Origin of the sequence: Companilactobacillus suantsaicola, assembly GCF_004745525.1 — a bacterium.
Classification (GTDB): domain Bacteria; phylum Bacillota; class Bacilli; order Lactobacillales; family Lactobacillaceae; genus Companilactobacillus; species Companilactobacillus suantsaicola.
The window spans coordinates 1-49,356 of record NZ_RKLY01000020.1 but is presented as its reverse complement, the minus strand read 5'-3'; the positions used below and the strand labels follow the sequence as shown (position 1 = coordinate 49,356).

The window sequence follows — 49,356 nt, the reverse complement described above, 5'->3', positions numbered from 1 at the left end:
AGACGAAAAACCTCTTTCATTGTTAGTGTCGGAACTCCAATGATAACTGATTTTTACGTCTTGGTGTTTTTTTATTTAGTTTTTCTTAAGGTGGCTAACTTGATTATAAAATTCGCCTTTAATTCATGTCTGTTATTTGTTTAAGCTTTCTGTTGTAACTAATTTCAATGGTGATTCAATATTTTTCTTAACTTTCTTACCATTGAAGTAATCATAAGCTGCTTGAAGTGACAAACGTCCCATTTCTTCTGGTTGTTGAGCAACGGTTGCGGCCATCTTACCTGATTTAACGGCCTTGATTCCGTCTTTTTCACCATCAAAACCAACAATTGTAACTTCTTTATTAGCAGCTTTAACTGCTTGAACTGCACCTAGTGCCATTTCGTCATTTTGTGAGAAAATACCAACGATATCTGGGTTACCTTGAAGAATATTTTCAGTAGTACTCAAACCTTTGGCACGATCAAAACCAGCAGTTTGTTTAGCAACGATATCCAATTTACCTTTGGAGTAATTATCGAATCCTTTACCACGTTCACGTGTAGCTGAAGCTCCTGGGATACCTTGTAATTCAGCAATCTTAGCATTTTCACCAAGTTTGTCGATCAAGAACTTAGCGGCCATTTGACCACCTTTAGTTGAGTTAGAAGCAACTAATGATAACACCTTACCACCATCACTAGAACGGTCAACTGTGATAACTGGGATACCAGCATCATTTGCATCCTTAACTGCCGGCGTGATAGCTGAAGAGTCAACTGGGTTAATGATCAGGATGTCGACTTTTTTAGTAATTAAATCTTCAATGTCGTTATTTTGTTTTGCTGTATCGTTTTGGGCATCAGAGATTTGAACTTTTGTATCGTTCTTCTTAGCCAAATCGTTGATACCTTTCTTAACGGAAACAAAGAATGGATTAGATTGGGTTGAGAGACTAGCACCAACTTTAATATCCTTTGGTTTCTTTGTTTCAACTTTTGAATCACTGGAATTTCCAGAATCAAGCCCTGTCTTACCACATCCGGCTAGAGTGAACAATGCTAAAGCAGAGACACTCACAGTTAGAATAATGCGCTTTAAAGATTTTTTCATAATAGTAAATCCCCCATTATTAATATGATTAATCATTTGATGAACGTCTATCGATAAGTACGGCAATCAAGATTACGATACCTTTAACAATTTGTTGATAGAAACTCGAAATTCCTAACAAATTCATTCCGTTGTTCAAAGTACCAATAATCAAAGCACCAATTAAGGTTCCAAAAATTCTACCTTTACCACCAGCCAGAGAAGTTCCACCTAGAACAACTGCGGCAATGGCATCCATTTCATAAGAAGTACCGGCATCTGGTTGAGCTGAACTTAAACGTGAAGTTAAAATAATACCAGCTAAAGCTGCCATTAACCCAGAAATGGTGTAGATCCACATAGTAACAATTTTTGTCTTAACACCGGCGATATAAGCTGCTTGCTCATTACCACCTAAAGCATAAGTTTTGCGGCCAAAGGTCGTCTTATGTAGTAATAAATATAAAATCAAATAAACAATTGCCATAATAAAAATTGGTACGGGTATACCGAGCAAGTATCCACGACCCATGAATTGGAACAAAAAACTGTTATTCATTTTGGTCCCAGTGATCGGATTACCATTTGTAAAGACATACGTTGCCCCACGGAAAATTGTCATCGTGGCTAAAGTGGCAATAAATGGAGCTGCTTTACCATAAGCGATTAAGACCCCGTTTAAAAAGCCCAGGATTCCACCCATTAATAGTCCAACTAAGAGTGCCAATCCAGCCGACATACCACTGACTAACATTGAAGCGGTAACTGCACCTGTCAAAGCCAGAATTGAACCAACTGACAAATCAATACCACCAGTCAAAATTACAAATGTCATACCAAAGGCAATAACTGCATTGATTGAAACTTGACGCAATAGATTCAAAAGATTACTTGGTTGAATAAAGCCAGGGCTTAGTGCTGTGACCAAAATTACTAAAATGATCAAAGCTACTAAGGGACCCATTTTACTGATAAACTTTTTAAAATCGAAACTCTTCTTCTCGTTAGTTTGACTAACTTTAGTTTCTTGTTCCATCTTTGACTCCCCCTGTCGCTAAAGTCATAACTGACTCTTGAGTGGCACTCTTTGTATCGACGATTCCGGTAATTTTTCCTTCATAAACTACGGCAATCTTGTCACTCATCCCTAGTACCTCTGGTAAATCACTCGAAATCATAATGATAGCTACGTGACGATCGGTCAATTCATTCATTAAATCATAAATTTCACGTTTAGCTCCGACATCGACCCCACGCGTTGGTTCATCCAAAATCAAAACTCGTGATCCTGAACCGACCCACTTAGCTAAAACGACTTTCTGTTGATTACCACCACTCAAGCTACTAGCAGTTACATCAGCGCTTTGAGCTTTAACACTGAGTCGTTTGAGTAACATATTAGTAAATTCATTGATAGCTTTGTCATCGACTAAGCCGTGTTTAACAAAACCATTGATGGAAGGCAAAACTATATTGTCGGTTAATGAATCGTTTAAAATTAAGCCTTCATCTTTTCGGTTCTCGGTCAAAAATCCAATCTGATGCTTAATGGCTTCTTGTGGTGAGTGAATGTGAACTTCTTGGCCATCAATCAAAATTTTTCCCTCATTGTGGGGATCAATCCCAAAAATTGACCGCATAATTTCGGTTCTTCCTGCTCCCATCAAACCAGAAAAAGCTAAAATCTCACCTTCTTGAACTTTAAAACTGACATCTTGAAAAACACCATCTTCTGATAAATGCTGAACCTCTAATGAAACTTTTCCAAACTTAGGATTTCGATCTGGATAAAAGTCCCCAATTTCACGGCCAACCATATCTTTGACTAGTTGTTTCATCGAAACATCTTTAGTCTGATATTCATTGATTGAGATTCCGTCTCGCATGACCGTAACTTTATCAGCAATTTCAAAAATTTCTTCCATCCGGTGAGAAATGTAAATGAAACCAACTCCCTGTTTCTTTAATCCACGAACAATTTCAAACAGTTGAGCAATTTCATTTTCGGTCAAAGCGGCCGTCGGTTCGTCCATGATGATGATCTTGGCATTAGTCATCAGTGACTTAGCAATTTCAATCATCTGCTGGCGTCCAACGCTTAAACTACCGATCGGTTTGTCGACATCGATCTTAGCACCCAGTTTACTGAGATAAAATTTAGCTTGTTCACGCATCTTATTCTCATTCATCAAACCAAATTTATTTTTGATCTCCTTATTCAAGAACATATTGTCGACCACTGACATTTCCAAGAAATTATTCATTTCCTGATGGATAAAAGAAATTCCGTGTCTTTCAGCATCAAGTGGCCCACTGAAGTGAGTCGTTTGACCATCGACTAATATTTCTCCTCCATCGTCCCCATATAGTCCCGTTAAGATATTCATTAAGGTTGATTTTCCAGCACCGTTTTCTCCCATCAGTGCATGGACTTCACCTGATTGAACTGTGAAATTAACACCTTCCAAAACCTTATTTGTTCCAAAGGCTTTAGTGATGTTCTTCATTTCAATCTTCATCAAGAATCACCTCCGTTTAAAATGTGACTCCACTTTCCAAAATGATATTTGAATAAGGACTAGCTTCTCCTGTACGAATGAAGGCCTTATCAGAACTTAAATGTTTTTTCATCTCCTCATGTGGCATGAATTCGATTGGAACATCAATGATCTTCTTAATATTAGCTAATTGTTCAGGATTTTGAGTTTTGATTTCCTCGGCTAAATATACTTTTTGAATTTGTAATTCTGAAAGTACATTTTTCAAAACATCAATAAAACTTGGTAAACCTTTCTGAACGGCCAAATCGATTTTCTTTGTTCCAGCTGGTACTGGCATACCGGCATCTCCAATTGATAATGTGTCAAAATGACCCATATCAGCGATCACTGCTGAAATTTGTGTATTTAGAACTAACCCTTTTTTCACAATACACGTCCCCCTTCATTTATTTGTCTAGTCGAGTCGCCAATTTTCAATTTAGTATCTAAAACAATTCTTTTACTAGGTCGATTGGGATATTGAATTCGCTCGATCATTAATTCAACGATTTTTTGCCCAATCAATTCAATTGGTTGCGCCATCGTTGTTAAACTAGGAATTAGATACTTATTCAAATTAAAATCATCAAACCCGACGATTGAGTAATCACCTGGAACTGATTTTCCAAGTGAATGCAGACCCTTAAAGACTCCCATTGCAACATCGTCATTAATTGCAATGATGGCAGTTGCATCGGTTTTTATTATTTCTTTTGCTGCTTTAACACCACCTTCAGGACCAAAATCAGTTCGAAAAATCAAATCTTCTGAGACTTCAAGTCCATATTCGATAAATGCTTCTGTATAACCGGTAAAACGTTTTACTAAGTTCATCGTTAACTTCCTTGGTATTACAAAAGCAACTCGTTTGTGGCCAAGTGACAGTAAATAATGTGCAATCTCCTTTCCAGATTTTTCTTCAGCAATCAGTACCCGATCATCATCTGTATTCAAATCGGCTTGATCAGTTAAGACCATCGGAATATCGTTATGAATTGATAATTTATCAACGATTTCTTTTGAAGCACCCGGGGCAGCTAAGACTAGGCCCTTCTGAGTCCCGGAAGCAAACTGTTCGATGAAATAATCGATATTTTCCTTAAACCCATTCACACTAAAAATCTGTGGAAAATATCCTTTAGGAATCGCCGCCTGTTCAATGCTTAATGCTAAGCTTGAAAAGAAGGGATTCTTAATATTAGGAATTACCACTCCAATAGAATTATTCCGCTGACCAACTAATCCTCGTGCATAATAGTCTGGGTAATAATCAAGCTCTAATTGTGCCTGATGGACTTTACGCTTGGTCTCACTGCTGAAACGTTCACCTTTGCCATTTAAGATCAACGAGACTGCAGTAACCGAAATACCCGCTTTCAATGCAACGTCTTTAATCGTTGTCTTATTTGCTTTCAAGTGAATCATCTCCGTATTTGGTAAACCGTTTTACTACTGTTTACAAGCACATGATATTATCTTATGTAAGCGTTGTCAACATAATTTTTATACCAGAATGTAAAAAAAGAGCTCTATCCCATGACAGGATAAAGCTTTGCATAATTTTAAATAAAAGCGGTAATGACTCCGGCAATCACAACTAGCACTAAACCTGACAAAACCATAACCATTTCTTTATGAGTTTTATGTTCGTGCAAGATGTAAATTCCACCTAAAGTAGCAATTAGAACATTCATCTGTGACAAAGTAAATCCAGTTGCCAAACCATTGACGTCTTTTCTTGACGAGATCAAATATGTCAACGCAGCAAAGGCAAAGAATATACCACTGATGATGTTCAAGTAAGTACTCTTTGAACGATAAGGCTTAGCTTCACGGTTACTCTTAGTGATGAAGGCAAAGACGGTTGAAGCTACGGCCATTCCGAAAGCTTGTGGTAGAAAGGCTTGGAATCCATCGACTGTCACAGCTTGTGGGAAGGCTGAATATCCAACATAACCGATTGTCGCAATTAAGACTAAGGTAATACCTTTAACGACGTTTGATTCACTTTCAGAAACTTTCTTTTCACTGTAAGTTGTTAAATAAACTCCAATAATAATCAAAACAATTGAGAAGAAACCAATTAATTTAGCTGTCACGCTTGGCCATTCACCTAGGACGATGACTCCCCATAGGGATGTACCGATCAATTGGAATCCTGTTGAAACAGGCATTGTTTTAGAAACACCCATCTCAGCAAATGCATAAAAAACTAAACTTTGAGCAATTGACCAACAAGCACCAGACAAGAAGGTAAATAAGAAAGCCTTCCCAGTTAATATTGGCGTTTGTAAAACTAAAGTAACTACAATAGCTGACAAAAATGTTCCGTAGGTAGCTCCAACGATTTGATTGACTGGCTTCCCTCCGAATTTACCAGTCAAAATTGGGAAAACGCCCCATCCAATCATTGGCATAAGGCCAATTAATATATTCACTGCATTCATTAAATAAAAACTCCCTCTAATTTCAAAATAAAAAAGCATTTTTCAGCAATGTTGTTATTATAGCAAAACCGAGAATGCGTTTTCAAGAAAAATGCTCGTTTTCATTAAATTTATTGTTAGTTTTTTACTTATTTAGATATAGCCAAACAGTAATTGCAGCTTGAAACGATAACATTTTATGCCTTTTATTATTTATGATTTTTTAAATGTAAGCGATTAATAAATTTGTTGAAAAAAATAAGGAATCCGAAAGGATTCCTTATTAATTAAATCATATTAGAATTTTGCATCCAATGGAGGAACAACTTGCTTCTTACGTGAAACAACACCAGGTAGACTAGCCTTATTGTCAGAAACCTTAGTATTCAAAGCTTCTTCGAAAGTCTTAATAGCACTGTCATCACCAATGATAACACCTGTAGTATCACTAGTTAGGATGTTTGTAATCAATAGCACGAATAGGTTGTAACCATTCTTTTGATTTTCAGCCTTAATATCACTAACAAATTCAGCTTCACGCTTCAAAGTGTCTTCGATATCAACTGTGTTAACTTGTGCGATACGAACACTGTTACCGTTCATGTCAAAGCTCTTAGCATCCATGTCAATAAGTTCTTGAGTTGACTTACTGTCAAGGTTAGTACCAGCCTTCAACATTTCAAGACCATATGCTTCGTAATCGATTCCAGCAATCTTAGCAAGATCTTTTAGAGCCTTGCGGTCAACATCAGTGGTTGTAGGTGATTTCAATAGCAATGTATCTGAGATAATTGATGAAGCCATCAAACCAGCAATTTTAGCGGGAATTTCAACTTCGTTTTCTTGATACATTTCCCAAATAATTGTACTTACACAGCCAACTGGTTCAGCACGATAGTAAAGAGGCAATTTTGTTTCAAAGTTAGCAATACGGTGGTGATCAACCACGTGGGTAACTTGAACATCGTCAATATCAGAAACACTTTGTTGTTTTTCATTATGGTCAACAAGCATAACTTTCTTAACTTCACCGTTGATAGCTGAAATAACACGTGGGTATTTAGCATCAAAATGATCGTAAACAAATTTTGTTTCTAGGTTTGGTTCTCCTAAAGCAACAGCCTCAGTATTAAACCCTAGTTTATTTTGTAAATATGAATAAGCAACAGCTGCTGAAACAGCATCTGTATCAGGATTTCTATGTCCAAAAACTAATTCTTTCTCTGGCATTTGTTTATGCGCCCCTTTTTAAAATTTATCTTGAAGATTTAAGACGGTCAATATAACTCATCTCTTCTAAGAAATTATCCCATTCACTAAGGAAATCTTCAATACGCGGAATTTTTTCTTTATCCTCTCGATATAAAAATGATAAATCACTTGTGATAGCTGGTTCAAGTGGTGTTTGATAAAGTTTAAACATTGATTTGTGAGCAATGCAGAAACTTTGCGGCAAAACTGTATAAACGTCGTCTGATTGTTGTGTAAACTTCAATAATTGATATGGTGAAGAAAATCTAGCGATAACTTTAGGAAAATAAACTAGCTCATCGCGGAATTTTTCACTGATCAATTCTGAAAAATAGTAACTCTTCAAATAAGTGGCCCAAGGCTTTGCGGTTGCATCCTTGAAAGTAATACTCTTTTGATTACTATACTTTTTATTATTGTGAATCAACATGATCTCATCACTCATAATTTTCTTAGAGCGATACTGCTTCCAGCTCTTAATACTCTTATCTGGCAAATACATAATCGCTAAATCAATACGATTATTTTGAATACTGTCCCACAATTCTTTTCGAGTCAAAAGATTCAAATCAATGATCACGTCGGGATTGATTCGATTATATTCAACAATAAAGTCCTCAATAACCATTGATTCAGCTGTCGACAAAAGACCGATACTGATCGTACCTGAACGTTCTGATGACTCTTGTTGAATTTGGTCAGTAACATTATTGATCAAGTTAAACATTTGATGAGTTGTCTTTAATAGCAACGTTCCAGCATCCGTTAAATAAATCTTTTTACCAATACTATAAAATAACGGTGCTCCAACAACACGCTCGATTTTTTTGATCTGTTGCGTCAAAGCTGGTTGAGTAATACCTAACTGTTGAGCCGTTTTGGTATAACTCATGTTTTTGGTCAGTTCATCAAAGTAATTTAGGGCTTTGGAACTAAAAACTCTTCTTGATTTTTCATCTAACAATAAAAGAGTCCTCCTAATATTTATGAAAGTAATTTGTAATGCATTCAATAAGATAATAATACTATATAAACAGAAAATCTGTTAATTATATTAATTATTATCTGCAATCTTTTTCACAAATCTAATTGGATTACCGTCAGATTCTGGATCCATGATAAATGATCCATTTGAGTAGCGGTCTGCATTCTGATGCATTGAGATATCAATTGGTAATTCTTTATTCGTATCAGTTACGACTGACAATTGCAAATCATTAGAAATATTCGTTACTAGAGAAATTCGATGCGGTTGACGTTTCAATTCACGTAAGGTCAAGACACCACGACGAGCTCGACTAGTTACCGCAATTTCTGATAATTTCATCTGTTTGTATGAACCACGTTGGGTTAAGACAGCAATCTTGTCATCATCGTTATTCGTAATAAAGTAGCCAGCCAATTCATCATCAGCTTTCAAACTAACAAATTTAACACCCATAGCTTTGCCACTAACAACTGGAACTTCTTCAATTGGGAAAGCTGAAGCATAAGAGTGTTTCGTAAAGACATAGACTAATTGCAAGGAGTCATTTGGTACGTAATAAACATCCATTACTCTTGAATCGTCAGCCTTTAATTTACAATACTTCGAAGCGCGGGACTTGTAAGTTCTACCTGGCAATAAATCTTTAAAGGCAACTTGCTTGATGTAATTTTCATCCGTCCCAATTAAAAAATTACCAGTTTCTTTCAAATCCTTAAAGACAAAGGCCTTCAAAATTGATTCATCACTGTCCAAACCAATCTCTTGAGAAAGATGCGAGCCGGTATCCTTCCAACGACTATCTTCGACCTCAAAAATTTGGCGGTAAATCAAATTACCCTTATCGGTGAAAATGAACAAGTGATCCAAAGTATTAACATTTTCATCAATGATTGGATAATCTTCATTCTTCAAACCGTTGTCACCCGCATCAGAGGCTTGATAGGAACGCATGCTACTACGTTTGACATAGCCATCATGACTGACCAACAGACGAACGTCCTCACTGGCAACCATAACCGTCGTATCAACTTCGATCTCTTCGACCTTAGCCTCAATTTTTGTCCTGCGCTTGTCAGCATAGCTATCACGCACCTGAGTTAACTCTTGTTTGATCACGTTCATTAAAGTCGTGTGATTGCTAATAATCTCATTAAGCTGATCAATTTGCTCATGGAGCTCTTTATCTTCTCTTTGTAACTCAGTGACATCAGTATTAGTCAAACGGTAAAGTTGCAAGGAAACGATGGCTTCAGCCTGTTCATCAGTAAATTGATAACTCTTGATCAAATTACTTTTGGCATCGGATTTATTCTTACTTGAACGAATCGTTTTAATTACCTTGTCAAGAATCGACAACGCCTTGATCAAACCTTCTACGATGTGGAGACGTTTTTTAGCTTTAGCCATGTCGAATTTACTACGACGTAAGACGACGTCTTCTTGATGTTTAATATATTCCTTCAAGATTTTGATCAAACCGACCTGTTGAGGACGCATGTCAGCAATGGCAACCATATTAAAATTATAAGAAACTTGCAAATCGGTATTCTTGAACATGTAATTCAAAATACCATTGGCGTCAACATCCCGTTTCAATTCGATTACGATCGACAAGCCTTGACGGTCACTTTCATCACGAACTTCAGCAATTCCTTCGACTTTTTTCAAGACCCGAATTTCGTCCATCTTCTTGACTAATTGGGCTTTGTTAACTTCATAAGGAATTTCCGTAATAACGATCTGTTGTTTATGACCACGGAGCTCTTGAATCGAAGTCTTAGAACGAACGTAAACTCGTCCTCGACCAGTTGTGTAAGCATCCTTAATTCCTTGTTTACCTTGTAAAATACCGCCAGTAGGAAAATCTGGTCCCTTAACGATTTTCATCAAATCGTCCAAAGTCACATCAGGTTCATCGATCATCTTGATGACTGCATCAATGACTTCACCTAAATTGTGAGGTGGAATCTCCGTTGCATAACCAGCAGAGATACCAGTAGCACCATTTACTAAAAGATTAGGAAAACGGGCTGGTAAAACTTTTGGTTCTTTTTCGGTATCATCAAAATTCCATTCTTCATCAACCGTGTCTTTATTGATGTCACGCAACATTTCTGTTGAGATCTTGCTTAAACGTGCTTCGGTATAACGCATTGCGGCAGGTGGATCACCATCCATTGAACCGTTATTACCGTGCATTTCAATCAAGGGATTTCTCAATTTCCAATCCTGTGAAAGACGAACCATCGCCTCATAAATTGATGAATCACCGTGGGGATGGAAATTACCCATGACGTTACCAACACCCTTAGCTGACTTACGAAAGCCTTTGTCGTAAGTATTACCATCCAAGAACATTGAATAAAGGATTCTTCGCTGAACTGGTTTTAAGCCATCACGAATATCTGGTAACGCTCTTTCTTGAATAATTGATTTTGAATATCTCGCAAATCGATCTCCCATGATTTTTTCGAGCGAGATATCTTGAATTTTAGGAGAATTTTCAGTCACTATCTATCACCTATTCCTTATTCAATAAATCGTCGACAAGTTTGCTATCGATTGGGTCAGCATCGTCATCAACTTTCTCCAGAATGTTATCCCCTTCTTCAGTTCCGTTGAAGCGGACATTCGATTCGATCCAATCACGTCTTGGCTTAACTTTGTCGCCCATTAAAGTAGTTACTCGACGTTCTGCCAGTGCAGCATCGTCAATATTAACTCGAATCAAAATACGATTCTTAGGATCCATTGTCGTCTTCCAAAGTTGGTCGGCGTTCATTTCACCTAAACCTTTGAATCGTTGTAAATCGTAACCTTTACCCATGCTCTTGATTTCTTCTTTAAGTTCATCTGGAGTCCAGCAGTATTTGGTTCTTAACTTAGCACCCTTACCTTTTTGCAAACGATAAAGTGGTGACAAAGCGATGTAGACGTGACCCGATTCAACGAGTGGTCTCATATAGCGATAGAAGAAAGTCAACAACAGTATCTGAATATGTGAACCATCATCATCGGCATCGGTCATGATGATAACTTTGTCATAATTACGATCTTCAAGTTTGAAATCAGCACCAACACCAGCACCAATCGTATAAATCATCGTATTGATCTCTTCGTTTTTATAAATATCCTCAAGTTTGGCTTTTTGGGTATTCAAAACTTTACCACGTAAAGGCAAGATAGCTTGAAATTTACGGTCTCGACCTTGTTTTGCGGAACCACCAGCTGAATCACCCTCGACTAAGAACAATTCATTCTTATCGGGATTCTTTGATTGAGCGGGAGTTAATTTACCTGACAACAAACCATCAGTCTTTTTGTTCTTTTTGCCATTACGTGAACTTTCACGAGCCTTTCGAGCCGCATTTCGAGCCTCACGAGCTTTCAAAGCCTTTTTAACAAGCATTTGGGCTTGCTCACCGTTCTCCATCAAATAGAAACTCATTTGCTCATAAACCAATTGATCGACTGCTGAACGAGCTTGTGGAGTTCCTAATTTACCTTTAGTTTGGCCTTCAAATTGTAAGATTTCTTCGGGTATTCTAACCGAAATGATAGCTGATAATCCTTCACGGACATCACTACCTTCAAGATTCTTACTATTTTCTTTTAACAAACCAACCTTACGGGCGTAATCATTAAAAGCTTTCGTTAAACCAGACTTCATCCCAGCTTCATGAGTCCCGCCATCAGCAGTGCGAACGTTATTAACAAAGGAGATAATGTTTTCCGAATAACCGTCATTGTATTGACCAGAAAATTCGATTTCCATATCTGAATTAGTACCTTCAACGTAAAAAATTCCACCTAAGGCATCTTTTCCTTCGTTGAGATATTTTACAAACGATTGGATTCCGTCTTCATAATGAAAAACATCAGTCCGCTCTTCTTCACCACGTTTGTCAGTTATAGTAAACTTGACACCTTTAAGCAAGAAAGCTGATTCACGTAATCTTTCTGCCAAAGTATCATAATTGAATTTAGTCGTTTGAAAAATTGTTTCATCAGGTTTAAAACTAATTGTCGTTCCCGAACCTTCTTTAGTTGAACCAGTTTTCTTCAAGGTTCCAACTGGATGACCACCATTTTCAAAACGTTCTTCATAAACTTTGTGATCACGAACAACTCGAACGGTCATCCAATCTGACAAAGCATTTACAACTGAGGAACCAACACCATGCAGTCCACCAGAAGTCTTATAACTGTTTTCGGAGAATTTACCACCGGCATGTAGCACCGTCAAAATAACTTCAATCGTTGGTTTACCACTAGCATGCATCCCAGTTGGCATTCCCCGTCCATGGTCAACGACTGTAATACTATTATCTTTGTTGATAGAAACATTAATTTCCTTACCAAATCCGGACAAGGCTTCATCAACTGCGTTATCAACAATTTCATAAACCAAGTGATGTAAGCCACGTGAATCTGTGGAACCAATGTACATCCCTGGTCTTTTTCGTACAGCTTCTAATCCTTCAAGGATTTGAATTGACGAATCATCATAAGATGATTTAGGCATTTATATCATTCCTTTTCATTTACTACGTAGTGCGATATTTCAATATTATAACACTATTAGCTTAGCACGAATATATGTTCGTACATAAGACTTCTTTTAATTTTTGCTGAAATAGTGGATAATATCTAAGTCGGTATCTATAATTCTTATAAAAGCACCATGAATTACAATATACCAAAAATAAAGCTAAAAGAGTGATTTTTTAATGAAACTTCTCATTTGTGCAATCTTGGCCTATTTAGTTGGGTCATTTCCAACTGCCTACCTGGTCGGAAAATTCTTTTTCCATAAAAATATTTTTGATTACGGTAGTGGAAATGTAGGTACTACTAATGCTTATCGTGTCTTTGGTAAATACGCCGGTACATTAGTATTAATTATCGATATTCTCAAAGGAACACTCGGTGCCTTGATGCCGGTCTTCTTTGGACTCGACAAACATTGGGTTCTCTTTATCGGTATCTTTGCCGTAATTGGACACTGCTTCTCGATCTTCTTGAAATTTAGAGGTGGAAAAGCGGTCGCTACTAGTGCCGGTATTTTACTAGCCTACAATCCTTTGCTATTTGTCATTTGCTTCATCTTCTTAGCAACCATCGTTTACATAACTAGTATGGTAAGTGTTGCCAGTCTGACAACGATTCTCTTCTTTACCATTGCCACGTTATTTTTACACGATTGGATCTTAACGACAGTCGCTGCAGCTGTTACCGTCATTATTTACGTTCGTCACATTCCTAATATCAAGCGACTACTCAAGGGTAAGGAAAACCTTGTTCCAATTGGTTTGCGTTATAAGAAGCAACAAAAGCAACAAAAGCAACAAAAATAGTATCTGACAAATTGTCCAGTCAATATTTTGACTGGATTTTTTATTGTTTAATTTTCTTAAAAATAGCCCAATTCTTTTTGGTTACTGATAAAATATGATTAAAGTAATATCGTTGGTTTAGGGGGATTTTAAGATGACTAGTAAAAAGTATCCAAGTCGGGCACAATATCGCCAGGAACATAATATTAAACCACCAAAAAAAGCTTTTTACAAGAAGTGGTGGTTCTGGCTGATCATTATTATTTTAATCGTCGGGGGTGTCCTTATTGGGACCTTTGGTGATTTCTATACACCTAAAAAGACTGAAACAACTACAACACAAACTTCAAAAAAGAAAACCGCAAAAAAAGCTGTGAAAAAATCTACTAAAGAGATCACCGGGGTCAGTTTAAAACAATACAACGGTATTTATCTCAGTGAAAAAGACGGTTTGTCTTCAGAAATTTTAACAGAATACTTTGGTAAACCAAATGAAAGTTCTGTCAGCAAAGTTGATGATCTCCAAACTAATGTTGATACTTGGGAGAAAGTTGCTAATGGAACTAAGAATTCTAAAGTCATCGTTCACTTTTATAATGACCACGCCGTTTCTAAAGCAATCTCTGATTTAAAAGTAACTAGAAACGAAAAAATTACCCTTAAAAAATATCAAGAACTACAAAACGGTCAGACGTCAAATGACGTTCTCAATACTTTGGGTAATCCTAATACTTACAGTGAATCTATGATCAATGGTACAGCAACCAAAATTTTCAAATATACGACCGGTTTAAACGGTGATCAAGGTGCTGAAATTACTGTTACTTTCAACAATGATGCCGTTGATGGCAAGAATCAAACTGGACTAAAATAAACACTAATTAATAATACATAAAAAGAGTTTGTTATCGATTAATAATTGATAGCAAACTCTTTTTTATCTTAAACTGTAATATCAGAAATTAAATCACTTTTGGCAAAAGGGTACCTTGTTTCCAAAAGCTGAAACGGTTGTCCATCATCTAAATAATTCAATTGTCTTATTACCAAAACAGGATCAGTTGCATTTTGAACAATTCCGTTTTTTAAATCCTTTTCACTAGCCTTTTTAGCATTAATAATGCGATGAGTCCCTTCAATATGAAAATTTTGCTCTCTTAAACTTTGATAAACTGATTTTTTTAAAATTTCATCAGTCAATTTAATAATTGTTGTGGGCATTAAAAAATGTTCATATGAAAAAATTTCCCCTTCCAAAAACCTCACTCGTCTAACTTCATAAATTGAGACTTCAGGTTCCACCAATAAATGATTTCTTTCAGCTTCACTTGGCATTCTTACCGAAAATTGTAAAATTTTACTTTCTAAACTATTCGATAATCTATCACTAAATGGATCATCAAAATCAGTCACACTTTGATGATGATCTTTTAGTAACGAATAGTCCTTCCTAACAAACGTTCCAGCCCCACGTTTTGAGTAAATCATCCCCTCAATAACTAAATCCTTTAAAGCTTTATGAACCGTAGAACGAGTGGTATTAAATTCCTTTGCAATTTGAGTTTGATCAGGGAGCAGGTCTCCAGGTAAATAGGTTCCATCATTGATTTTTTCTTTGATGGCTTTAGCAATTTCAATGTATTTATAATTCATAAACGATCTCTCCTAGTCTATATTAATGATTTTATCATGTTTTAATATATTTTTCTTTTGTTTTTAAAAGACTAGTCATTTAATTTTAAATGATGTTTACATTGAACTTTATTTATATTATACTGTAAGCACATTCATCAGAAAGGAGAAGAATATTTAGTATAAAGTGAGTTTCAAGCTAAGAACAAAACAGAATTTATCAGATCATATTGGGGGAAAAGATTATGAAAGGCGGATTCAACGAATTTTTAAATAAAAAGATCCTACCTTACGCTAATAAGTTAGCGGCTAATCGTGCTCTAACTGCCATTAGAGACGGTGTTGGACTAGCTGTTACCCTGATTATCATCGGTTCAATTCCTTTGATCATTAGTGCCTTACCGATAGATAATTGGGCAGAAACACTCCAGGGGATATCCCTTCCCTATTTTGGCAATCTCAGTAATTTATTAAACGGGATGACAGATATGACCTTTGGAATTATGGTAATTCCAACTGTTTTTGGTATCGCATACTCCTACACTAAAAGCTGTATTCAGGATGAATTAAAATCAATTGGATCAGGTTTTGTTGCTTTAGGGGCATTCTTAACTATCACACCAGTAATAGTTACAAAAGATGGTCTCGCCGGAATCGATTTGACCTACTTGGGAAGTAAAGGTTTAATCGTTGCAATCGTGTTAGGTTTAATTTCAGCAAAGATTTTCTCATGGTTCATTTCGCATAATGTAGAAATAAAAATGCCTGAAAGTGTTCCACCGGCAATTTCAAAGACATTTAGTGCCTTGATACCTGGTGTCGTGATCGTTTTCATGTGGATTATTATTGCCTTAATTATCGGAATGTTAGGTTTTGATAACATCCATGAAGTAATTCTTGAAGTTTTAGAAAAACCACTTTCATTTTTGGGTGGAACATTAGCTGGTACATTAATTGCTGTTGGTTTAAACAGTTTGGTTTGGGCAATTGGTGTTCATGGAACTGTTATCAATTCTGCAATGGGACCAATTTGGTTGATGAATTCAGATGCCAATCGTTTAGCACTCCAACAAGGTGAGGAACTACCACATATCGTGACAAATTCGTTTATTGCTAACTTCACTTATATGGGCGGATCAGGTGCTACTGCATGCTTGGTGTTAGCATTATTCATTTTGATTTTTATGAAAAAAGGCAGTGCCGAAAGTAAAACTCTAACTTCCGTAGCCACCGCCCCTGCCGTTTTCAATATTAACGAACCGATTATGTTTGGTTATCCAGTTGTCTTCAATGTTGCAATTTTGATTCCTTTTATTATTGTACCTATGATTTTTGCTACAACTACCTACTTCAGCATGAAATTAGGAATCGTCGCCAAACCAACTGGGACTGTTCTGAATTGGACCATGCCACCAATTATTTCTGGTTATTTAGCTACGAATAGTATCAGTGGTTCAATTTTACAAATCGTTAATTTGATCATCGGAACACTAATTTATTTACCTTTTGTCTCTTCTATTAACAACAAGCAACTACTTGCCGAAAAATAAATGTAAACTAAAGGATGGTAATAAAAATGGTTAAAAGACTTATCAGTGCTACCGCAAGTGAGATCTCAAAAATGTCCAAAGACGATCTTTTCACAGCAATTAAGGCTAGTGAAGGTCGTGTCGTTATGAGTGAAAACGTCGTTATCCACGAAACAGTCGAAGGTGGGATTACTACTAGTGAGATGGTTCGTGCTTTCGGAGCCGATATGATTCTCTTAAACGGGTTTGATACTTTTAATCCAATCGTTCTAGGAACTCCTAATCAATTAACCCTTGCATCTGCTCAACCTGATGAATCGGTTATTAAAACTTTAAAAAAATTAGTTGGTCGACCAATCGGTGTCAATTTGGAACCAGTTGATCCTGATATTGAAATGCTCGAAGAAAGACGTGAAATTGCTAAAGGACGTCAGGCTTCAGTGGAATCATTAAGGAAAGCTAAAGAATTAGGTTTTGATTTCATTTGCTTGACTGCTAACCCAGGTGTTGGAACTTCTAATAAAGCTATCACTACAGCGATTAAACTGGCGAAAGAACATTTTCAAGGCTTGATTATTGCTGGTAAAATGCATAAAGCCGGTGGTAACGAGCCTATTTTTACAAAAGATGTTATTGAAAACTATATCGCTGCAGGGGCTGATATCTTACTCTTACCGGCAGTAGGTACAGTTTGGGGAATTCGCCGTGAAGAATTAAAAGAAGCGGTTGATTTAGCTCATCAACATAACGTTTTAGCCCTCAGTGCAATTGGAACATCCCAAGAGTCTAGCCAACCGGATATTATCCGCAATATGGCTATTCTCAACAAAGAAATCGGTTTTGATCTTCAACATATTGGTGATTGTCAGCGTAATCGTTTTGAAAATATTGCAGAATTAAAACAAGCCCTTGGCGGCTATCGTCACTACCTTGCAAGTATTGCTCGTAGTGTTGAAAGATAATTATTCTTCTCTATCCAAAAAAGCTCAGCCAGAAATTTCTGACTGAGCTTTTTTTTAATTTATTTAACTGAAATACTATAGTAAGCCTCGAATTGCTCTCCAGGAGCTAAATGATTGATGCCATACTTAGTTTTTAATTGATTATCGGTGTCGCTCTTATCAGCGATTCCCCACCAAGGTTCGATACACATAAAGTTACCTTCAGTTGGATATGAGGACCACATACCGAAGAATTTAGCGTTTCCAGTATCCAAGATCACTTGACGGTCACTTTTTGGACTAGCAATCGTCACTTGAGTTGGTTCATTCAAACGATAAACTATTGCATCGTTAACAAAAGCGTCATGGGTTAAGTCAAAATCTTGATTATCAACCTTTTTTTCATTGTTTAAATCAATATTTCCAGTTTCGCCATTGATTGGAATCAAGGTTCTAGTTTCCTTAGGGTCAACTGAAACTTTGAAATCTTCATAATTGACACCTTTTTCAAAAGGTACCGCAAATCCTGGATGAGCACCAATTGAGAAGTACATTTCTTGGGATTGCTCTAAGCTATCAACTAAATAAGAAATTTGTAGTGTTCCCTTAACTAACTGATAAACTACCCGTAATTTGAAATGATAAGGATACTTTTCCAAGCTCTTTTCACTAGTAGTCAGACTCAAAACTAATTGTGAATCAGATTGTGAATCTAAACTAAACTCTTGATCACGAGCGAATCCATGTTGTGTCATATGATATTCTTGATCATCAACATAGTAATGGTTGTCCTTTAAGCGACCAACAATTGGAAACAAGACTGGAGCGTGTCGGCCCCAAACATTTGGATTAGCTTGCCAAATAAATTCAACCCCATCTTTATTTGTGACACTAATAACTTCAGCACCCAACGATTCAATTTTTACGGTTAAAAAGTCATTTTTTAATTGATAGACTGTCATAATTGCCCCCTATAGTATATAACGTGAAAGGTCTTGATCTTCGGCGATTTTACCGACTTGTTCACGAACATACTCACGAGTAATAGTTATATCACCCATTTGCATATCAGGACCTTCATAAAGAATATCAGCTAAAATCTTCTCCAAAACGGTCGAAAGTCTTCTAGCACCTATATTTTGATTACTATTATTTAACTCAAAAGCAATCTTTGCAATCTCTTCAACAGATTCTTTAGTAAAAGTTAAATGTATTCCGTCGGCACGTGTCAAAGCAACGTATTGTTTTGTCAAAGCATTGTCTGGCTTCGTCAAAATTTGAATAAAGTCGTCTTCAGTTAAATCTTTTAATTCAACTCGAATTGGGAAACGGCCTTGTAATTCAGCAATCAAATCACTAGGTTTACTTTCAGCAAAAGCACCTGAAGCAATGAAGAGGATGTGATCAGTATCAACTGGTCCATACTTCGTATTGATTCTTGAACCTTCAACAATAGGCAAAATATCACGTTGAACCCCTTCACGAGACACTTCACCGGAATTCTTTTTACTACCAGCAGCGATTTTATCAAACTCATCAATAAAGATAATTCCTTTATTTTGAGTTCTTTCAATTGCTTTTTGATAAATCTCATCATGGTCAACACGTTTTTGTGATTCTTGTTGAATCAAGAGTTCACGTGCTTCTTTAACTGGTAAAGTTCTCGTAATAGTCTTCTTAGGCATCAATGAGTCCATCATACCGCTCATATCGATACCCATTTGTCCCATTTGGTCATCCATTGGCCCAACTTTTTTAGACTCTTCAACTTTGATAGTAACTTCTTCGTTTTCTAATAAGCCTTTATCAAGTTGTTCTTTGACACTCAATCTTCGATTACGAATATCATCAGTAACTTCAGAATTAGCATCAGGATCTTCATCGATAGTATCTTGGTTACCAAAAATACTACCCAAACTTTGTGAGTTGTTAGGATTTTGCATACTGTTAAGCATGCTCATGAAGTCATTGTTATTTTGACGTTTTTCTTTCTTAATACCAGGAGCCAATAATTTAACCAACTTCTTGTCTACGTCACGGCGAACTTCTGGTCTAATTTCGTCAAATTTTTCTTTTTCGACCATTGAAACGGCCATACTTACTAAGTCACGAACCATTGACTCAACATCACGTCCAACGTATCCGACTTCAGTAAACTTAGTAGCTTCAACTTTAACAAAAGGTGCGTTAACAATTTTTGCCAAACGACGAGCAATTTCTGTTTTACCAACACCAGTAGATCCAATCATCATCAAATTCTTAGGTGTGATTTCTTGTTGCAACTTTTCTGGGACTTGCATTCGACGATAACGGTTGTATAAAGCAATCGCTACGGCTTTTTTAGCATCAGTTTGGCCAATAATGTAATTGTCTAGTTGAGCAACAATTTGTTTAGGGGTTAATGTCTCTGTATCCATTTATTGTTCTCCACTCTTTTAAAATTTATCTGAAATAATATTTTCATTTGTAAAAATATCAATGCTTGAAGCAATCTTAATTGCCTCAACCGCCATTTGTTCAGCATCCATATCTTGGGCATGTCTTTGCATAGCGATGGCAGCTGCTTGCGCAAAATTACCACCTGAACCTATAGCAACCACGTCTTCATCTGGTTCGATAACTTCACCACTACCGGAAATCAACAACAAATTATCCTTATCCATTGCAATTAGCATTGCTTCCAATTTTTGCAACGTTGGGTCTTTTCGCCAATCTTGGGCTAATTCCACCGCAGCACGCTTTAAATTACCAGAATAGGCTTTTAATTTCTTCTCTAGCCAATCTTGCAAAGTAATAGCATCAGCGACCCCACCGGCAAAACCGATTACGACTTGGTTATCAAAAATGCGTCTAACCTTGTGAGCTGAACCTTTCATGATATATTTTTCACCTAATGTAACTTGTCCATCACCAGCGATTGCAGTGTGGCCATCGTGTTTTACAGCAACTATTGTAGTCATTTATTTACCTCGGAAAATATTTTTTATAATCATTTTGTAAATGTTCCATCGTGACATGTGTGTAGATCTGTGTTGTCGAAAGGCTTGAATGTCCGAGTAATTCTTGGACCGTCCGCAAATCAGCACCGTGTTCTAACATGTGCGTGGCAAAGGTATGTCTGATCATATGGGGATGAATGTCTGAAGTTAAACTCGTCTTTTTGATGATCTGATCCAAAATATATTCAATTCCCCGACTGGTAACATTTTTACCACGACTATTTACAAATACATATTGATGTTCTTGATGAAACTTCTTCATCAAAACAGGTCTACCTTGATCAAAGTACTTCTTCAATGCCGTTTTGGCATAACTTCCAAAAGGAACGTAACGATCTTTATCCCCTTTTCCGTGTATCAAAACGATATTATTGTCAAAATCCAATTGATCTAATAATAGATTAGCACACTCACTCACACGCATGCCAGTGGCATAGAGCAATTCTAATAATGCGGAGTTTCTCAAGGATAATGGATCATCCCCTTTAATGGCTTCAAAAAGTTGATTCATTTCTTTTTCATAAAAGAAACGTGGTAATTTTCGGCCTTTATGCCGCAATTGAATCAAATCAAAAGGATTTTGTTGAATAAATTTATTACGAACTAGAAAATTATAAAACGATCGCAAAGCAGAAATTCTACGAGCCACTGTTTCTTGAGCATAATTTTTTTCATCCAAATAAGTTAAATAGGTTTCGACATCGACACGATTGATCTTAGTAAAACCATGAAAACCACCATTTTTAGACAAAAAAGAAACAAAATTATCTATATCTTCCAAATAAGATTTTTTTGTTTCTTTCGAGTAATGATGATTAACCATTAAATTATCAACAAATTTATTGATTAAATCTTCTTCTATCATTTATTTTTGAATATCCTCTTCATAATCTCCGTTTGGACAGATTACTTGACGACCACCCTTAACTTTCTTTTCAACTAAGTAGTGACCATCTTTTGGACAATCACGTCCAATTGGTTTATCCCATGACACGAAATCACAATCAGGATAACGTGAACAACCGTAGAAAATCCGATTCTTCTTGGATTTTCTTTCAATTACTTGACCCTTTTTACATTTAGGACAAACAACGCCGATCTCTTTAACGATTGGCTTAGTATTACGACAATCTGGGAAGCGTGAACAGGCATAAAACTTACCATATCTACCTAATTTGATAACCATTGGGGCTCCACAAATATCACAATCCATACCAGCTGGTTCATCCTTGATCTGGACTTTTTCAATCTTATCTTCAGCGGATTCCAGTTCTTTGGCAAATGGCTTGTAATAGCGATCAACGACTTTGACCCAGTTTTCTTTACCTTCTTCAATATTATCAAGTTCATCTTCTAAGTTAGCGGTGAAGTCGATATTAACGATATCTGGGAAATAATTTTGAATCAAATTGTCAACGATTTCACCCAATTCAGTTGGCTCAAAACTCTTACCATTCAATTTAACGTAATAACGACGTTGAATCGTATCGATGGTTGGAGCGTAAGTTGATGGACGACCAACCCCGTTTTCTTCAAGTGCTTTGACCAATGAGGCTTCAGTAAATCTTGCTGGTGGTTGAGTAAAATGTTGTGCCGGATCATTTGATTGCAATCTGGCTTTGTCATTTTCAACTAATTCTGGCAACAAATTATCTTTTTTACTGCTTTCAGAAGTACTTTGGTAAACCTTGCGGTAACCTTCAAACTTCATCTTTGAACCGTTGGCTCTGAACATAACGCCATTTTGTGATAAATCAACTGTCATTGTATCAAAAACAGCTGGTGTCATTTGACTGGCTACGAATCTTGACCAAATTAAATCGTACAAGCGATATTGATCACGACTCAAGACATCCTTTAAAGACTTAGGTGTGCGCATGACTGATGAAGGACGAATGGCTTCATGGGCATCTTGGGCACCTTCTTGATTCTTGTCCTTACGTTCCTTGATAGCGGCAAATGGTTCTCCGTATGCTTCGTGAATGAATTTAGAAGCTTCAGCTTCAGCGACTTTGGAAATACGCTTAGAATCAGTACGCATATAAGTAATTAAACCAACTGTACCTTCTTTACGTCCCAAGTTGATTCCTTCATAAAGTTGTTGAGCAATCATCATGGTCTTTCTAGTCTTATAATTCAAACGCTTGTTAGCTTCTTGTTGTAGAGAACTAGTTGTAAATGGTGCGGCTGGGAAACGTTTACGTTCTTTTTTAGTAACTTTATCGATATTAAAATCAGCTTTTTTATCGACCCGACCGAGGACATCTTGAACTTGAGAGTTATCTTTTAACTCTAATTTCTTACCGTCTAAACCGTAGAAATTAGCTTTAAATTTATCTTTGTTGTGTTTAAATGTTGATTCAATTGTCCAATATTCTTGTGGGACAAAACTCTTGATCTCATTTTCTTTTTCGATAACTAGTTTCAAAGCAATTGATTGCACACGTCCAGCACTCAATCCCTTCTTAACTTTAGCCCAAAGAATTGGTGAAATTGAATAACCTACTAAACGATCCAAAACACGTCTAGCCTGTTGAGCATCAACTAGATTCATATCGATTGATCGAGGTGTTTTGAAAGCTTGCTTAACCTTATCTTTAGTAATTTCGTTGAAAACTACTCGATTCTTACCATCATCTTCCAAACCTAACAAATGAGAAACATGCCAGGCAATGGCTTCTCCTTCACGATCCGGATCGGCTGCAAGATAAACTCGTTTAGCTTTTTTAGCTTCTTTCTTTAAATCTTTAATGACAGGACCTTTACCACGAATAGAGATGTACTTAGGTTCATAGTCGTGTTCAATATCGACTCCCATTTGACTCTTAGGTAAGTCACGAACATGACCAAGACTAGCAACAACGTGATAATTACGTCCCAAATACTTTTCAATTGTTTTTGCTTTTGAAGGTGATTCAACGATCACCAAGTTTTTCTGTGTTGATGGCACGCAAAGTGCTCCTTTCCAAAATGGTTCAGTTAAAACTGTTCAATATATTAATCACAGATTTTTATTTTGTCAATCCAAAAGATAAATTTAACAATTGGATTTTCTAAATCTAGAGATCATTAAAATCTATTAAAGGTGTCGCCCCTTCTTCAATCAACTTGTTACAACCAGCTGACAGAGTGACATCGATTCGACCAGGGATAGCTAAAACTTCCCGATTATTTTCTAAGGCTAAATCAGCAGTAATCAAGGAGCCACTTTTTTTCTTAGCTTCAGTAATAATCACTTTTTGACTGAGTCCAGCGATAATCCGATTGCGTTGTGGAAAATGCCACGGTTCAATCTTACTTTTGGGTGGATACTCACTTATCACTAAACCTTTTTGCATTATTTCTGCCTGCAAAAAACGATTCTCTTTTGGATAAAAAGTATCCAACCCACTACCGATGACCGCAATCGTTGAACCATTATTCTTTAAAGTAGTTTCATGGGCCCATGCATCGACACCTTTAGCTAAACCGCTCACAATAGTATAACGATTAACTAAGCGTGGAACAAGACCGCCCAAACAGCGATGGCTGTAATCACTAGCCAATCTTGAACCGACAATGGCAATACATTCAGTTTTAAGTAAAGCAATATTTCCCTTAAAAAACAAGAGTGCTGGCGGATTATAAATAGTTCTTAAAATATCCGGATAGTTGTCATCTAAGTAATTTATCGCCTGACAATTATTTTTGGGCTGATTACTTAATAATAGTAGAAACTGGTGAAATTTATCAATTCCCCATTCGGTTTTCAATAAATTAAAAGATTCTTCTCTTAGATTATCACTTTTCAGAGAAATTCTGATAATTTTCAACATAATTTGGTTAGAAACCATCCCTGTCAGTCGACATTTGATTAAAAAATTAGTTAACTCTGTCATAAAAAAATCACTCCCTCAAAGTAAATTACGGAAGTGATTTGTATTTTAGTACAATTTATTAATATTTTTTACTGGCGCAAAACTCAAGCGATGAATCTTCGTCCGACCAAACTCAGCTAATGCTTGCAAATGTTTCTTAGTGCCATATCCATCATTATTCCCAAAATCAAATTCAGGATACTTACGACTATACATCATCATAAGTCTGTCACGAGACACCTTAGCGACGATACTAGCGGCTCCAATGCTCAGAGACTTAGAATCACCCTTGATCAACTTAGTCTGGCTGATATCGACTGGAATCGTCATTGCATCGACCAATATATGGTCTGGTCGTAAATACAAATTATTGATTGAATCTCGCATCGTCAATTCTGTGGCATGATAGATGTTTTCTCGATCGATCAATGAGGGACTACCAACAGCTACACTGATGTCTAGTGCTTGAGCACAAATTTGTTTATAAAGTTCGTCTCTTTTAGAAATCGACAGTTTTTTTGAATCATCGACTTCATAAAGTGTGTTATTTGCTGGCAAAATGACCGCAGCTGTAACAACTGGACCAGCTAAAGGCCCTCGACCAACTTCGTCAACCCCAGCGACCATTTGACCCTGTTGCCAATAAGGTTTTTCAAGAAATTCCTTGTTGTGAAATCTTTTCACCAATTCTTCTTGTTGAGCAACTTTTTTAAAATATTGCTTTAATAATTTTTCAACGCCAATTCGCGAGTCTTGTTGCAATTCTGCTAACAAATCAGCCGTCGGATTTTCATTTAAAAATTGCTTTATTTCAGAAATTGTGTACTTATTCTTCATAAAATTCCCCAGGAATATCGAAAGTTAAACGACCCAGTTTCAATTTTCTAACGTCATCAATAATTTTGCGTGACGCACGATCGTAATCTTCCTTATAGCCAAATTTCTTCGTCAGATCCATCAATAATTCTGGTGTCGTATGGTTGAAAATATCAGAATTATCAAGCTTATAAGTTTCCAACAACTGATCCATATAGTGATTTTCTAGGAAATTGAGCGCATAAATCGCTACATCATCAGGAGCGTAAATTTTTTCTTTAATAGCTCCAGATAAGGCCAATTTCATCCCAACTTTAGGGTCGTCAATTTTTGGCCAAAGAATTCCAGGTGTATCTAATAAGTCAATTCCAATATTAGTCTTCAACCAATTTTGATTTTTCGTGACACCAGGTTTGTTACCAGTGATAGCCACATTTTTTCCAACAAAACGATTCAAGATGGTTGACTTACCAACATTAGGAATTCCGATACACATGGCTTTGATTCGGTAATTTTTGACACCATTCTTTTCATAACGGTCAATTTTATCAGCCAATTCAGAACGAATCAAACTCTTGATCTGACCTAATCCTTTGTTGTGCTTAGCATCTAATTCAACCGACTTTGTGCCCTCTTGTTCGAAATTCAACTTCCAATCAGCCGTAATCTTAGGATCAGCTAAATCAGCTTTATTCAAGATAATAATATGTTTTTTTTGGTCGATAATTTGTTCTAAAACGGGATTTCTTGATGAAAAAGGTAATCTTGCATCAACGATTTCAAGTACGATATCGACTAATTTTAATCGATCTTGAACTTGATTTTTTGCCTTGTTCATATGCCCCGGATACCACTGTAATGCCATTTTCCTCACCTATTTCCTGTCAATTTCTTGATACTTCTGATAAATCTCGTCAAAAATACTCATACTAGGCAAATAGCCCGCATTTAACTCTAAATAATCAGAAATCTTCGTATAACTCTCTTCATGTTTTGGAAAAGACTGATCATGAAAAGCGTTGTTCGCAAATTCTGCTTCTGGTTCAACACTATCAGCATTGCGTAGTGTCATTAAATACTCGTAAAAACTTCTTCTCATACAAACCCCAATCTATTGATTATTGGTAATTTTGGTATTCATTACTTCAAAGGACAACTTATTGTTCTTCAAATCAATATTCTTTGCTCTGATACCATAACCTTCTTTGGTCGTGAACTTAGTAAATTTCAAGAGAACAGTCTTGTCTTTACCATTGATGCTGACCCAGTTAGGTGTCTTAAAACTATTCTTAATATAATTCATTACAAAAGATATTGGCAACGATAAGTCTCCGATTTTCATTTCTTTTGCTTTTAAGAGAACATCCCCATTAGTTTTTGCATAAGGCTGCATCAAAATCGTTACGTGAATTTTGGCTCCTAAAAAGGAAATATCACTGGTCAATTCAGCATCCTTTTTCAAAACTAACTGATACTCTGTCTTACCATTATTCAAAGTATGTTTGAGATAATATTGGGCAAATTTATTTGCCTCTGCCTTAGTCATATTGACTGTGAAAACTTTATCGTCGTCATTGATTTTTGAACTTACCGTATAATTTTCTGCTGGCGAACTGCTTGCCTTAATACCGATGTAACCAAACACCAATACTAGAACTGCTACTAAAGCGATAAATGCGTATTTCCAATAATTCTTTTTCATTACTTAAAAAGCCACTCCTTTTTAGTACCACTAACTTTCTCAAAAACCTTCTGCGTCATCATGTCATAGCCGACCGCATTGGGATGAAAATGATCCTTCTTGTAAAGATAAGGATTTACACCCTTCTTTTCTACGACTTTATCAATTTTTTTATTTTGGTACAAATTATTGATATCGACGAAATAGACCTTGTCAAACTTAGAAGCCACTTGAGCTGAACCCTTATTCCAATTAATAAAGGCTATTTTAGCATTTTTGACATTTGATAAATAGATACTAAAAGGATTATATATACCAATTAAATAAATTGGTGCATTTTGATTATAATTTCTGATGTCAGATAACAATTTATTTAATCTAACATCAAACTTTTTCTGTTCATCAGCAATTTGACCAGCAGTTAAATCAATTCCTTTTCTTTGTAGCAAGTGCATGAAGTCATTACCACCAACAGTCACTGTGATGATATCGGCTTTTGGTAAATCTTGATGCATCTTCTTATCAGATTTGATTCGAGCCATAATTTGGCTACTAGTATCACCAGAGACACCGTAATTATGTGAATGAGTTTCAACATCGAAATTATTCTGAACTTTTGACTGCAATCGTGTGACGTAGCCACCACCAATTTTTTTGGAATCACCAATTCCTTCAGTTAGTGAATCACCGATGGCGACAATACTGATTTTTTTCTTCTTAGGATCAACTTTTTTCTTCGGTTTGACCTTATCACTTTTAACCTGTGTTACTACTGGTTGAGCAGTTTTTTTATTAAAAAAGTAATAACCCGTTCCACCAGCTATTAATAATACTAAAATCACTACAATCCAAATACTCTTTTTCTTCATTTAAAATCCATCTTTCAAAAAAAAGCTGATGCATTCATCAGCTTTCTGTATAAAATTCAATTGCAAAGGCACCAGAACCGGCATGTGTTGCGATAACCGGGCTTGTGACCCTAATTAGAAGGGGAACATCCGGAATGATCTCTTCTAATTTTTCTTTTAATTCATTAACATAGTCCATCTTGTCTACATATGAGATACCAACGGCTTTGATATTCTTTAAACCTTTGATTTCTTCAAGAACATTGTTCATATACTTTTCAATCGTCTTGCGACCGCGTCCACGTTTAGCAATATCTAAACTATTGTTTTTAACAGTCAAAACCAAATTGATATTCAACAAAGTTGACAATGTGCCAGCAAAACGACTCAAACGACCACCACGAAGGATATTTTCAATACTGGTTACACCCATGTATAAATATGTGTGATCACGCAATACATCCAACGCCTGTTTGATTTCTTCAACTGATTTACCATCTTGGGCCATTTGGGCAGCCTTTAATACTTGGAATCCTTGAGCTCGATCGGTAAATTCAGTGTCAATGACTTCAACGTTTCTCTCGGCCATTTCCGCTACTTGTCTAGCGGCATTGATCGTACCACTGATTGCAGGTGTCATGATCAACATCAAAATATCTGTATAATCTTCTGGTACTTTATCAATTATATCCATAAAAGTTCCAATTGAGGGTTGGGAAGTCTTAGGCAAATCCTTTGACGAATCCATTTCTTCAACAAACTTTTCACGGGTGATATTAACGCCGTCAACATAAGTCTTCTCATCAATACTGATAGTTAGAGGAACAACACTAATATTATATTTTTCAATTTCTTCTGGGGTTAACTGTACCGATGAATCGGTAAGAATTTTTACTTTACTCATTTTATCCCTCTTTCATAGGGTCTTAGTTCTAATTGCCTTAATTATAACAAACTTACCGTTATTAATTTTAAAAACATTAACAATATCCGGGTATTTTTATTACCAATAATGAACAATCTTTATTAATTATACAATATGTAAGGCATATGAAAAGACCTAGAACACGTTTATAATACTAATAAAGAGTTAAAAATAATTGAGGTCTCAAACATGTCAAAAAAACATAATCCAACCAGAGCATATCTAATAACTGATCAAGTTTTCAGTGCCGTGACCCACGGTATCGGTATCGTTTTAGCAATAATTGGCGCGATTTTCTTGCTGATAAAAGGATTCCATCAAGGTAACCCCCTTAATATCACGGCTTACTTTATTTATGCTTTTACACTATTTTTCTTATATTTAAGTTCAACTTTATTTCATAGTCTGTATTTCACCAAAGCTAAAGGTGTCTTCCAAATTTTCGACCACAGTTCAATTTTCTTAATGATTGCCGGGACTTACACGCCTTATTGTTTGATTGCTTTACATTCAACTTTTGGCATCACAATTCTAGCTTTCATCTGGACTCTAGCGATTTTAGGAATCCTTTACAAAATATTTAACGTCGGCCGCTTCAAGTACTTGGAAACACTGCTCTACGTTCTTATGGGCTGGGCAATCATCATTGCGATGAAACCACTTTACTACTCCATTGGACCAGTTGGCATCTCGCTACTTGTCGCTGGTGGAGTTGCCTTTACCGTCGGAGCATGTCTTTACTTGATGAAAAATATCAAATACATTCACGTGATTTGGCATATATTTGTCATGTTAGGAACAGCACTAATGTACTTCTCAGTTTACTTTTTTGTTAATTAAAGCTTATCCCAGGTTTCGAAGGTGTATGGATAAAGATTATCTTTATCCGTATGACCTTCTTTTTTTTCGACTAATTTAAACTTTTTATAGTCTAAATCAATCATTTTGGTGTCACCCTTGAACTCGTGGTTGATCCTTGTTAAATAGAGCCGATCAACGTCGTCTTTGAATAAATTGAAGATACCACTGCCACCGATGACCATCACTTCAGCATCTTCTTGAACGTACTTCTTTAAATCAGCTTTGTCAGTAATCAAAACGACTGACTCGGGTACTTGATAGTCTTTGTTTCTAGAAATAACAATATTCAAACGCTTTGGTAGCGGCCCATTGGGAAAACTCTCAAAAGTCTTTCTACCCATGACGATGGGATGATTCATCGTTGTTTCTTTAAAACGCTTCATATCCGCCGGTAAAGTCCAAGGTAAGTGACCATCGACTCCAATTGTGTGATTCTTATCTTCAGCCCAAACAAAACTTATCATCGAATTTCCTCCTAAACGGCAACTGGTGCTTTAATAGCCGGCTGTGGTTTATAGTTTTTAACGATTATATCTTTAGCATCTATTTCGAAAATACTCTTATCGCTTGAAATTTCTAATTGTGGTTCTGAACTTGGAATACGACTTAATTGTTCGTGAACTTGGTCCAAATGATTCAAATAAATATGAGCATCCCCAAGAGTATGAATGAATTCACCCACCTCAAGTCCCGTCTCACGAGCAATCAAATGTGTCAAAAGTGCATAACTGGCAATATTGAAAGGAACTCCTAAGAAGAGATCGCCAGAACGTTGATAGAGCTGACAAGAAAGCTTGCCATCATTAACGTAAAATTGGAACAAAGTGTGACAAGGTGGCAAAGCCATTGTTGGCACATCCTCAGGATTCCAAGCACTAACGATCATGCGCCGTGAATCGGGAGTCGTCTTAATTTGTTCAATGACATTTTGAATCTGGTCGATAAACCCACCATCACGTTTTTGCCAATGACGCCACTGTGCACCGTAAACATCACCAAGATTTCCGAACTTAGCGGCAAATTTAGCATCATTTAAAATTAAATCATCAAAACGCTTTTTTTGAACACGATATTCCTTGGCAAAATCAGCATCGACCAAACTCCGACGGCCAAAGTCAGTCATATCTGGACCTTGGTAGTCAGCACTTTCAATGTAATTTTTAAAGGCCCATTCATCCCAAATATGGTTATTGTGTTCTAACAAGTACTTAATATTCGTGTCACCATGTAAGAACCAGAGCAATTCACTTTTTATCAAGCCAAAGGGAATTTTCTTCGTTGTCAAAAGTGGAAATGACTCTTGTAGGTCAAATCGCATTTGATAACCAAAAACACTGATCGTACCAGTCTTAGTCCGGTCATTTTTCTTGTGCCCATGTTCCAAAACATATTTCAATAAATCTAAATACTGTTGTTCGTTTTGCATTTTTCTCTCCTAAGCAAATTGACTTAAATATTCCCAGCGTTCCATCAACTTATCAGCTTCTTGATTCAGCTCATCCAATTGCCTTTGAGCGTCCATCAAGGTCTGATAGTCATTTTCAGGGTCATTGAGCTGCGTTTTTAAATCAGACATTTGTTGATCTAATTTATCGATTTTTGGTTCTAGCTTCTCATATTCTTTTTGTTCAGCGTAAGTCAATTTCTTTTTAGGTTCAGACTTCTTTTCTTCACGTTTTTTAACTTCTTCGTGCTTTTGTTCCTTGATCTCATGGTGCTTAGCGAGCTTTTTCTCATTAGCCTTTTGCAAGTAATCTGAATAAGAGTCGTAACTTTCTTCAATATCACCTTGGCCTTCAAAAATCAACAATTTACCAGCAACTTTGTCCAAGAAATAACGGTCATGGGAAACAGCCAAAACTGTCCCTTTAAAACTTCCCAAATAGTCTTCCAAAATTGTCAAAGTTTCAATATCCAAGTTGTTAGTTGGCTCATCTAGTAACAAGACGTTTGGTTGATCCATCAAAATTGCCAACAAATACAAACGACGTTTCTCACCACCGGACAATTCACGAATGAATGCCCCTTGCATTTGATGGTCAAATTTGAAAGTATCTAGCATCTGTGAGGCTGACATGTGTTCACCATCAGAGTTTCTAACCCCTTGACCAATACTTTCCAAATAGCGAATAACCCGTTTATCGGGATCCATATCACGCGTATGTTGGGTGTAATAACCAATCTTAACAGTTTGCCCGGTCTTGATTTCACCAGCATCTAAGGGAATTTGTTTGGCAATCGCATTTAAAAACGTTGTTTTACCAGAACCGTTAGCCCCGGTAATACCGATTCGGTCGCCTCTAGAAACTAAGTAACTGAAGTCATTTAAGATAATATGGTTTGAAAACTTCAAGCTGGCATCCTTAATGTCAAAGACATCATTTCCGAGACGTTGTTGGGCAATATCGATCGACATTGCTTTTTGAACATCTGGCTTATCTTGCAAGTCTTCCTTCAAATTCGTAAAACGATCCTTACGAGCTTGTTGTTTGGTTCCACGGGCTTTAACCCCTGCACGCATCCATTTTAATTCTTGTTTGTAAAGTTGAGTCTTATGATGTTGTTCTGAAGCGTAGATCTCTTCATTGGCAGCTTTACCTTGCAAATACTTTTCGTAATTACCGTCATATTCAGTTACGTTGCGATTTTCAATTTCAAAAATTCGGGTTGCTACTTCATTTAAGAAATAACGATCATGGGTCACGAACAAAACTGAACCCTTATATTTACTCAAATAAGCTTGTAACCAATCGATAGCTTCATAGTCCAAATGGTTAGTTGGCTCATCAAGAATCAACAGATCAGCTTCAGAAATCAAAGTTTGAGCTAGAGCAACTCGTCTTTGTTGACCACCTGAAAGTTCTGAGATCTTCTTATCTAGTTCGGTAATTCCTAATTTATTAAGCATCGACTTAACGTCAGATTCCATTTGCCAAGCTTCTTGGGCATTCATTTTTTCCTGGAGTTTGAAAAATTCATTTTGAATCTTACTATCCGTTGAATTGGCATTGAATTTCGTCAAAGAATTCTCATATTGACGAATCAATTGAAACTTCTCGCCACTCCCATTAAAAACAGCATCGATCACTGACGAATCACCGTCTAAATCAGGTTGCTGTTTCAAGTAAGAGATTTTGTAATCCTTGGGCTTATCGACTGTAATGGTATTCAAATCGCTGTTATTGACGATTCCATCTAAAAGTGTCGTCTTACCAGTTCCGTTCAATCCTAAAAGACCGATTCGATCTCCCTCATTAATTGTAAAAGTCACATCAGTAAAAAGAGTTCTCTCACCGAATGACTTTGAAGCGTTTGTTATATTTAAGGTTTTCAATTATTTTTCACCACTATAATAAAAAAATTCCTCTACCCATTAGATAGAGGTATTAAGACTTTTTCAATGTTTATTATCACATGTAACCACTAGATTGTAAAACGTCTTAACGATATTCTTGCGGTTGTTTTAAATCATAATACATCTGTTGTACACCGCCGAATCGGACCAAAATTTTTTGGCGTGATTCATCAAAATATACTACAGCCCCAATTTGATTTTTCATGGCGTCCTTTTGATCAACTATCGTGACCATTGAACCAATTTTTAAAGTTCCCATATTATCCTCCCAACAAAAAACGGGCCCGATCAGAAATCGTCCCGTCAAAATTAATTAAAGTGCATCTTTATATAAGTCATAAACTGTATTTTCTGGATCGATTGAGATAAACAAATTACCACTCTTCTTAGAAATTGTTGAAGTTTGGTAAGCATTGTCTAATCCTTCAGCATCCTTTTGCTTGAATGGGAAGTAAATTTGCATTGGTTCCTTATCTTCGTCATCCTCAAAGACAATATCGCATTTTTCGATATCTTGATACTTAATAATACGGTTGAACATTCCATCAGTTAAGGCAGCTGTTGAAACATCAGTATCCTTAATGTAATCAGCTTCTGGTAGAATTTCAATTCTGAAACGCTTACATGGATGAATCTCTTGCATACGTCCACCCTCAATACGTCCATAACTAGTTGTAACACGTGAAATCCAAACGTCACTCATTTCTCCATGATTAACAGTCCATGTGTCATCGTTTCTAAAATAGAATTTTAATTCTTTAAAAACATGCTTAGTCATATTATCATCCTTTCAAAACCTAAAATACTTACTGGTTTCATAATAACACAGCATTATTGATTACTTAACAAATAATGACTTAATTCTTCAAAATTATTGTAAACGTTTCCTTCCACGACAGCTCGCTCTATTTGGGACATCGATTTTCCGATGATTGGCCCTGGTTTGACGTTCAAGATTTGACAGATATCCTTCCCGGTGATCTTTAAATCGTGACTACTTTTAATAGAAATTTGCTCTACTTTTTGAGTTAAAGCGTCATAGTCAAAAAAGACTTGTAACATTTTGCATAAAGAGAGCGCTCTTGAAAAATTATCCAAACCTAATTTATAAATATTCCAAAGATCATAATCACCAACTTCAAATAAATGAACCATATTTAAAGTATTGACGCTCATTTCCCGAGTTTTATTAGACACTTTCCAATCACGCAAGAAATGATTGAACTCCCCTTGATTCAAAGTTAAAGCGTAACCGATAGCACTCCAAGCTTCTTCTTCATCAACAAAGTACTTGTCCTTACTAGATTCTAATAATTCAGCTAATTCCATTCGCTGATCCTTGAATCCTGGACAGTAATCGCTTAGGTGTAATTTCAAAAATTCCGCAAAGCCAGTTTGCCAACTATGACTTAATAATAACTTGACGAACTCTTCACGAACTCTCTCTATCGCAATTTTTGATAGTAATGGCGCATTATCAGCAATAGCCTGGGCTGTTTGCTCTTCAACGGTAAAGTTTAACTGAGCTTGAAATCTAACTGCTCGCATCATTCGCAAGGCATCCTCATGAAACCTTTCTTCAGCTTTACCGACTGCTTTGATCAAATGGTTATCTAAATCCTTTAAGCCATCAAATTTGTCGATCACATTACCGTTTCTATCAACAGCTAAAGCGTTGATTGTAAAGTCACGACGTTTCAGATCATCTTCAAGCGAGCGCACAAAAGTAACTTTATCTGGACGACGAAAGTCCTGATAGCCTGATTCAGTCCGAAAAGTCGTAATTTCATATGATGAATCGTTCAATAACACTGTAACTGTGCCGTGCTGAATCCCGGTATCGATTGTTCGTTTAAAAATATGTTTGATTTCTTCGGGATAAGCGCTGGTTGCAATATCCACATCATGTATCGGTAATCCTAAAATATGGTCACGCACACTTCCCCCAACGAAATAAGCCTCAAATCCGGCTTGTTCAATTTTTTCTAATACTGGTAACGCTTCTTTAAAATCTTCAGGAAGTTGTTTGATTTGCATATTCGTACCTCAATTTCATTGCTTAATACAATAACTATACACGAATTTTAGGAAATATGAAAAGCCTGACGAGTGTCAGACTTTAGATTTATTCAGATATTTGATTCAAAAGCTCTTGCATATCCTCATTATCGGGATCTTGCTTCAAGTATAGTTGCAAGGCTGCTTTTAAAACGGCCTTATTTTCCGTGCTACGCAAGATTTCGATTAAATCGGATAAGTAGTCCAGATTGTCTTTAAAATCGTCTAGAACCAGCAAAATATTCTCTTGAGCTTGTTTTATATCATCAGTTTCAAATTGAGACTTAGCCAAATTCCAAATCAATTTTGGTGTGTTATTGATATCACGATCACTCAAAAGATCCAAATTACTCTTGAATTGACCTTTAGTGATGTAATAATCACTCAATTTAATAATCAATGGCATTGGATTGTCGACTGTCTTAATACCCTTCTCAATGATCTTGATAGCATTTTCTGGATCCTCAGGCGTACCTGATTCAAATGCAATCTGGTAGAGACGATCATCTAATTCATTTAGATTCAAGCCTAATTGTGCGTATTTGAAAGCATCGGAATTCTTCTTAATATTTAAATAATCCTCCGCCAAAATTGGATAAGCGGTTGGATAATCACGATTAGTATCCAATAATTTTTTCAAGACAGTGATTGATTTGTTGTAATTTTTAACTTGATTGTACAAGAAACCTAATTGGAATTGGGCATCTTCATTCAATTCAATGGCATTTAAATCTTCATAGGCGCTGATAGCTGCCTCGTATTGACCATCACCCGCTAAAGAACTGGCCTTTCTTAACACGATCGAGATACCAGAATAATTCTTGATTCCCATATCTAACAACATGTCGTAATAAGTGATAGCTTTACTGAATTTATTTTCATCGAAATAAACTTCAGCTAACGCAAACTTGAAAACTTCTTCATCTGGAAATTCTCGAATTCCGGTCAATAGTTTTTGTTCACTGACCTCATACAAGGCTTGTGACTGATATATATCAGCTGAAACTAACAAATTTTCCGCATACGCTGGTGAATCTGGCGTGATTTGCGAAATATAATCCAGGGCCAGATCACTTTTTCCATCTGAGACCGCGATTTCAGCTAAGCGAGACAAAATTTGTCCTTCGCTGGGATATAGGTTCAGAAGGTGCTCATAGACGACTTTAGCTTGAACTGATAGTCCACGGCTCATCAAGGTCTCGGCTAAAGAAAATTTAGTTTGGTCATCGTCTTGTTTCAGTGATTCTTGAATGAGCGAATCTACTTTGGAAAAATCACCATCATCGATTGTCTCTATAACTTCATCTGCTTTACTCAAATTATTCCCTCCGTTTTTGCATAAAAAAAGACGGTCCACGACCGCCCCTAATTAAAAATCAATTATTTAACTGAATCCTTCAAAGCTTTACCAGGTTTGAATGCTGGAACCTTGCTTGCAGGAATCTTGATTTCTTCGCCAGTTTGTGGGTTACGACCCTTACGAGCAGCACGTTGACGAACTTCGAAGTTACCAAAGCCAATCAATTGAACTTTGTTACCTTCTGATAAGTTTTCTTGGATTGTTTCGAAAACTGCATCAACAGCAGAAGTTGCATCCTTCTTTGTCAAACCAGTTTTGCTTGCTACACTATCAATAAGTTCAGCTTTATTTGCCATATGTGAAATACCTCCGAAAATGTTAAAAAATTTAGAACACATGAACTGTCTTGAATGCGTTCATTATTCTATGTACAAAATTACCATAGCAATGCGGATGTGGCAAGCATTTACGCCGTTTTTTCCAATAAATTCCTTTAAATATAAATTTATTTATAAAAACGAATAAAACATTGCCACTTTGGGGTCTATTTCCGCTTTCTAGGCAAAATTTTAATTGGTGTTCCTTCAAAGTCAAAAGTCTCTCTCAATTGATTGATCAAAAATCTTTCGTATGAGAAATGCAATAATTCATTATCATTCACAAACACAACAAAAGTTGGTGGTTGAATTGCTACTTGAGTCATGTAGTAAATTCTCAATCGTTTTCCATTAACTAATGGAGTTCGAGCAATTGAAGTTGCTCGTAACAAGAGATCATTTAGAACACTTGATTGAATTCGACGATGACGGTTATCAAATACTCGTTCAACTAGTTCAGGAATCTGGTCTAATCTTTGACCCTTGATAGCTGAAGTAAAGAGAATTGGTGCATATGATAAATATTGGAATTCAACTCTAATTTGGTTTTCAAAGTCCTTCATCGTATTGGTATCTTTTTTCAAAGCATCCCATTTATTAACGACGATAATTACACCTTTACCAGCATTATGAGCATAACCGGCTACACGCTTGTCTTGCTCACGAATACCTTCTTCAGCATTTAAAACAACACAAACGACGTCAGATTTATCGATAGCACTCAAAGCACGCAACACTGAATACTTTTCAGTATTTTCGTAAACCTTACCACGTTTTCTGATACCAGCTGTATCGATCATCGTAAAGTCTTTGTCGAGTTTCTCATCATGATACTTAGTATCGACCGCATCACGAGTCGTTCCTTGCATATCAGACACGATAACTCGTTCATCACCTAAAATAGCGTTAACTAATGATGATTTACCAACGTTTGGACGACCAATAAAACTAAATTTAATTGAGGTATCTTCTTCTGACTTGTCATCATGTGGAAAAGCTTTGACGATTTCGTCAAGCAAATCACCCAAACCAGTACCTTGGGCACCAGAAATTGGATTTGGATCACCAAAACCTAATGAGTAAAAGTCATAAATATTTTCTCTTTGTTCAGGATTATCCGCTTTATTGACGGCCAAAACTACTGGCTTTTTTGTCCGATAAAGAATTTTGGCAACATCTTCATCTTCTTTAGTAACACCATTTTGACCATTAACGATAAAGACGATGACATCAGCTTCATCGATTGCAATTTCAGCCTGATTTTTAATTTGGACTGACAATTTTTCACCGCTCATTTCAATACCACCAGTATCGATCAAGCGGAATTCTCTTCCTAGCCAACTAGCACGCGAATAAATTCGATCTCTAGTTACACCAGGTGTATCTTCAACAATAGATAATCTTTCATTAATTATTCTATTGAATATAGTAGATTTACCAACATTGGGGCGTCCTACTAACGCAACTACTGGAACAGCCATAATCTACCTCCCTTGTTTATTTACTATTTCTGAAACTTTCTTTACTACTTCTTCGATAGTCATATCTGAAGTATCAACTTCAATGGCATCATCAGCCTTTTTCAAAGGTGAAATTTCACGATGTGAATCTTTGTAATCACGTGCTGCAATCTCATCCTGTAATTCTTTTAATGGCGTATTGATTCCCCGTTCAAGATTTTCTTTGTAACGTCTTTGAGCTCGAACTTCAACACTAGCAATCAAGAAAATTTTCACTTCTGCATTTGGCAATACAGTTGTACCGATATCACGTCCATCCATGACGATATTAGTATCGTTAGCCATATCACGTTGCATTTGAACTAATTGAGTTCTAACTTCTTTGATTGCTGACACTTGCGAAACGTTATTCGTTACTTCTTCTGTCCGAATATCTTTAGAAACATCTTCTTCATCTAAAAAAACATGTTGTCCATCGATTTCATTTGTAAAATGAATTTTATGTTCAGACATCAATTTCAAAATACCGAGAGTATCACCATAACCCACATTATTCTTTTTTGCAAGCAATGTTACCGTTCGATACATGGCACCAGTATCACAATAAACAAAATTGAGATTTTTGGCAATTAATTTTGCAATAGTACTTTTTCCAGCTGAGGCTGGTCCGTCAATAGCGATTTGCATCTAGTTTCTCTCCTTAATAAAAGGGCCCAGACAAATTTGTCCCAGACCCTTATTTAAAATCTATTTTACTCTTAATGTAGTACCTGGTGTCAATGTACCAACGTTACCATTCATACTTTGTAACTGAGCAGTTGTTAAATTATGATTGTAAGCAATTCTGAACCAGTTGTCACCTGCTTTAACAGTGTAATATTGTGCACTATTAGTTGTTGAACTAGTTGTCGAATTGTTAGTGTTTGAATCGCTCGTAGTTGAATTATTAGCATTGGTATTCGTATCAGTATTAGTGTTAGTTTGACTTTGAGATTGATCAGATTCAGTAGACCCACCATCGCTAGCCGTATTACTTGAATCAGAAGTACTATTACTATCTGTAGTCGAACCATCACTATTGCTATCTACTGTACCAGAATCATTAGTGTCTTTTGATGAATCATCATTAGACGTAGCTGAAGAAGTAGCCTTACTACTCTTTTTAGTAGTCGTTTTCTTCTTTGGTGTCGTCTTCTTTTTCTTCTTCGTTGACTTGTCTTTATTTTCAACTGATTGACTGGATTGGGCACTATCCAAATCACCACTGCCGCTATTACCCTTAACTGCGTGAATAACGATTGGTGTGAACATAATAATGATCAAGGCAATTACTAGCGTGACTACTAGAGTGTGGTTACCACGTTGCTTTTCTTTGGTAACAGCTCTTGAAACATGTCCATCATCATCGGTGTCAGTATCGAAACTATTTTCCCAAGGTTTGTCGCTCTTCTTATCATCGTCGACATCCTCGTCATCTTGATCATCAAAAGATTGTGATTGTTCACTATCTTGATAATCTTGATCAGTTTCAGACTCATCGTGATTTTCATCATAATCGGGTTCAGAAGCAACAGGCTCGACGTCCTGTTTTGATTCACTTAAATGATCTTGGCTTTCTTCAGATTGAAGATGGTCCATAGAATCTTGACTGTCATTAGTATCAGCCGCTTGTTCTACTGGAGCATCATTAGAAGTTTGATTATCAGAAACATCAGGTGTTGCGCCCTTAATTAAATGATATTTCTTCAGATCTTCAAGACTAACGGATCCCTCAAGTCCTTGTGTGGATTTAGGAACGCGAGTATCGCCAGACATATTGTTTTTATCCTTATCGGCCATTAAAAACCAACCTCCTAATTTCTATCTCTTAAAGCATATCATAAAAGTTTAAAATTTTTCTTTAAAGATTTATAAAATTGTGTTAGTTTCGCTATTTTATCGACAAATGCCCTTTAATTTTAGGATAGCAAATGATCACCGCTAAAGAAATAATCAATGCTTTAACAATATTAAATGGTACCACACCTGTCGCCACATATTCGGCCAAACTCATATTTAGTTTCATCCCAACAACATTCATGTATAAAGGCATGACGACGAGATAATTTAAAATTGACATTACGGCCGTCATAACTAATGTGGAGACGACAACTGCGGAAACTTTATGACCTTTCTTCCAGAAATAATAAAATGGTAACAATAGTGATACGGAACTAAAGAACGCTGAACCATTTCCAATTAAACCAGCGACGCCACTACCAGTAATTAAAACGTGGATAACCGCCTTTAATAAAGCAATCAAGGTTCCTCCGACTGGTCCAAAAGCAAACGATCCAATTATAACCACACAATCACTAAGATCAATTTTTAAAAATGGTAACCAGAATAAAACTGGAAATTCAAAGAACATCAAGATTGTCCCCAAAGCTGCAAAAACTGCAACGCCAATCAAATCATGAAACTTAGTTAGACTCTTCCCCATAAAACCAATCCTTCCATTGATTTCCAAAGAAAAAAGGTCCATTTTGGGCATACCAAAACAGACCTTACTACTCTGTTTTCTTTCATCCAGACTTTACTGTCGGTATTGGGATCTCACCAATTCAACCAGCTTACGCTGGGTCGCGGACTATACCGCCGGTCGGGAATTACACCCTGCCCTGAAAACCAATTATTTATTTTTATATTTATAATATAGCAGATGCCCTGTGCGGGTTCAACTATCGGCTTTTAAATCACTGAAACCAATTTTTAAATCTTGAAATCAAAACCTACCATTTCTAGTTTTCACTCTTCAATTGAGCAACTTCTTGGCGAGTTAAATCACGATACTTACCGGAAACTAAACCGTCAAGTGTCAAGAAACCATACTTTTCACGAGCTAGTTTTTCGACATGATGACCAACGGCATCAAACATATTCTTAACTTGATGATTGTGGCCTTCGTGAATCACAATTTTAACGATTGAAGAATTCTTTTTCTTATCCTTTGATTTAACTGTCACCTTAGCATGAGCTGAAGTGTAATCCTTAAACCTGATACCATTCTCTAACTTCTTAATTTCCTCAAGCGTCAAGATACCTTCAATTTTTGCGACATAAGTCTTATCCACGTGATAACGAGGATGCATCAAATGATTAGCAAACTCGCCGTCATTAGTCAAAAGCAGTAGTCCAGAAGTGTCGTAATCCAAGCGACCAATTGGATAAACTCGCTCGTCCACATCCTCTTCTAGTAAATCAGTCACAACTTTGCGACCTTTATCATCTTTAACTGCTGAAATAACACCACGAGGCTTGTACATCAAAATGTAACGCTTCTTTTCAGTCTCTAATGGCATCCCATCAACTTCCACTTTATCGTGGTGGTCGACTTTGACACCCATTTCTGTCACAACTTTATCATTAACTTTAACATGACCTTTAGCAATCAGTTCTTCTGATTTACGTCTGGAAGCAACTCCAGCATCAGCCATGAATTTTTGTAATCTAACTTTCTCCATTTATTTCTCCTATATCGGAAGCATCCTCAAAATTTTCTATTTTTGGTAATTCCTTAATATCCTTAATACCGAAATAATCAAAGAATTCATCAGTTACGACGTACAAATTAGGATGTCCAGGAACATCCTTTTTTCCATTTTCTTTGATCAATTTTCTCATCAATAACGTATTCAAACTACCAGAACTTTGGACCCCACGAATCTCATCAATTTCAATTCGCGTGATTGGTTGTCGATAAGCGATGATGGATAAAACTTCTAACGCTGCTTGACTCAATTTAGTAGCTAGGCCCGTTTTGAAATACTTTGTCAGCAATTCATTGAATTCATTTTTCGTAACCAACTTATAGGTCGAATTGTAATCGACTAATTGAATACCTGATTCACCGTCAGTCATCAGTTTAACTTTTAGCTGTTCAATATTTTGCCGCAAGGCTGCGCTGTCAATTTCTAATAATTGTGACAAGTCTTTTTCCTTAATTCCCTGGTCTCCTGCCACAAAAAGAAGTGCCATTATCTTTGCTTGATACACATTAATTCCTCAATTCAATAAATAGTTCACTACGAAAATCTTCTTGGCTGACAGAAACAACTTGTTTACTTGCCATTTCCAAAATTGCCATGAAGTCAGTAACTATTTCTTCAATATTATTATTCAACTTTAAAAGGGCCTTAAAAGTTACTTTCTTAGCCACTTTTAATTCTTTTAAAATATTTTCCGTTGCATCTTCAATTGATAAAGTTTCATTTTCAATTGTTTCGGTCTCCGGACGGTGATTCTTTTGTTGCTGCAACAATTCTCGATAAGTTTGTGCCAAGTCATCTAAGACGACCGAACCTGGTTTCAAAAATTGATCTAATTGTTGTTTCGGTAAACTGACTTCTTTATCAAATTCTTCTTTCCGAGTAGCTTCTTTTTCTTCAAAATAAGCTGCTACCCGTTTATAAGTTTGATACGTCAACAACTGTGAAACCAATTCATCACGTGGATCCATGGGCTCATCTTCTTCAATCTCATCAGGTGCCTGGGGTAAAAGCATTCGGCTCTTAATTGACATCAAAGTTGAAGCCATGACCAAATAATCACCAGCAATATCTAATTGTAAAACTTTCATACTTTTCAAGTAATCGATATATTGTTGCGTGATTTGAGCAATCGGAATGTCGTAGATATCTACTTTTGACTCTTTGATCAAATGCAACAATAAATCAATCGGTCCTTGAAAATCTGTTAAAACTAAATTTAATTTTTGCATTAATCGTCGTCTTGCTCTTTCTTACTTTTTTCTAAGTCTTGTTTATTTTGACGCCATCTTTTAATCTGATCACTAATTTGAAAGTTACCTAAAACAATTAAATTAGGAAAACGTTCCTGGATGTCATCAAAAATCTTAAAGACGTTACTTTGCGACCGGTAGGAAGGATTCAAAGAGACATATTCCACAAAAACGGTCTTCTCAGAAAATGACAAAGCTACGATACCTGAGTAATCTTCCATATTACTTTTCCATAAGTAAAGTTGACGATTCTCATCTTCAGAATAGAGCTTCAATTCTTGCTCCAAATTATCTAAATCCTTTAAATCACTAATGTACGACAAAAAGCCCATGGCAATTTTTTTGTTCTCATCACTATATTTACTAAGCATCCATACCTCCAATCTAAGCCCTTGGGAAGGACTTGTTATAAACTTGTTTCATCCGAGTTTGATTAACGTGCGTATAAATCTGCGTCGTTGAAATATCTGAATGTCCTAATAATTCTTGAACAACTCGTAAATCGGCTCCATTTTCTAACAAATTAGTTGCGAATGAATGCCGCAATGTATGGGGCGTGACATCTTTTTTAATTCCAACTTGCGCAATATATTTTTTAATCATTCGCCAAATCGATTGCCGCGTCAATTTTTTCCCACGAAAATTTAAGAAGACTTCCTTTTGTGGCCCGTATTTTTCAACTAATGGCTGACGAGTTTCCACAAAATATTTTTTTAACCACGTAATTGCGGTATCACCGATGGGTAAAAGTCGCTCTTTATCACCTTTTCCAAGTGTTTTGATCAAGGGGATGTCTAGGTGCAAATCATCCATACTTAAATTAACTAATTCACTGACACGCAAACCAGTGGCATACATCACTTCAAAGATAGTCCGATCACGGATTCCTAAAGGAGTTGTCACATCAGGAGATTCAATCAACGAATTGACCTCGTCCATTGATAAAACGACTGGTAAATGGGTCCCTTTTTTGGGGGCGTCGAGTTCGTTCATCGGATTGGCGTGAATCTTGTCGATCAACTCCATCCATTGATAAAAACGACGTAATGAAGAAAACATCCGCATCTGTGAAGTCTTCGACTTGTTAGCTTTATCCTGACTGACAAAAAATTCAGTCACCACAAAATGATCTTCAGGATAAAATGGCAATTTCTTCTTTTCCAAAAAGCTACTGAACTCTAATAAATCTTGTTGATATGACACGATCGTATTTTGAGATAACCCACGATCTAAGCGTAAGTAGCGGGCATAATCAGCAATCGTATCAATCATTTTTTGATTCTTGATCGATAATTTCTCACTCATAAACTGCCTCTACTTGAGATACGTGTAGCCATCTTTTTGCTCGATTTTGCCTTGTTTCATCAAATTACCGAGTGCACGCTTAAAGCTACCTTTACTAATGCCAAAGTATTCCTTGATATCATCCGGATCACTCTTATCAGTATAAGGAATCTTTTTATCACGAGCGTGCTCCAAAACTGCCACGATCATCTTAGCGTCAGGAGTAATTTCCTCATAAGCACGTGGTCTCATTGACAGATTCAAACGACGGTGACTAGTACCAATTACCCGAGCTTTGACATGTTGTCCAATATGAAGTGGCTCAGCTTGTTCTTTGACATGAATAAAGCCAATGTAATAATTCTCAGTCATGACAAAAGCACCACTATCACGAATAGCAATAATTGTACCTTCTTCATTCTTATTCTTGACATCGTCGCCAGGGCTTCGAGCAATTTGAGTATACAAGTCAATATCGGCTAATTTTCCCCAAAGTCTACCCTTATGATCAATTTCCAATTTGACCATCAAATTATCACCTTTTTTAGGCCATTCTGAGTGTTCAAAAGGAAGATCATCCAAAGAAACAACGATATCTTTGTCGTCCAAACCAATATTAACGAAGACTCCTAAGTCCGTTCTAACTTCAGTCACTTCCGCAAAGTCCCAAACACCTTGAACCACAAAAGGCATAACGGCAGTCATTTTATTTTTATGTGCTTGGTTCTCGTAAACGAAGCCACCGATTTCATCACCCAATTCAGGGATTTCGGTTAGTTCATCTAAATCTAAAGCAAAAGTATTACCATCAATTTGAACGAAAGCCTCGTCCTTATTTAGGTCGGTCACCGTTCCAACTAAAACTTGACCATACATTTCTGTTATATCCATATTTCACCATACTCTTTTAGTCATTTTTATTTGCTCTTATATTTTACCAGTTCACGTTACATAATACTTTGAAGAAAGAAAATTTCCCGAAATTTATTTATTAGTTTTATCTTTCACAATAAATAATTAAAATTTAATTCCATTTTTATAAACTTTTTGAAGAAATGCAATTGAATTATTTTTGATGTTGTGAAATAATTTCAAGTATAGTAAGCGTTTACAGAATTAAAAATAGAAGAGGGATTTTTAGTTATGAAAATTAAAGCTGCTGTAGTTGATAAAGTAAATGATCCATTCGTTATTAAAGATGACGTTGAACTTGCTGAGATGACCGATGACGGTTTGCAAGTTAAAGTCGTGGCTTCTGGTATTTGTCACTCTGATGAAGCACTTAGAAAAGGTGATGCTGCCTTTAGTTTCCCAGTAGTACTTGGACATGAGGGGTCCGGTATTGTTGAAAAAGTCGGCAAAAACGTGACAAACTTTAAACCTGGTGACCATGTTATCATGTCCTTCTACTCATGTGGAGAATGTGACAATTGCCTAAAGGGTAAACCAACTCAATGTCGTAAGTATGCTGCATCTAACCTTTCAGGTACTCGTCCTGATGGTTCAGACCATTTTACTGAAGATGGACATCATGTCAGTGATATGTTCAATCAATCATCATTCACAACTCACACTGTGATCGATAAAAGAAATGCTGTTAAAGTTCCTAAAGACTTAGATCTTAGAAAACTTGGACCTTTGGGTTGTGGCTATGTAACTGGTAGTGGTACTGTCTTCAATACTCTTCAACCAAAACCTGGTGACACAATTGCTGTCTTTGGTACTGGTGCCGTTGGACTTGCTGCTATGATGGCTGGTAAGATTTCCGGCTGTACTAAAGTTATCGCTGTTGATATTGTCGACTCTCGCTTGGAATTAGCTAAAAAGATGGGTGCAACTGATGTTGTTAATAGTAAGAATGAAGACGCTGTTGAAGCTATCAAGAAATTAACTAATGGACTTGGCGTTGACTGGGCCGTTGATACAACTGGTGTTGCCAAAGTTATGACTGATTCCATTGCTGCTTTGACACAAGGTGGTACAACTGCTACTATCGCGGTTACTCCACACAACATTGAAATCAGTACTTGGAATGACCTTTGTGTCGACGATAAAAAGATTGTCGGTGTAAACATGGGTGATTCAATTCCTCAAGTTGACATTCCTCGTCTAATTGAATTCTACAAAATGGGTGTCTTCCCATTTGATTTGACTGAAAAGTTCTACGACTTCGATCAAATTAACGAAGCTGATGCCGACTCAGTTAGTGGTGAAACAATCAAACCTGTTCTAGTTATTGATAAAGATTACAAACCTGGTGAATAATAATCACCTCTGGCGGACTGCTTGTTAGCAGTTCGTTTTTTTTTTTTATATGTTTTCGTAAAACATATAAGTAAACTTTAAAAATGACATTTGTCATATCAATAGATGACAACCATTACTATTGCCATGACTGAACAAACACTAAAATGAGTTTATCAAATCAATTCAAACGAGGTATTAATTATGGCAGTTGTTTTACAGGTAAATCATCTCAACAAGTCGTATCGAGACAAATCAATTTTAAAAGATATAAGTTTTCAGCTCGAGGATTCATCAGTGATAGCTTTAATTGGAGTTAACGGCGCCGGCAAAACGACACTGATCAACACTATTCTTGAACTCATTCCCAAAGACTCTGGAAAAGTAAATTTTTCAATTAACAATTGGCGACAAATCACTGGTGTCATGATGCAAGACAACTTAATTTTAAATCGGATCAAAGTCAGAGAAATCATTAACCTCACTCGTAGTTATTTTGCAACTCCTCTTCCCTACAATACCTTACTCAATCTTTCCGGTTTAAATGAATCCGCAAATACTTTTATCAACCAACTTTCTAGCGGTCAAAAGCGTCGTCTGTCTTTTGTCTTAGCTTTAGCGGGTAATCCCGAGATACTATTTCTCGATGAACCAACCGTGGGAATGGACACTATCGCAAGACAGGACTTTTGGAAGTCTATTGCTAAATTAAAACAGTCTGGAAAAACAATTTTTGTAACTAGTCATTATTTGGAAGAGTTAGAAAACATTGCTGATCAAATCTTAATTCTCGAGGACAAAACCCTTACCTTTAATGGTTCACTTAAGCAGTTAAGAGAAACCTCCGGAAAAGTCTTAATCGAATTTGACAGTCAATTATCAATCAAGACTTTTAACGAACTAGCTTCGATAATTTCACTGGAACAGATTAATCACCATTTTCAAATTATTACAAATGATGTTAAGAAAACAATTTCCGAACTATCTCCATTTCTACAAGGTATTGAGAATCTAAAAATCGATCAATCATCGTTAAATTCAATCATTTTAAATTATCAGGAGAAAAAATAAATGACTAATTACTTATATCAACTAAAAATCAATTTTAAAAGAATTATCTTGCGAAACAAAGCTTTTTTCCTATTCGATATGTTGTTACCGATTGTTTTCTATCTTTTATATACCAAAATACTCCCAAGTGGCGTTTCCCAACAACAATTACAAACTTGGAACAAGGATTACTTAATCAGTATGATGATCTACGGATGCCTTCTAGGAAGCATTATCACCACTGCCAATACTCTTTTGAATGATCAAACTTCCAACTTTAAAGTATTTATTAGTCTAAAACCAATTTCCAAATTCCAATACTATTCCTCGCTGATTGCAATTTTTGTTACCTTAAATCTAATTGCCTCGATAACAATCAGTATTACCGGTATATTGATTAATGAAATCACGCTTCCAATTAGCTCAATTATCAAAATAATCCTGACTAATACAATCGGCACAATACCTCTAATATTAATTGGTATCATGATTTCCTTTGCCAAAAGGCCTGAATTAGTCAACTTATTAACTAATTTGATTGTCTTTCCTTTAGCTATTATCAGTGGCCTATGGTGGCCTATCGAAATGATGCCAAAATGGCTTCAAGCTTTTGGCAAATTACTGCCAACTTATCAGCTCTCAACCATCGACAAAACTTTTCTCAACCACACTGACTTGAATTGGTTCGCCTTCATTAATATATTAATTTGGTTTGGGATATTCTCTTTGCTATTATTATTAATAAATAAACTTCAAGGACATTTCGGTGTTACTAAATGAAAGCATTTATCGAAAATAAAATTCTTTTCCCAAAATATTTAGGCTTTATGCCTTATTTTTGGGTTTTTTCGTTAATCTTAATGTCGGGGCAACTTCTCAGTAGCGAAAGCACTTTAAATTTGCTTAATATTTTATTAGTGATCATATTTTTGAAATTTTATCACGATGGCTATTTACTTCATCGATTTATCTTTGTTGATATTGTAATTCAGTTAGTAATTGCCACATATTTTACCCAAAGCTTTCCTAGTACAGGTGGTCCTTTATTTTTTATCTATACAGCTTGGCAAATTGGTTCACTGCCTTTTAGTCGTAAACGGTTTCTACGATTTTATTTTCTATATTTGATCACAATCTTGTTCTGTACCTTAGATAAAATTATCCAGATTCCGTTCACTTTGCACAATTTTTTTGGAATCGTAATCGTTTTAACCTTCACATTTGGTTCACCCCTAGCTTCAAGATCGTTAGGAAATTCATATCGTCGTGGATATCGTATGCAACAAAATAACCGTCGTCTTGAAACAATTATCAAACAAAACGAGCGAGATCGAATTGCTAAAGATCTACATGACAACATTGGCCAATCGTTTTCAATCATTACACTAAAGGCCGAACTTGCGACTAAATTAATCGAAAAACAACCTCAAAACGCTCTACAACAATTAAAAGATATCACTAAAACTTCTCGTGAAGATTTAAATTTAGTCCGAAAAATCGTTGCAAATTTAAATGAAAAAACCATTGCTAGCGCAATGATCGAAGAAGAAAAAAATTTAAGTATCGCTAATATCCGCCAAATTTCAATTAACGAACAAACTAGCAACGATTGGCCAAAGAATATTCAGCCGCAAATTGCAAGAACAAGTTAGCCACTCCGAAAAAATAAAAAAAACTTAAGATCTATCAGGATTGGAGTGCCAGATTATTAGTAGCCGCAAGCCAAGAAGAATGCCTCCTGTGGCTT

50 protein-coding genes and 1 riboswitch are annotated in these 49,356 nt (G+C 36.3%); of the genes, 9 read left to right on the top strand and 41 right to left on the bottom strand.

All coding sequences use genetic code 11. The features are described 5' to 3' along the window. Nucleotides 1–132 precede the first annotated feature (132 nt). From EGT49_RS08390 to parE, 10 genes are all read right to left on the bottom strand, one after another. Nucleotides 133–1,092 carry a D-ribose ABC transporter substrate-binding protein gene (locus tag EGT49_RS08390; protein WP_135373389.1) on the bottom strand — a complete coding sequence of 320 codons (960 nt, stop codon included), beginning with the start codon at nt 1,090–1,092 and terminating at the stop codon, nt 133–135. 28 nt (nt 1,093–1,120) lie between these two features. Next, a complete protein-coding gene (locus EGT49_RS08385; RefSeq protein ID WP_135373387.1) occupies nt 1,121–2,107 on the bottom strand; it encodes an ABC transporter permease subunit in 987 nt (328 codons plus the stop codon). After that, nucleotides 2,091–3,590 carry a sugar ABC transporter ATP-binding protein gene (locus tag EGT49_RS08380; RefSeq protein WP_135373385.1) on the bottom strand — a complete coding sequence of 500 codons (1,500 nt, stop codon included), beginning with the start codon at nt 3,588–3,590 and terminating at the stop codon, nt 2,091–2,093. The genes EGT49_RS08385 and EGT49_RS08380 overlap by 17 nt, the downstream gene beginning before the upstream one ends. 16 nt (nt 3,591–3,606) lie before the next feature. Beyond that, the gene (rbsD, locus tag EGT49_RS08375; protein ID WP_135373383.1) at nt 3,607–3,999 is read right to left on the bottom strand and encodes a D-ribose pyranase; all 393 of its coding nucleotides are present in this window, start codon (nt 3,997–3,999) and stop codon (nt 3,607–3,609) included. Continuing rightward, a complete protein-coding gene (locus EGT49_RS08370) occupies nt 3,996–5,027 on the bottom strand; it encodes a LacI family DNA-binding transcriptional regulator (RefSeq protein ID WP_167849807.1) in 1,032 nt (343 codons plus the stop codon). Before EGT49_RS08370 ends, rbsD begins: the two co-directional genes overlap by 4 nt. Nucleotides 5,028–5,173: 146 nt before the next feature. Then, nucleotides 5,174–6,058: a ribose/proton symporter RbsU gene (gene rbsU, locus EGT49_RS08365; protein WP_135373379.1), complete on the bottom strand. Its 885-nt coding sequence runs from the start codon at nt 6,056–6,058 to the stop codon at nt 5,174–5,176. Nucleotides 6,059–6,334: 276 nt separating this feature from the next. Next, a complete protein-coding gene (locus EGT49_RS08360; RefSeq protein ID WP_135373377.1) occupies nt 6,335–7,267 on the bottom strand; it encodes a manganese-dependent inorganic pyrophosphatase in 933 nt (310 codons plus the stop codon). 25 nt (nt 7,268–7,292) lie between these two features. Next, nucleotides 7,293–8,252, bottom strand: a complete 960-nt coding sequence (locus EGT49_RS08355) for a LysR family transcriptional regulator (RefSeq protein ID WP_135373375.1) — start codon at nt 8,250–8,252, stop codon at nt 7,293–7,295. Nucleotides 8,253–8,342: 90 nt separating this feature from the next. Beyond that, the gene (gene parC, locus EGT49_RS08350) at nt 8,343–10,787 is read right to left on the bottom strand and encodes a DNA topoisomerase IV subunit A (protein WP_135373373.1); all 2,445 of its coding nucleotides are present in this window, start codon (nt 10,785–10,787) and stop codon (nt 8,343–8,345) included. 10 nt (nt 10,788–10,797) lie between these two features. After that, a complete protein-coding gene (parE, locus tag EGT49_RS08345) occupies nt 10,798–12,801 on the bottom strand; it encodes a DNA topoisomerase IV subunit B (protein ID WP_135373371.1) in 2,004 nt (667 codons plus the stop codon). A 205-nt stretch (nt 12,802–13,006) separates the two neighbouring features. Between parE and plsY the strand changes: the two genes are divergently transcribed. Next, entirely contained in the window at nt 13,007–13,633 is a 627-nt protein-coding gene (gene plsY / locus EGT49_RS08340; protein ID WP_135373369.1) for a glycerol-3-phosphate 1-O-acyltransferase PlsY, read from the top strand. Nucleotides 13,634–13,766: 133 nt separating this feature from the next. Then, complete coding sequence (locus tag EGT49_RS08335; RefSeq protein ID WP_135373367.1) at nt 13,767–14,486, top strand: DUF3862 domain-containing protein; 720 nt, start codon at nt 13,767–13,769, stop codon at nt 14,484–14,486. A gap of 68 nt (nt 14,487–14,554) precedes the next feature. Here the strand turns inward: EGT49_RS08335 and EGT49_RS08330 are convergent, their stop codons facing one another. Then, on the bottom strand, nt 14,555–15,265 hold the full coding sequence (locus EGT49_RS08330) for a GntR family transcriptional regulator (protein ID WP_135373365.1): 711 nt from the start codon (nt 15,263–15,265) through the stop codon (nt 14,555–14,557). A gap of 224 nt (nt 15,266–15,489) precedes the next feature. Here EGT49_RS08330 and EGT49_RS08325 point away from each other — a divergent pair, with 224 nt between their 5' ends. Next, entirely contained in the window at nt 15,490–16,794 is a 1,305-nt protein-coding gene (locus tag EGT49_RS08325) for a PTS sugar transporter subunit IIC (protein WP_135373363.1), read from the top strand. A 26-nt stretch (nt 16,795–16,820) separates the two neighbouring features. Beyond that, the gene (locus tag EGT49_RS08320) at nt 16,821–17,735 is read left to right on the top strand and encodes a DUF7916 family protein (protein ID WP_135373361.1); all 915 of its coding nucleotides are present in this window, start codon (nt 16,821–16,823) and stop codon (nt 17,733–17,735) included. A gap of 59 nt (nt 17,736–17,794) precedes the next feature. Here EGT49_RS08320 and EGT49_RS08315 read toward each other — a convergent pair whose 3' ends face one another. From EGT49_RS08315 to EGT49_RS08260, 12 genes are all read right to left on the bottom strand, one after another. Continuing rightward, complete coding sequence (locus tag EGT49_RS08315; RefSeq protein ID WP_135373359.1) at nt 17,795–18,676, bottom strand: aldose 1-epimerase family protein; 882 nt, start codon at nt 18,674–18,676, stop codon at nt 17,795–17,797. A 9-nt stretch (nt 18,677–18,685) separates the two neighbouring features. Then, nucleotides 18,686–20,131, bottom strand: a complete 1,446-nt coding sequence (gene hslU / locus EGT49_RS08310) for an ATP-dependent protease ATPase subunit HslU (protein ID WP_135373357.1) — start codon at nt 20,129–20,131, stop codon at nt 18,686–18,688. A gap of 18 nt (nt 20,132–20,149) precedes the next feature. Next, nucleotides 20,150–20,674: an ATP-dependent protease subunit HslV gene (hslV, locus tag EGT49_RS08305; protein WP_135373355.1), complete on the bottom strand. Its 525-nt coding sequence runs from the start codon at nt 20,672–20,674 to the stop codon at nt 20,150–20,152. Between the two features lie 4 nt (nt 20,675–20,678). Further along, a complete protein-coding gene (gene xerC / locus EGT49_RS08300) occupies nt 20,679–21,578 on the bottom strand; it encodes a tyrosine recombinase XerC (RefSeq protein WP_135373353.1) in 900 nt (299 codons plus the stop codon). Further along, complete coding sequence (gene topA, locus EGT49_RS08295; RefSeq protein ID WP_135373351.1) at nt 21,579–23,663, bottom strand: type I DNA topoisomerase; 2,085 nt, start codon at nt 23,661–23,663, stop codon at nt 21,579–21,581. A gap of 109 nt (nt 23,664–23,772) precedes the next feature. Next, nucleotides 23,773–24,591 (bottom strand): DNA-processing protein DprA, encoded by an 819-nt coding sequence (dprA, locus tag EGT49_RS08290; protein ID WP_135373349.1) that lies wholly within the window; start codon nt 24,589–24,591, stop codon nt 23,773–23,775. Nucleotides 24,592–24,636: 45 nt separating this feature from the next. Next, nucleotides 24,637–25,407 (bottom strand): ribonuclease HII, encoded by a 771-nt coding sequence (locus tag EGT49_RS08285; protein ID WP_135373347.1) that lies wholly within the window; start codon nt 25,405–25,407, stop codon nt 24,637–24,639. After that, entirely contained in the window at nt 25,397–26,251 is an 855-nt protein-coding gene (ylqF, locus tag EGT49_RS08280) for a ribosome biogenesis GTPase YlqF (protein WP_135373345.1), read from the bottom strand. The genes EGT49_RS08285 and ylqF overlap by 11 nt, the downstream gene beginning before the upstream one ends. A 9-nt stretch (nt 26,252–26,260) precedes the next feature. Further along, entirely contained in the window at nt 26,261–26,485 is a 225-nt protein-coding gene (locus EGT49_RS08275; protein WP_135373343.1) for a YozE family protein, read from the bottom strand. 12 nt (nt 26,486–26,497) lie between these two features. Further along, nucleotides 26,498–27,088, bottom strand: coding sequence for a YpmS family protein (locus EGT49_RS08270; RefSeq protein WP_135373341.1), 591 nt, complete (start codon nt 27,086–27,088; stop codon nt 26,498–26,500). Then, on the bottom strand, nt 27,088–27,936 hold the full coding sequence (locus EGT49_RS08265; RefSeq protein ID WP_135373339.1) for a DUF459 domain-containing protein: 849 nt from the start codon (nt 27,934–27,936) through the stop codon (nt 27,088–27,090). Before EGT49_RS08265 ends, EGT49_RS08270 begins: the two co-directional genes overlap by 1 nt. Before the next feature lie 37 nt (nt 27,937–27,973). Next, the gene (locus EGT49_RS08260; protein ID WP_135373337.1) at nt 27,974–28,819 is read right to left on the bottom strand and encodes a DegV family protein; all 846 of its coding nucleotides are present in this window, start codon (nt 28,817–28,819) and stop codon (nt 27,974–27,976) included. A 210-nt stretch (nt 28,820–29,029) separates the two neighbouring features. Between EGT49_RS08260 and trhA the strand changes: the two genes are divergently transcribed. Further along, nucleotides 29,030–29,680, top strand: a complete 651-nt coding sequence (trhA, locus tag EGT49_RS08255; protein ID WP_135373335.1) for a PAQR family membrane homeostasis protein TrhA — start codon at nt 29,030–29,032, stop codon at nt 29,678–29,680. Here the strand turns inward: trhA and EGT49_RS08250 are convergent. From EGT49_RS08250 to EGT49_RS08170, 18 genes are all read right to left on the bottom strand, one after another. Then, nucleotides 29,677–30,165, bottom strand: a complete 489-nt coding sequence (locus EGT49_RS08250) for a dihydrofolate reductase (protein WP_135373333.1) — start codon at nt 30,163–30,165, stop codon at nt 29,677–29,679. The two genes, trhA and EGT49_RS08250, sit on opposite strands and share 4 nt — an antisense overlap. Before the next feature lie 11 nt (nt 30,166–30,176). Next, nucleotides 30,177–31,127 carry a thymidylate synthase gene (locus EGT49_RS08245; protein ID WP_135373331.1) on the bottom strand — a complete coding sequence of 317 codons (951 nt, stop codon included), beginning with the start codon at nt 31,125–31,127 and terminating at the stop codon, nt 30,177–30,179. A gap of 9 nt (nt 31,128–31,136) precedes the next feature. Continuing rightward, a complete protein-coding gene (locus EGT49_RS08240) occupies nt 31,137–33,035 on the bottom strand; it encodes an ABC-F family ATP-binding cassette domain-containing protein (protein ID WP_135373329.1) in 1,899 nt (632 codons plus the stop codon). Between the two features lie 106 nt (nt 33,036–33,141). Continuing rightward, entirely contained in the window at nt 33,142–33,315 is a 174-nt protein-coding gene (locus EGT49_RS12495; RefSeq protein ID WP_167849805.1) for a hypothetical protein, read from the bottom strand. A 54-nt stretch (nt 33,316–33,369) separates the two neighbouring features. Continuing rightward, complete coding sequence (locus EGT49_RS08235; protein ID WP_135373327.1) at nt 33,370–33,834, bottom strand: hypothetical protein; 465 nt, start codon at nt 33,832–33,834, stop codon at nt 33,370–33,372. Between the two features lie 53 nt (nt 33,835–33,887). Further along, nucleotides 33,888–35,093 (bottom strand): CCA tRNA nucleotidyltransferase, encoded by a 1,206-nt coding sequence (locus EGT49_RS08230; RefSeq protein WP_135373325.1) that lies wholly within the window; start codon nt 35,091–35,093, stop codon nt 33,888–33,890. 88 nt (nt 35,094–35,181) lie between these two features. Continuing rightward, the gene (locus EGT49_RS08225) at nt 35,182–36,432 is read right to left on the bottom strand and encodes a tetratricopeptide repeat protein (RefSeq protein WP_135373323.1); all 1,251 of its coding nucleotides are present in this window, start codon (nt 36,430–36,432) and stop codon (nt 35,182–35,184) included. A 62-nt stretch (nt 36,433–36,494) separates the two neighbouring features. Then, a complete protein-coding gene (locus tag EGT49_RS08220) occupies nt 36,495–36,770 on the bottom strand; it encodes an HU family DNA-binding protein (protein ID WP_010019909.1) in 276 nt (91 codons plus the stop codon). Nucleotides 36,771–36,958: 188 nt separating this feature from the next. Continuing rightward, nucleotides 36,959–38,272 carry a ribosome biogenesis GTPase Der gene (der, locus tag EGT49_RS08215; RefSeq protein WP_135373321.1) on the bottom strand — a complete coding sequence of 438 codons (1,314 nt, stop codon included), beginning with the start codon at nt 38,270–38,272 and terminating at the stop codon, nt 36,959–36,961. Nucleotides 38,273–38,275: 3 nt separating this feature from the next. Then, nucleotides 38,276–38,938, bottom strand: coding sequence for a (d)CMP kinase (cmk, locus tag EGT49_RS08210; RefSeq protein ID WP_135373319.1), 663 nt, complete (start codon nt 38,936–38,938; stop codon nt 38,276–38,278). A 60-nt stretch (nt 38,939–38,998) separates the two neighbouring features. Continuing rightward, on the bottom strand, nt 38,999–40,090 hold the full coding sequence (locus EGT49_RS08205; protein ID WP_135373317.1) for a LysM peptidoglycan-binding domain-containing protein: 1,092 nt from the start codon (nt 40,088–40,090) through the stop codon (nt 38,999–39,001). Nucleotides 40,091–40,181: 91 nt separating this feature from the next. Continuing rightward, the gene (locus tag EGT49_RS08200; protein ID WP_135373315.1) at nt 40,182–40,733 is read right to left on the bottom strand and encodes an ECF transporter S component; all 552 of its coding nucleotides are present in this window, start codon (nt 40,731–40,733) and stop codon (nt 40,182–40,184) included. Between the two features lie 70 nt (nt 40,734–40,803). Continuing rightward, a riboswitch (FMN riboswitch) is annotated at nt 40,804–40,923 on the bottom strand. Between the two features lie 108 nt (nt 40,924–41,031). Next, nucleotides 41,032–41,754: a pseudouridine synthase gene (locus EGT49_RS08195; protein ID WP_135373313.1), complete on the bottom strand. Its 723-nt coding sequence runs from the start codon at nt 41,752–41,754 to the stop codon at nt 41,032–41,034. Beyond that, nucleotides 41,741–42,286, bottom strand: a complete 546-nt coding sequence (gene scpB, locus EGT49_RS08190; protein WP_246013820.1) for an SMC-Scp complex subunit ScpB — start codon at nt 42,284–42,286, stop codon at nt 41,741–41,743. The genes EGT49_RS08195 and scpB overlap by 14 nt, the downstream gene beginning before the upstream one ends. A gap of 1 nt (nt 42,287) precedes the next feature. Then, entirely contained in the window at nt 42,288–43,010 is a 723-nt protein-coding gene (locus tag EGT49_RS08185; RefSeq protein ID WP_135373311.1) for a segregation and condensation protein A, read from the bottom strand. After that, nucleotides 43,010–43,402 (bottom strand): RibT protein, encoded by a 393-nt coding sequence (locus EGT49_RS08180; protein WP_135373309.1) that lies wholly within the window; start codon nt 43,400–43,402, stop codon nt 43,010–43,012. The genes EGT49_RS08185 and EGT49_RS08180 overlap by 1 nt, the downstream gene beginning before the upstream one ends. 13 nt (nt 43,403–43,415) lie before the next feature. Continuing rightward, nucleotides 43,416–44,336, bottom strand: a complete 921-nt coding sequence (gene xerD, locus EGT49_RS08175; protein WP_179949628.1) for a site-specific tyrosine recombinase XerD — start codon at nt 44,334–44,336, stop codon at nt 43,416–43,418. A gap of 9 nt (nt 44,337–44,345) precedes the next feature. Next, nucleotides 44,346–45,206, bottom strand: coding sequence for a CvfB family protein (locus EGT49_RS08170; protein ID WP_135373307.1), 861 nt, complete (start codon nt 45,204–45,206; stop codon nt 44,346–44,348). A gap of 252 nt (nt 45,207–45,458) precedes the next feature. Here EGT49_RS08170 and EGT49_RS08165 point away from each other — a divergent pair, with 252 nt between their 5' ends. From EGT49_RS08165 to EGT49_RS08150, 4 genes are all read left to right on the top strand, one after another. Next, nucleotides 45,459–46,580 (top strand): NAD(P)-dependent alcohol dehydrogenase, encoded by a 1,122-nt coding sequence (locus tag EGT49_RS08165; RefSeq protein ID WP_135373305.1) that lies wholly within the window; start codon nt 45,459–45,461, stop codon nt 46,578–46,580. A 183-nt stretch (nt 46,581–46,763) separates the two neighbouring features. Continuing rightward, entirely contained in the window at nt 46,764–47,630 is an 867-nt protein-coding gene (locus EGT49_RS08160) for an ABC transporter ATP-binding protein (RefSeq protein ID WP_135373303.1), read from the top strand. Continuing rightward, nucleotides 47,631–48,389, top strand: a complete 759-nt coding sequence (locus EGT49_RS08155; RefSeq protein WP_135373301.1) for an ABC transporter permease — start codon at nt 47,631–47,633, stop codon at nt 48,387–48,389. It begins immediately after the preceding gene. Nucleotides 48,390–48,538: 149 nt separating this feature from the next. Next, the gene (locus EGT49_RS08150; RefSeq protein ID WP_167849806.1) at nt 48,539–49,261 is read left to right on the top strand and encodes a sensor histidine kinase; all 723 of its coding nucleotides are present in this window, start codon (nt 48,539–48,541) and stop codon (nt 49,259–49,261) included. Nucleotides 49,262–49,356: the final 95 nt, after the last annotated feature.

Excerpts from the sequence above, each read along its gene's own strand:
- EGT49_RS08325 (WP_135373363.1), top strand. The coding sequence starts at position 15,490 with ATGAAAGGCGGATTCAACGAATTTTTAAATAAAAAGATCCTACCTTAC.
- rbsU (WP_135373379.1), bottom strand. The coding sequence starts at position 6,058 with ATGAATGCAGTGAATATATTAATTGGCCTTATGCCAATGATTGGATGG.
- EGT49_RS08160 (WP_135373303.1), top strand. The coding sequence starts at position 46,764 with ATGGCAGTTGTTTTACAGGTAAATCATCTCAACAAGTCGTATCGAGAC.
- EGT49_RS08390 (WP_135373389.1), bottom strand. The coding sequence starts at position 1,092 with ATGAAAAAATCTTTAAAGCGCATTATTCTAACTGTGAGTGTCTCTGCT.
- xerC (WP_135373353.1), bottom strand. The coding sequence starts at position 21,578 with ATGATAGAAGAAGATTTAATCAATAAATTTGTTGATAATTTAATGGTT.
- parE (WP_135373371.1), bottom strand. The coding sequence starts at position 12,801 with ATGCCTAAATCATCTTATGATGATTCGTCAATTCAAATCCTTGAAGGA.
- EGT49_RS08270 (WP_135373341.1), bottom strand. The coding sequence starts at position 27,088 with ATGAAAAAGAATTATTGGAAATACGCATTTATCGCTTTAGTAGCAGTT.
- EGT49_RS08230 (WP_135373325.1), bottom strand. The coding sequence starts at position 35,093 with ATGCAAATCAAACAACTTCCTGAAGATTTTAAAGAAGCGTTACCAGTA.
- trhA (WP_135373335.1), top strand. The coding sequence starts at position 29,030 with ATGTCAAAAAAACATAATCCAACCAGAGCATATCTAATAACTGATCAA.
- EGT49_RS08380 (WP_135373385.1), bottom strand. The coding sequence starts at position 3,590 with ATGAAGATTGAAATGAAGAACATCACTAAAGCCTTTGGAACAAATAAG.
- EGT49_RS08265 (WP_135373339.1), bottom strand. The coding sequence starts at position 27,936 with ATGAAGAAAAAGAGTATTTGGATTGTAGTGATTTTAGTATTATTAATA.
- EGT49_RS12495 (WP_167849805.1), bottom strand. The coding sequence starts at position 33,315 with ATGGGAACTTTAAAAATTGGTTCAATGGTCACGATAGTTGATCAAAAG.
- EGT49_RS08195 (WP_135373313.1), bottom strand. The coding sequence starts at position 41,754 with ATGGAGAAAGTTAGATTACAAAAATTCATGGCTGATGCTGGAGTTGCT.
- EGT49_RS08285 (WP_135373347.1), bottom strand. The coding sequence starts at position 25,407 with ATGAAGAATAAGTACACAATTTCTGAAATAAAGCAATTTTTAAATGAA.
- EGT49_RS08180 (WP_135373309.1), bottom strand. The coding sequence starts at position 43,402 with ATGCTTAGTAAATATAGTGATGAGAACAAAAAAATTGCCATGGGCTTT.
- EGT49_RS08245 (WP_135373331.1), bottom strand. The coding sequence starts at position 31,127 with ATGCAAAACGAACAACAGTATTTAGATTTATTGAAATATGTTTTGGAA.
- EGT49_RS08165 (WP_135373305.1), top strand. The coding sequence starts at position 45,459 with ATGAAAATTAAAGCTGCTGTAGTTGATAAAGTAAATGATCCATTCGTT.
- EGT49_RS08330 (WP_135373365.1), bottom strand. The coding sequence starts at position 15,265 with ATGAATTATAAATACATTGAAATTGCTAAAGCCATCAAAGAAAAAATC.
- EGT49_RS08385 (WP_135373387.1), bottom strand. The coding sequence starts at position 2,107 with ATGGAACAAGAAACTAAAGTTAGTCAAACTAACGAGAAGAAGAGTTTC.
- xerD (WP_179949628.1), bottom strand. The coding sequence starts at position 44,336 with ATGAGTGAGAAATTATCGATCAAGAATCAAAAAATGATTGATACGATT.
- EGT49_RS08315 (WP_135373359.1), bottom strand. The coding sequence starts at position 18,676 with ATGACAGTCTATCAATTAAAAAATGACTTTTTAACCGTAAAAATTGAA.
- EGT49_RS08205 (WP_135373317.1), bottom strand. The coding sequence starts at position 40,090 with ATGGCCGATAAGGATAAAAACAATATGTCTGGCGATACTCGCGTTCCT.
- EGT49_RS08185 (WP_135373311.1), bottom strand. The coding sequence starts at position 43,010 with ATGCAAAAATTAAATTTAGTTTTAACAGATTTTCAAGGACCGATTGAT.
- cmk (WP_135373319.1), bottom strand. The coding sequence starts at position 38,938 with ATGCAAATCGCTATTGACGGACCAGCCTCAGCTGGAAAAAGTACTATT.
- EGT49_RS08235 (WP_135373327.1), bottom strand. The coding sequence starts at position 33,834 with ATGACTAAGCATGTTTTTAAAGAATTAAAATTCTATTTTAGAAACGAT.
- EGT49_RS08170 (WP_135373307.1), bottom strand. The coding sequence starts at position 45,206 with ATGGATATAACAGAAATGTATGGTCAAGTTTTAGTTGGAACGGTGACC.
- EGT49_RS08220 (WP_010019909.1), bottom strand. The coding sequence starts at position 36,770 with ATGGCAAATAAAGCTGAACTTATTGATAGTGTAGCAAGCAAAACTGGT.
- EGT49_RS08335 (WP_135373367.1), top strand. The coding sequence starts at position 13,767 with ATGACTAGTAAAAAGTATCCAAGTCGGGCACAATATCGCCAGGAACAT.
- ylqF (WP_135373345.1), bottom strand. The coding sequence starts at position 26,251 with ATGGCATTACAGTGGTATCCGGGGCATATGAACAAGGCAAAAAATCAA.
- EGT49_RS08320 (WP_135373361.1), top strand. The coding sequence starts at position 16,821 with ATGGTTAAAAGACTTATCAGTGCTACCGCAAGTGAGATCTCAAAAATG.
- EGT49_RS08360 (WP_135373377.1), bottom strand. The coding sequence starts at position 7,267 with ATGCCAGAGAAAGAATTAGTTTTTGGACATAGAAATCCTGATACAGAT.
- EGT49_RS08275 (WP_135373343.1), bottom strand. The coding sequence starts at position 26,485 with ATGAGAAGAAGTTTTTACGAGTATTTAATGACACTACGCAATGCTGAT.
- hslV (WP_135373355.1), bottom strand. The coding sequence starts at position 20,674 with ATGACTACAATAGTTGCTGTAAAACACGATGGCCACACTGCAATCGCT.
- plsY (WP_135373369.1), top strand. The coding sequence starts at position 13,007 with ATGAAACTTCTCATTTGTGCAATCTTGGCCTATTTAGTTGGGTCATTT.
- hslU (WP_135373357.1), bottom strand. The coding sequence starts at position 20,131 with ATGGATACAGAGACATTAACCCCTAAACAAATTGTTGCTCAACTAGAC.
- der (WP_135373321.1), bottom strand. The coding sequence starts at position 38,272 with ATGGCTGTTCCAGTAGTTGCGTTAGTAGGACGCCCCAATGTTGGTAAA.
- EGT49_RS08200 (WP_135373315.1), bottom strand. The coding sequence starts at position 40,733 with ATGGGGAAGAGTCTAACTAAGTTTCATGATTTGATTGGCGTTGCAGTT.
- EGT49_RS08250 (WP_135373333.1), bottom strand. The coding sequence starts at position 30,165 with ATGATAAGTTTTGTTTGGGCTGAAGATAAGAATCACACAATTGGAGTC.
- dprA (WP_135373349.1), bottom strand. The coding sequence starts at position 24,591 with ATGACAGAGTTAACTAATTTTTTAATCAAATGTCGACTGACAGGGATG.
- EGT49_RS08260 (WP_135373337.1), bottom strand. The coding sequence starts at position 28,819 with ATGAGTAAAGTAAAAATTCTTACCGATTCATCGGTACAGTTAACCCCA.
- EGT49_RS08155 (WP_135373301.1), top strand. The coding sequence starts at position 47,631 with ATGACTAATTACTTATATCAACTAAAAATCAATTTTAAAAGAATTATC.